The following is a 57,671-nucleotide window of genomic DNA, read 5'->3' on the forward strand; positions in this document are numbered from 1 at the left end:
TGGCGAGAGGGTCTAACGCGCCTGTGTGGCCACCTTTTGAAGCCTTGAACAACCAGCGTACTTTCTGGAGTAGTTGGTTTGAAGAACCGCCTAATGGCTTATCTAGCAATACTATGCCGTTAATATCACGGCCTTTACGACGCCTTGCCATTTATTCCTTCTCATCTGACTCGTCGGTATCTCGTTTTGCGTCATCTGCCGCAACGGTTTGCGATACCAAGTTAGAAATGCGCATACCTTCGATAATTGATTTATCTTCAAAGAAGTGAAGGTGCGGCACAGAGCGCATGCGTAAACGCTTAGCCAAAATACTACGAATAAACGGCTGAAACTCGGCCAGCTGTTTTATTTGTCTTTTGCCTTCTTCTTCTGTGCTGTTATAGATAGTTACGAAAATTTTAGCGTGGGCTAAATCTCGTGTTACATCAACATCAGACACAGTAATCAGCGGCATATCGCCTACGCGGTGTTTGTATTCATTTTGCAGAATGCTAGCCACTTCTTTATGAACTTGCTGTGACACTCTGTCGGTACGTGAAAATTCACGAGCCATAACTTTCTCCTGTCTTTAAATCAGCGATTGTTGCCAGTCACTCTGGTTATTAAACTTCGCCTTGTAAAGCGTAGCTTATAAACAACCTCTTCTCTTTTAGAAAAGTGACAGACAAAAACGGGGGCTTGTGCCCCCGCTTTATTTATACTGATTTAGTTAGGCAATTAGATTTCGCGTTTAACTTCAACGATTTCGAAGACTTCGATTTGGTCTCCAACTTTTACGTCGTTGTAGTTCTTAACGCCGATACCACATTCCATACCGTTACGTACATCTTGTACGTCATCTTTGAAGCGACGTAGAGATTCTAGTTCACCTTCATAGATTACTACGTTTTCACGAAGTACACGGATTGGATTGCTACGCTTAACCACACCTTCTGTAACCATACAACCAGCGATAGCACCAAGCTTAGGCGATTTAAATACATCACGCACTTCAGCCAGACCAATAATTTCTTGTCTGAATTCTGGCGCAAGCATACCGCTCATTGCTGCTTTCACTTCGTCGATTAGGCTATAGATAACGCTGTAGTAACGTAAATCAATTTCTTCAGCTTCTAGTACGCGGCGTGCAGTTGCATCGGCACGAACGTTAAAGCCAAGTACGATAGCGCCAGAAGCCGCTGCCAATGTTGCGTCAGTTTCAGTGATTCCACCTACGCCGCTACCCACAATGTTAACTTTAACTTCTGCCGTTGATAGTTTAATCAACGACTCAGCAATCGCTTCTACAGAACCTTGTACATCAGCTTTAAGTACAATGTTAAGTTCGCTAACGTCGCCTGCTTCCATGTTTGCAAACATGTTTTCAAGCTTCGCTTTTTGCTGACGAGCAAGTTTAAGCTCACGCTTCTTCTGATGACGCTTAGCCGCTACTTCACGTGCTTTACGCTCATCTTTAACCACTGCTGCATCTTCACCGGCTACTGGAACACCAGATAGACCTAGTACTTCAACAGGTGTAGATGGGCCCGCTAACTTAAGCTCTTGACCATGCTCATCGCGCATTGCACGAACACGTCCGTACTCTTCGCCACATAGTAGGATATCACCGGCTTTCAGCTCACCTTCTTGTATAAGTACTGAAGCTACTGGACCACGACCTTTATCAAGACGTGATTCAATAACGATACCGCGACCTGGACCTTTAGCTACCGCTTGTAGATCTAATAACTCAGCTTGAAGGTTAATGGCTTCTAGAAGACCATCCACACCCATACCGGTTTTAGCAGAAACGTTACAGAACTGGTGCTCACCGCCCCACTCTTCTGAAATAACTTCCAGTTGAGAAAGCTCAGTTTTAACACGATCTGGATCGGCTGACTCTTTATCCATCTTGTTCACGGCAATGATTAACGGTACGCCTGCTGCACGAGCATGCTGAACCGCTTCTTTTGTTTGTGGCATTACGCCATCGTCTGCCGCAACAACCAAGATAACGATATCTGTAGCCGTTGCTCCACGAGCACGCATTGCAGTAAACGCGGCGTGTCCAGGAGTATCTAAAAAGGTAATTTCGCCATTATCAGTTTGTACTTTATAAGCACCGATATGCTGAGTAATACCACCCGCTTCACCGTCTGCCACTTTCGCGCGACGAATGTAATCAAGTAGTGATGTCTTACCGTGGTCAACGTGACCCATGATAGTAACAACAGGTGCACGTGATGTTTTATCACCGCCTGTACCATCATCAGCTAACAATTCTTCTTCAAGCGCGTTGTCGTTAACCAGTTCAAATTTATGACCCATTTCTTCAACAACAAGCACTGCTGTGTCTTGGTCAAGAACCTGGTTAATTGTCGCCATCTCACCCATTTTCATCATGGTTTTGATAACTTCGTTCGACTTAATCGCTAACTTGCTAGCAAGTTCGCCAACAGTGATAGTTTCACCTAACTTAACGATACGCTCTACTGGTTGAGCTGGCTTGTTGAAGCCTTGCTTCAAGTGCTCACCCGCATTACGCTTAGATTTTCTGCGACGACGTGAAGAACGCTCAACTTGGGCGTCTTGTTCGTCTTCAGCTTCTTGAGCATAACGGTTTGAATGTAAGTGAACTTCTTCAGCTTCTGCTTTCTTACGTGCTTCAGCTTCTTCTTTCCAACGTCGCTCGTTTTCTTCTGCTAATTTACGTGCTTCATCAGCCGCTTTCTTAGCATCTTCTTCAAGCTTCTTCTGCGCTTCTTCTTCTTGCGCTTTACGAAGACGTTCTTCTTCCTGACGAGCAGCTTCTTGAGCAGCTTTTTCTTCAGCCGACATTTCAGGCTCGTCTTTTTTGCGTGCTTCAGCGTCTTTCTTAGCTTGCTCAACGCGACGTGCACGTTCTTCTTCAGCAGCTTTTCTTGACTCTTCCGCTTTACGCGCTTTTTCTTCAGCAGCTTGTTTTGCTTCAGCAGCAGCTTTTTCTTCTGCTTCACGCTTCAAACGTGCTTCTTCAGCTAACTTCGCTTCTTCTTCCGCTAGGCGTTGTTGCTCTTCAGCATCAGTACGCTTAACGTATGTACGCTTCTTACGTACTTCAACTTTTACTTCTTTAGACTTGCCTACGCTAATAGTACTGGTTGTCTTGCGTTTAAGTGTCATGCGCTGTGGTTCGGACGCGCTGCCGTGTTGCTTACTTAAATGATCCAACAGTTTCTTTTTCTCTTCTTCAGTAACCTGAGCGCCGGCATTCTTTGTAATACCCGCGTCTTTAAACTGGCCAACCAATCGGTCAACGGTCGTACCAATGTCGCTGGCGAGCTTTTCAATAGATACATCTGCCATTACGTATTATTCCCCCTGTTGACCTTTACTCTTCATTGAACCAAACGATATTACGTGCTGCCATAATCAGCGCACCCGCAGTTGCTTCGTCTAGTTCATCAATATCACTAATTTCATCTGTGCCCTGCTCGGCCAGTTCTTCAAGGTCGGTAATGCCGCGGCTGGCCAACACATAGGCCACGTGCTTACTCATTCCTTCAAGGCCTAGTAAGGCTTCGGTAGGCTCTGCGCCTTCAAGCGATTCTTCGTTTGCTAATGCACGGGTCGTAAGGAATGCACGTGCACGATTACGCAATTCTTCAACGGTATCTTCATCAAGTCCGTCAATGGCAAGAAGCTCGCTTGCTGGCACGTATGCCACTTCTTCCAATGTGGTGAAACCTTCATCAACCAACATAGCAGCAAACTCTTCGTCTACATCTAAGCCAGCGGTAAAGATGTTCAACACTTTCGCGTTTTCTTCTTCATGTTTCTTGTTCAGATCTTCTACTGTCATCACGTTCAATTCCCAACCAGTTAACTGGCTAGCAAGGCGAACGTTTTGACCGCTACGACCGATTGCCTGAGCAAGGTTGTCAGCTTCTACGGCTACATCCATCATGTGACTGTCTTCGTCCACAACAATAGAGGCAACTTCTGCAGGGGCCATGGCGTTAATAACAAACTGTGCAGAGTTTTCATCCCACAATACGATATCAACACGCTCACCACCCAATTCGCCCGATACTGCTTGTACGCGTGAACCACGCATACCAACACACGCACCAACTGGATCTAAGCGTTTGTCGTTAGTTTTAACGGCAATTTTTGCACGGGAACCCGGATCACGGGCCGCCGCTTTAATTTCTAGTGTTTCTTCAGCAATTTCTGGTACTTCAAGTCTGAATAGCTCTACAAGCATGTCAGGGTGAGTACGGCTGATAAACAATTGAGCGCCACGTGCTTCAGGGCGAATTACATAAAGTAAGCCGCGAACACGGTCGCCTGGTCTGAACGTTTCACGAGGAAGCATATCGTCACGGTAGATAACACCCTCGGCGTTATTACCTAAATCGATGATAATGTTGTCGCGGTTTACTTTCTTAACCGTACCGGTTACCAACTCGCCGACTTTATCTTCGTATTCTGCAATCATTTGCGCGCGTTCAGCTTCACGTACTTTTTGTACGATAACTTGTTTCGCGGTCTGCGTAGTTATGCGGTCAAATTTGATAGATTCAATCTGATCTTCCACATAATCGCCTAATTGAAGCTCAGGCTCTTCTACTTGTGCAGCAGAAAGGGTGATTTCTGCAAACGGGTTCTCTTGTTCCTGATCATCAGGAATAATTAACCAACGACGGAATGTGTCGAAGTCGCCAGAGGTTCTGTCGATACTTACTCGTACTTCAATATCGCCTTCATTTTTCTTTTTGGTGGCACTGGCTATTGCAAATTCCAGCGCTTCAAAAATCTTCTCTCTAGGCACTTGTTTTTCATTTGAAACGGCTTCCGCCACTAACAAAATTTCTTTATTCATTTTAGCCTCACTCAAGCTTTCGTCGATGAAAGCATTGCTGTTCCGTTATTCGAATGTGGGAACAACGTTACCTTTTTCGATATTCGCCACAGCTAACTGGAACTGCTGGCCATCCACTTCAATACTGACTACGCCATTGTCGCAAGCCAATACTTTGCCTTTAAAGTTACGTCTGTCGTCCATCGGCATAGATAAACGAACCTGAACTACTTCACCTACTGAATCAACATAATGCTTCTCTTTGAAAAGCGGTCTATCCATACCTGGTGAAGATACTTCTAGGTTGTACTCTGTGCTAATTGGATCTTCAACATCCAATATCGCACTCACTTGATGACTTACATCTGCACAATTATCTACGGAGATACCGTTTTCATGATCAATAAAAACGCGAAGAATTGAATGTTTCCCCGCTCGTACAAATTCGATCCCAACCAATTCAAACCCCAAAGCTTCTACGCCTGGGTTAAGCATTTCGGTTAGTTTCTCTTCAAGTTTTGCCAATGCAAACCTCCAAAAACGAAAAAAGGGCCTTAAGCCCACCTGTCATCACCTAGCTCAGCTAGGCTGACTCCAGGGTCTAATACAACAAAAAGCCCCGGACTAGCGGGGCTTTTATTAAAATTCTGAACCCATATCTGTCGAAAAGACAAATGCAAACACATGGGTAAAAAACACCGGTAGGTGATAGTTTGCTGAGAATGGAAGCGTTACTTTCCTGAACACTGAGGGAGCCCGCTACCATCACTTAATGAGCGCATTATACTGATTGGCGCCACATTAAGCAACAGCACTCGACTATTAGTTGTTAGCCCATGCTTTATAGCACAGGCTCTATTAGTCTTTGACTAGTCTTCGTCTTTCCACTTTTCTTTTATTTCTAATATCTGAGGTAATTTTGCCATCAACAAATCAATTAGCGCCGGATCGAAATGCTTGCCCTTCTGACTTTCCATAAAGGCTAATGTTTTGTCTACGCTCCACGGCTCTTTGTAAGGCCGTTTGCTGGTAAGCGCATCGAATACATCTGCTACAGCACAAATTCTCCCCTCAATAGGAATATCTTCTCCCGCTAGCCCGTTGGGGTATCCAGTGCCATCCCATTTTTCATGGTGGGTAAGTGACACCGACTTTGCAATCACTAACAGCGCAGAATCGCATTCACCTAAAATTTCTGCACCAATTTCAGGGTGAGTTTTCATAATTGCAAACTCTTCGTCTGTCAGTTTACCTGGCTTCAACATGATGCTATCAGAAATGCCGATTTTACCAATATCGTGCATAGGCGCTGCGTGGAGCAATATTTCAGCTTGTTCATCGCTAAACCCGTATGCTAGCGCCAACTCTTTTGAGTAATGACTCATACGCAATACGTGCATGCCAGTTTCGTTATCTTTGTACTCGGCTGCGCGCCCTAAGCGCTGAACCACTTGCAATCGAGTACGCATTAGTTCATCAGACTGCACTAACGACAAGTGGGTTTTTACTCTGGCTTTTACCACCGGTGGTGAGATGGGTTTAGTAATATAATCTACTGCACCAGCCTCGAAACCTTCTGCTTCATCATGCTCATCATTTAATGCGGTAACGAATATAACAGGAATGTGGCGTGTATCTTCTCGGCCTTTTAATATTCTGCAGACTTCGAAGCCGGTCAGCCCAGGCATCATGATATCTAGCAAAATAAGCTGGGGTTGACGTTCCGTCGTTATTCTTATGGCCTCTTCACCATTTTTAGCAAAAATGAGTTGGTAGTCCACAGCTAACAACTGCTTCAAGACTCTTAAATTTACTGGCTCGTCGTCAACGAGTAATAAAGTAGGCTTCTCAATTTGTCTTAACATTATTGCGTTTCAATCTCTCTGGCCAAAGTATCAATAAGCTCAACGAGCTGCGCTTCGGCACGATCGAACTCAAAATCATCAACATCCATGATAATGGAGGCTATGACTTCTTTGTATTCGCCGCTAGCAAGCGTCTTTACTTCTTGTAATTCATTTTCATCAAGCATGTTCTGCTCAACACTGCGTTTCAATTTAGTGAGGTGTGCTAACAACACAGCATAGTCGACGTTTTGCTTAACCTGCACCGCTTCTGCCTCAGTGGTGCCTTGCAACCACGTAATCACTTCATTAAATGACTTTTTAAGTAGCTGTACTGAGGAAATATCTAATTCGCCAGCATGTGCATTTTTCTCAATATCTCGGCAAACTGACATCAGAGGGTTTAAACATAGGTTTCCAGCAACGCCTTTAATCCCGTGAGCCAGTGATGCTGTTTTTGCTGCGTCGTTATCTAGAATTGCTGTGGTTATCTGCGCTATTTTACTTTCGTTTTCACGGGTAAATCGCGCCACTTCATTGTGGTGAGTTTGCGCATCGCCCCAAAGCATAATTGCCCGATTAACGTCTACCACTTTACTTGATTTTAGTTGCTCTGCTTTGTCATCATTAACGATGAGTGTTGCTGACTCATCAATTTCCTTGCCCAGCACTCGCGCCATTTCTCGGGTAAGCACCGGGTAATCAATAGGCTTATTGGCAAATCCGTCCATACCCGCATCAGTTGCGGCATGTCTATCCTGAACTAGTACACTGGCGGTTAATGCAATAATTGGCAGTGGCGGTAAATTATTAAGCGCTTCGTATTTTCGTCTTTGCACAGATGCTTCAAGGCCATCTAACACCGGCATTTGTAAATCCATCAATACCAACTCAATACCAGGCAACTTCATTTTTTCTAGCGCTTCTTTTCCATCTCGCGCCACTTCAACGGTATGCCCTGAACGCACCAGTAATAAAGATAGCAAATCTATATTTTGAGCTATATCGTCAACAATAAGAATATGCATTGAAGGCAACTGAACCGGCTTACCTTCTTCCACTGCCCTAGGCGCTATAGCTGGCACCAATGGCAGCCGGAAGGTAAACGTACTGCCTTTACCAAGTTCACTTTGCGCACATATGTTTCCGCCCATTAACTCAACAAGCTGTTTCGATATGGTTGTACCTAACCCTGTTCCGCCATACTTTCTGCTCATTGATGCATCAGCTTGAGCGAAAGCATCGAATACTCGATTAACCTGTTCGCTATTCATGCCAATACCCGAATCCTTTACTTTAAAATAAACAAATGAGCCATCGCTGGAGACTTGTAACACGACACTTCCATCGCCGGTGAACTTGACCGCATTACCAATTAAGTTATTAAGTACTTGCCTGATACGTTCTGGAACCCCATTGTAAGCCTCGCGGACTTCGCTGCCCACTTGTACTTCTAAGGTAATTTTTTTGCGTTTAGCCTCTAACCAAAATGTTGAGACAACCGTATCAACTTCATCACGAATGATGAAGTCGCGATAATCTAAATCGAGTTTGCCTTTATCTAACTTAGCGCTATCAAGAATATCGTTTAATAGATGCAGCAGTGAACGTGCTGAACGATTCACCGTGGTAAGGTGCCCATGCTGTTCTGGCGGCATTTTTTCCGCAAGCATTAAATCACTGAACCCAATAATGGCATTCATTGGTGTTCTTATTTCATGGCTCATATTGGCAAGGAAGTTGGTGCGAGCTGCTGCAGCTTGCTCGGCTATATTTTTTGCCGTCTTAAGCTCCTCTTCCATTTCCCGGCGCGCCGTTATATCTGAAATAAAGCCGTCTAAATAGGCAATATCACCATTTTCATCGAAAATATGAACACCATGTTCTGTAACCCATCGGACATCACCAGACTTGGTAATAATCCGATACTCAATACTGAACATTTTATTATCAGCTACTTCATCTGTTATTCGCTGTACATCATCGGGGTGGCATAGCGAACCAAAAGTAACTTTAGGGTTTGGCAGAATAAAGTCATCTGCGGGATACCCGGTAATTTCGCAGACTGCGTCACTAATAAATACCATGGGCCAATCTGGTTCATTCAAACATCGGTAGGCCATACCTGGGATATTAGAAATAAAGCTTCTAAACTTGGCCTCGCTTTCGCGAAGCGCATCTTCTATAGCCTTGCGTTTTCTTAAATCTGAGAAAAAACCAACAAAGAGTGCTTTTCCATCTAACTTGGTATACCCAATGCCTAGTTGAACTGGAATAAACTCACCGCCCTTGGCAACGATGGTTACCTCACGGCTGGTACCAATTATTTGTTCCGTTGGCACTACCCGTTGTTGTAAAAAATCTTGGCCGTACATGGATTTTTTATCGGCCGGTGCCAGTATTGTACCTGGTTGACCAATAAGCTCTTCTGGTAAATACCCTGTTACGGCAGTGACAGCGGGATTAGCGGTTCGGATAATGCCTGTACTATCAACTGTTATAATGGCATCTACTGCTGTATCGGTAATGGCGCGCTGAACCTTCTCACTTTCTATAGCCCGGGAACTCACGTCTTTGTATTTGAACAACAGACTAATACCCAACACGATAGCTATAAGCGTGACCGTTACCATTGCAATAGATAACGCAAGGTAAACAGATATTTCAGATGGTTGGGAGGTAAACTCCATGCCAGGCGGCATAACAAATCTAGCCGCAAACATTCCTGTGTAATGCATACCGGCAATGGCAAGCCCCATAACTAAACTTGCTACAAAGGCGTCCCTACCCATTTTCGACTGTTTGCCACTCACAGCGCTAAGACCAAACTTTATCCAAAGGGCCAGCATCGCTAAGCACACAGCGACAATAATGGAGAGTATAAATAATGCGGGGTTATAACGAAGTAATGGCGACATTTCCATAGCCGCCATGCCACTGTAATGCATGGTTCCAATGCCTGATCCCACTAACACGCCGCCAACTAATATTTCGGTAAATGAAATTGTAGGCTTTGTCATAAGGTAGAGCGCAACCCATGCCGCCGCTATCCCAGGTACCGATGACGCCAACGTTATGCCGACATCGTATGAAACAGCAGTACAAAGCTCAAACGCAAGCATTCCTAAAAAATGCATGGCCCAAATTCCACCGCCCATGGCAACACTACCGGCAGTGAGCAACGAATACTTTCTAAGTTTATTGGTGGAAACAGACGCCTGACTGGCTACGTTAAATGCCATAAATGACGCAAAAATGGCAATCGTTAATGACAGTGCTACCAAGCCAAAATCATAACTTCCGTCAAGCAAGGTGACCTCTTGCCCTATCGTAAAATATTCTTGAATCATACTACCCAACAGCGCGCATTTCGAAGCGAAGGAAATTTAAGAGTTATTAAATATGCCAACGGTATATTTATTCTTTTTCTAATATTAAGATTACTTTTACCATTTTACGATCGTTTATTAAACACGTTCTGTGAATTAATTTGCCCGCGCGTATGGCCTCAATCTTTTTCTGATGTCGCGTTTTAGCTTATCAGCGTGAATTGTCACTATCGACATCGCAGAGGTTTAATTGAAACATGGAGGATGTACTTAATGATTAAAAATAGAAGAGCAACAGAAAATGCGTTTAAAAGGGTGTAGCGTTTAATAAATAACGACATGCACTTATATTTCAGACACAAAAAACCCCGGCAAAAGCCAGGGTTATAATGTGGTTGCGGGAGCAGGATTTGAACCTACGACCTTCGGGTTATGAGCCCGACGAGCTACCAGACTGCTCCATCCCGCGTCTGTACATTTTACTGCTTGCCTCTAAACTTAGACAACTCAGTATTTAAATCGTTTAATTTTCTGTGGTTGCGGGAGCAGGATTTGAACCTACGACCTTCGGGTTATGAGCCCGACGAGCTACCAGACTGCTCCATCCCGCGCCAGAAAATAACGTTGTTGGCTTGAGGTGTTTGATGTCTCCCTTCAACGTGGGGCGTATTATACATACGCACTTTTGTAACACAAGGACTTATTACTTAATTATTTCACTTTTCTGACTGCATGCTTCTTTTTTAATCGCAACGTACAATCATCAAACAATTTACGTTTAAAACTTATACTTTTACGGTTTAAAGCTTTCCATTTTTGTTGCCAATTTAAAATCTAATTCACTCAAACCACCCACATCATGGGTTGTTAATTTTACTTCTACACGGTTATAAACATTAAACCATTCCGGATGATGCTTTAATTTTTCTGCCCAAATCGCAATTTGCGACATCCAACCAAATGCACGAATAAAACTTTTAAAGGTAAATGTCTTTTCAATAGCATTATCGCCTAACGCCCAGCGGTCGTTGTCTTCTAAACCTGCATTTAGGGTATCGAGATTTTCTAGAATTTCTTCATTAGTTAGTCGCGTACTCATATAAGCCTCCTTCGCATGAAGTAAGCAATGTAAACAATACGCATCATGATTTCAGCTTTTTAGGTAAGAAAGCCTAGGAGAAGGCATATAAATGTTGGCGAGAAATCTTTACATAAAAAAGCGGCCTATGGGAATGCACATTATTATGAGCATGCAACATAGGCCGCTAGTGTTTTTTAGGTTAAGAAGATTGAGTTTTAAAACTCTACCGCTAACCGTGCATAAATTTGACGCCCACGGGGGTCATGCACTTTTGAATCGAAACCACTGTTAGTAAACAACTGAGGAGGATCTTCATCAAACAAGTTCAATCCACCTACAGTGACAACATAACTTTGTTCCGTCTCAAATAGCGAGCCTAAGTCGATATTGTACTGAGCGTCTACAGTGACATGGCTGTCTACTTCGTATAAGCCATTTGTACATGCACCTAAGTTCGTGGTGCCATCTGCGCAGTTTTGGTCATCATCATACGACGAGATGTAACGAACAAATAAGTTAGCGGCATGAACGTCGTTTTTCCATGCCAGCCCAAAGTTCATTCTTAGCTCTGGTGAAGAAACCCCGATATTATTGAAGTTTCTGCGCCCTGCCCCATCAATATTACCCGCTTGTGGATCCATCAGGTCATATTTCATGGTGTAGGTACCGTTCAACGACGGCGTGAAACTACCAAACTCAGTGTCAATCTTGTAACTAGTCACAAAATCGATACCCGAGGTTTCCATCTCACTTGCATTCACGTAAGTATTGTTAACTTGTAACACAGGACCATTTAACGGGTCGCCAGCACGAATAATGCGGTCTGTATCGGTAGGGTCAAGATTTAATACTGCTTGCGCATTTTCCTGAATGATTAAATCTTTAAACTCAAAGTTCCAGTAATCAAGCTCTATAGAGAAATCTCTGAAGGGCTCGTATGAAAAACCAATATTATATGCGGTAGATTCTTCTGGTTTTAGATCTTCGTTACCTGATGTTCTCACCGCAACAAACGCTGTAGCACCTTGTACAGGGTCGATGAGTTGCTGTAATGACGTTGCCCCACCTTGTGCTAAGAACACAGTAGGTGCTCTAAACGATGTAGACACCGAACCCCGTAGTGAAAACTCATCGGTAGCGCGATAGGACACAGCGAGTTTAGGGTCAACAGTGCTACCTATGCTACCGCCGTAATCTTCATAACGTACCGCTAGTTGCACATCTAAATCGTCACTCAATGGTAGAGCTAGCTCACCAAACGCGGCCCAAACATCTTGGCTACCATCAATATCGGGGTTACCAATAACAAATGTAAAGCTATCTTGGTTAGCCAAATCATCATAGTCTTGGCTCAACTGCTCTTCACGATATTGCACACCTACTGCTAATGCAGCAAAACCACTGCTCATTTCAAAGATATCGAATGAAGTAAAGGCTTCGAACACTTCAAGATCAGCTTTTGAATCTATAATTTCAGTGCCGGTGAATGAATCAACCACGTAATCTGAGTTAGGTGCTGACGTATAGGAAGTAGCAAAAGGATTAAAGAATTCACAATTTCCTTCGCCCGGTGTTCCCGCAATAGGATCACATGCCGAGCCTCCTAAACCATACAAGGCAAGCTGGAACTCTGTGTTTAGTACATCAGGTACTTTGAACAAGAAATCATTCACTGCACGGGTATAACTTACTTCCCAGAAACCGCTATCAGTCACACCTTGTAAATTAGTGCTAAATCTAAAAGTGTCTGATTCTGTGTTTGCCGGATCGCCGTCGAAGCCATTCCCTTCAGCACGGCCAAAGAAGGCAACAGACTGACCGAATGGATTTTGGGGGTGGTAATCAGGAACAATTGGTGATGTTAGAATAGGGAAACTTGGCGCCCCGCCACGTTCAGCGCGGTTACGCGCCATACTAAGCTCAGCTGTCCATGTAATATCATTAGCAAACTCATAGTCTGCTCTTACATAGGAATTAATTCGACTTTCATCGGCAACATAAGAATAGAACTTACCAAAATCGAAGCCGCAGAAACCAACTTCTAATCCTGGAATTGTGCCACTAGGGGCAAGTAAGTTAGGTGCACCACCAAACTCCTCACACCCGTAAGGGTCGATAATAGGTAATGGTCCAGCGCCAGGAATAGTCACAAAGTATGATGCAGGGTTACCTAACGCACTGGTGTCATCTTGAGGGCGACTTAGACGTCGGTCACTGAGAAATAACGGTGAACGGTTTGTGTAGCTTATAGCTGCTAGTACGCTACCATTGTCGCCTGTTGCTCCCCATAAACCTTGGAATATATATTCTTTGTTATCACCATGGGCGCCGTCTTGATAATCAACACTGACCATCGCACCATCGTAATTACGTTTGGTAATGAAGTTAACCACCCCTGCAACCGCATCAGAACCGTATAAGGCTGATGCACCATCTTTTACGACTTCCATTCTATCAATGGCAATCATAGGCACGAGTGAACTTGTATCTACGAAGTTTAAGCCTTCGTTAGTAGGTTGCGCAGTCACAACTTGGCGTTTGTTGTTTAACAATACTAAGGTAGATGCAACACCTAACCCACGTAAGTTAATGTTTGAGGTGCCGGCTGTGGCGTTTTGTGTAAAGGCATCAGGGTTGTTCTCTGCGCCAGTATTAATCGTTAATGTTTGAGTAATATCCGCTATATTTTTTGCACCAATTGAATCGATAGCAACGCTGTCTACTACCGCTAACGGTGAAGGTGACTCAAAGTTCTCACTGCGACGAACAAAGCTTCCTGTAACAAGAATTAACTCTACATCTTTTTTACTTTTAGATTCAGCTTCAACTTCTTCGTTAGCATCTTGCGCATAGGCTAAAAAAGGAGAACAAAATAAGGCAGAACTGACTAAGGCAGCTACTGCAGTCTTACGCGTTTTAAATTTCATAGTGTGATTCCAAATCTGGGCGCATCACTACCGGCAAAACCCACACTCTCCGCTAGCAACAGGCTGGACGATTTCTCATTGTTATTGTGAAAGGTCAATGAACAATCTTTGACCTGCAATATTGATGTTAAGCGCCATCACATACTTTGTAAATTTATTGTGAATAATATATTTACATTAATTTTACACATGGTCAGACCACATAAACTTTTGTCTAACATCTATAAAATTCATTTAGTTATTGCGTAGTTATTTCCCACTCTTGTATTTTTTTCTTATCAATCATTCACTCCCAAAAACGTTTAATTTAGTTTTCACCCATTAAAACAGTGCCTTACAGAAAAAATGTTACGGAATAGATCTTGAATAGTCACTGCATATTGTTTGATAAATGAAAGAGTTCTATGGATTTTCCGAATATTGATGACGTTTACCAACTGATAAACCAGAAGCTTGAGGGTTGGATCGAGAGCGGAATTAAGCACTTACCCAACTTTGTAGTAGCGATATTAATTGCTATTGTTTTCGGCATATTGGCAAAAGTAGTCGGAAATATTGTCGGAAAGGTCATGCGAAGGGCATTTGAATCTCGTCAAATTGCTAAATTACTGACTTCTATTATCAAGTCTCTCATTATTGTTTTCGGTATTTTCATCGCTTTGGATTTTGTTGGCCTTAAGGGTACGGTGACATCTTTACTGGCCGGTGCGGGTATTGTGGGTTTGGCCATCGGCTTTGCATTTCAAGATATGACGGAAAACCTTATTGCGGGAATTGCGATGGGTATTCGTAAGCCCTTCGAAATTGGCGATGTGGTAGAAGCTGAGGGTGTTTTTGGAACAGTAGAAGAAATCAATTTACGAAACACCTTGGTAGCAACCTTTTATGGTCAACGTGAAATCATTCCCAACAAAATCCTATTTAGAAATATTTTAACTAACTATTCAGTTGAAGGGATTAGGCGTATAGAAGTTCCCGTGGGTATTTCTTACGCCGATGACGTGGAAAAAGCGGCCGAAGTCATCACTGATGCAATGAATGAAAAAGATTACGTTATTAAGAAAGAAGAAACTGCGGTTTACGCAGCGTCATTTGGTGACTCAAGTATCAATCTATTGCTTTGGTTTTGGATACGTTACCCAGGCGATCCCGGCTTTATGGTAGTGCGCCACGAAGCGATATGTACTGTTAAACGTGTATTGGAAGAAAACGATATCTTAATTCCCTTCCCTATTCGTACTTTGGATTTTAATTCCAAGGGAAGCGATAACCTTAACAATATGCTTGAAAAGCAAGAGACCACATCAAAAACCGAATCTAACCCTACTCGCAGCTCTGGCGATCAACCAGGTGCGGATAGCGAAGCAAGTGATGAGTGAAGCAACCAAAAAACATTGATTATTAAACCAGGAGATATGCCATGAAAAAGTCAGTTTTGTCGTCATTTTTAACATCGAAATTACTTAGAGGTAGTTTCACAGCTCTGTTGTTTTCATCTGTTGTGGTAGGTATGAATGGCTGTGCAACGGTAGAAGGTGCTGGAGAAGATATTCAAAGCGCTGGTGAAGCGATTGAAGAAGGTGCTGAAGACGCATCTAATTAATTTCACAGGAATATTGTATTTAGGCCACGCTGTAGACGCCTATAGTCGTGGCTTACAATACAGATGCTTAATGCCAGTTAACGTCTTTCTATCGCTGGAATTTCAATATAGGCATCTGGATCTGACGCCTTTAACGCTTCCAGTTTACTCTTTCTTTTTGCTCTTTCGTCAATAGTTTCTCCAAAAACCTATAAGTGTAACTCAGCGATAAGCGCCTGCCCTTCGCCTTTGCTTATTACCCCAAGAAGCTCGCCTGCATGCATAAACCCTTGAACTCGGTGTTTATCTGCATCTACGTTTTTTCCCTCTTTACTTGCGTTGTATAAACTAACAAGCTGAGTAGTACAAGCCTCTATAAACTTAGTCGTTTCTTCTTCGTTGTTCATCGCAGCGCTCCTTACTATTAATTCGTTATTGCCTCTAGATTAGCTTTCAGTTGCCTGTCTAGTTAGCGTCCCTTGCCTAGAGTTTACCTATTTAAGTCATCAAAGTGGAATGACTAATTTATCTGTTGTATGCGCATTGCAACTAAAGTTCATTTGTAAGGTTTCAATATCTTACCTACGATTTAAGGCGTGTTAGAAGCGTTTTTCTATTCATACACCATCAATTTATAAAGAGTAGTGAGCACACCATGCGAGTACAAATAGCTATAGGATTGATTACAGCCTTGGCATTTGCCCCCACTGTTGCTGCAAAAGGAAATGCTCATCATTGGCAAACGTCACCTCATCATCTTTCCGCCCTTGTAGGCACAACATATACAGAAGAGTGCGGTAACGCGTTTACCCTAGGTATTGATTATGAATATCGTATCAGCGACTTCTTGGGGCTTGGCTTCGTGGCCGAATATGCATTTGAAGATTTAGACGCCTACACCTATTTACTGGTTGCGGACCTTCACATTACTAACCACTTTATCGCCCAGATTGGCCCTGGGGTAGAATTTCACGGTAGCCATAAAATGGAAGTTGCACGGTTAGGTTTATTATATGAGTTTGAGATATCTGGCATTACGGTCTCGCCGCAACTGCACTACGACTATCATAGAAATCACGAAAGCGCGGTGGTTGCCGGTCTTGCAATTGGTATGTCTTTTTAACGATTTGAAGATGAAAACACAAAAAGAAAGATAAAAGATTTGCACTAATTTAATGCATTTGTTTAGCATTGAATCAAACGATCTCCCTGCTTACTTCTTCGCAGCCTTGCACTGACACGCCTTTTAAGAAAACCACAAACATGCCGCGACAGCCCGTGCTGAAAGGTCTATGGCAATAACAACCCACGACTGTGCAGATAATAGTTAACCCCGATACTCTTAATTACTTTCTAGGTTCAATTAAGTAAATTTGGCTGGAACGTTATTTGCTGCATATATAAGTGTATATATTCACGCATTGCTTTTAGACAGTTGAAGTGTGAATGACTTCGTTGCGTATTTGTATGTTATTGGTCAAGGGAAAGCCATGCCAGAAGTTAACTTTGCAGGCTTACTGTTAGTGCCTGAATTAGTTATCACCGTTACTGTGATACTTGCGAACCTTTTCATGTTCTTAACTAAGCGAATCTTTCTACGAAAGTTTTTGTCGCTTACCGATCGCACTTCACATTTCTACGATTCGTTACTGGCGCACTCTTTAAACCTGCCCCTCACTATCCTTATTTTCGTCATCGATATTTGGATTTTAAACTGGCTGTTCGATAAGTACGATATTGTAAACGCGTCCTATGCGACCTCTATTTCCCTTGCGTCGAAAATATTACTGATCACTGCCGCGATTTTTTTCTTAAATCGTTTTGCTGTTGGATTACTTGCCAATCAAACACAGCGCTCAGATTCACTTCGAAGTAGCACGGGCATTATTAAAGGTATAGTGAAAGGCCTTATCGTAGGCATTGGTATATTAATTATGTTGGGTACGTTAGGCATTTCAATTACCCCCATTATCGCGTCGTTAGGTATCACATCGCTGGCCGTTGCGCTTGCCCTTCAACCCACTTTGGAAAACTTCTTTTCAGGGGTACAACTGGTTATGGACAAGCCTATTAGAGTAGGCGACTTCATTGAACTAGAGAGCAAAGAACAAGGTTTTGTAGAGCGTATTGGTTGGCGCTCCACATGGATAAAAATGTTACCCAATAACACTATTATTGTGCCAAATAGTGTATTAGCGGAATCAAAAATAATTAATTATTTCTACCCGAGTAAAGAGTTATCAGTACCGGTCGATGTAGGTGTACATTATAACTCTGATCTTGAGCACGTAGAAAAGGTCACCCTTGAGGTCGCCAAAGAAATATTGGTTTCTCACGAATGGGGAATAGACGATTACGATACCTTCGTGGTGTACCACACCTTTGATAATTCCAGCATCAATTTCACGGTGATGTTAAGAGCAAAAGAGTACTTCCACCGCTTCTTCATAAAATCAGCGTTTATAAAGGCATTACATAAGCGATATGCCGCAGAAGGGATTATTATTCCCTATCCGATACGCGCCATTAATACCGACCAAGAGAGCCCGCGTATTGATGTTCAAACTACCAACATCCCCAACAACGCTAACGAGCCTCCTAGCCGGTAGAGTACAAATATAGAGTACTCACAGCTACTTTCTTACTCGCTAGGTTGCATTACTGCCAACATGAGAAAAGTCCCCACCAGTGCTGGTTTGCCTGACGAGGCCAGCACGCAACTTGATTCCATTTTAAATAGCTTTCCAGCGGGTTTATTGACAACTTCTACCAATTTGAAGTGATATTTTATTGCATCACCTGATTTCACCGGCTCTAAAAAACGTAATGAATCGATACCATAGTTTATGGTTGATGCAATTTTGTCAGATGCTGCAAGTACACCTTCAAAGGCCTTAGGCATAACCGACGCGGTTAGAAAGCCATGCGCAATAGTAGTTCTAAATGGGCTTTCTTTTTTACACCGTTCAGTATCAAGGTGTATCCACTGATAGTCACCCGTAGCTTCAGCGAATTGATTAATCATGTCTTGCGAAATGGTGAGCCATTCAGCTTGTTCAAGGGTTTCCCCAACTTCTAAGTCGATGAGAGTTTTCATAATTTTTGACCAATGGTAGTTAATTTAAGACGAACAGTACTATTGATGTATTGAATGTTTCAATTAACTTTTAATAATAGGTATTTATAAATAACCTTGTTACAATAAGGTAAAAATAATATTAACCCAAAGAATTCGCCGGTAACTTTTTGGTATTTTCATACTGGCACTCGCCAGACAAGGATTGCGCAATGAATCTTAATAGAATTGATTTAAACCTTTTCGCCGTATTCGACGCCATATATACAGCGGGAAGCCTAACAAAAGCAGCTGATGTATTGTGTATTACACAGCCTGCGGTGAGTAATTCACTGGCTCGCTTGCGGGAAATGTTGAATGACCCTTTGTTCGTAAGAACTGGTCATAGCATGACACCCACCCCTGTTGCACAGAATATTATTGTACCTGCGAGACAAGCCTTAGCCTTGCTAAGAAAAAGCGTGCAAGAGAGTCATACGTTTGACCCTTTAACGGCAGAAAAGGCATTTAATTTTGCTAGCAGAGACTTACTAGAAGTTAGCATTATGCCAAGACTGGTGTCGCGGTTACAAAACCTAGCGCCCAATATTAGCCTAACTAATTACGAGATCCCTCGTAGTCAGATAGTATCTGCGATGGCCAGCGGCACCTTGGATTTCTTCGCCGACGCGTCTACATTCAGCGATCCGCATTTATGCAAAGAGAAAATAGCGCAAGATAGATTTGTGGTGTTAGCACGAAAGAATCACCCGGCTTTAAAGAACGGTTTAGATTTAGACACCTTTTTACGCTTAGGTCACATTAATGTGTCGCAACGTAAATCAGGTGCAGGCCCTATTGATGTAGCGCTAGATAGAATGGGTAAACGCCGTAAAGAAGTTATGCGAAGCCAACACTTTCTAACTGTGCCCAGCACAATTGTGAAAACCGACCTTATAGCTTGTTTGCCATTTCATTTGGCAAAGCATTACGACTTAGCCATTTATGAATTACCTTTCGACCTACCTACCGTCGAGTATTTCTTATATTGGCACGTGAGTGCAGATCACGATTACGCCCATATGTGGATGCGTGAGCAGATTATGGAAGTGTCGAGCCACTTTAAAAGCCACTAACGTTTACTCATTATTCTCCAAGGCACACCTCTTTTAGTGGTGTGCCTTTTTTTTGCGCCTCTCTTTTCAACGCCACTTAGATATTAAACTATATACCTTAGTATTAGACCCAGGCTTTCTAACCTCAATTATTTTGCGTTTAATAGAACCCAACGAACGAACATACTTTTAAATTAAACCGAGGAATTGACCATGTTGAAAATCGTTAAAACTTCGCTAGTTATCGCAGCAACTTTGGGTGTATCTGGCATGGCGCAAGCCAACGTAAACGAAGCATTAGCAAACATTTGTACTATCGTACAAGCAGATGATAAAGGTGAGCTACGCAAGAAAATGCGTTCTGTAGAATCAGATTACCGCCTTAAACTAAAAGATTATTATTCAGGTGTTAGCTGTAGCGGCAACAGCCTGATACGTACAGCAATGCTAAGCAACGCTGTAGAAGCAGGTTCACTGCTAGTTAAGAAGATGCCAAAGAGTGATTTATCAGCACCAGAAACTGACGGTAAAACGTTGCAAGCATGGGTTTCTGAAAATGGCTTGGAAGGTAACGAAATTGCCACAGTCCTGAACGGACGCTTATAACAGCCTTGAGCGGAAGATTATAAATAGCCTTGAGCGGACGTTTATAAACAGCCTTGAGCTGTAGTTAAAGAATTCACATACCATGTGAAAAGATTCAACATGGTTGCAGAGTAATCTGCACTTAAAGAGGCGACCACAAGGTCGCCTCTTTTCTTTGTATCTACTAGACGAGCGCTGGCTCGCTTGGAGCACTTGTTAGCGATTTAGCTATTTCTAAAATAGACTCACCGCTATAAATTCGGCTCAAGTAACCTTGATATACAGGCGTGAAGCCTGCTTCATCACTTAAATCACCGAAAACACTGGTCACTTTCAAGAAAGACAAAGCATCATCTTGGTAACGTGAAGCAGCGTTGTGCAATTCATCAGCAAGTTGATCTTGAATAACAAGCGGCGTACCTTTTTGCGACGTGCGTTTATCTGAATAGAAACTCCACGCTGCAAGTATTAGGGCACTAATATCAACTTTTCCACCATTTGCTAAGTTCTCACGAATGGTAGGTAACAAAAACACAGGAATTTTTGCTGAGCTTTCCAAACAAATTCTGGACAGTGAATCTTTAATGTACGGATTTGCAAATCGTGCTAGTAAAATATTTTTGTAATCGTGAACATCAATACCTGCAACCGGATCTAGGGTTGGCATTACTTCATCTACCATGAAGGTGGCTAGCAGAGAACGAAGTTCTGTTTGGGCTACACTTTCATGAATTGTATCAAGATCGGCAAGTGAACCCGTTAACCCCAACACAGAGTGACCCGCGTTAAGCATTCTCAACTTCAATTTTTCGTAAGGTGCCACATTATCAACAAACTGTGCGCCAACATCTTCAAACGCGGGGCGCTCATTACAGAACTTATCAGCAATAATCCATTGATCGAACGGTTCGCATACTACAGGCCAGGCGTCCTCTATACCTGATTCAACTAATGCTGCTTTGTCTTCATCGGTTGTCGCTGGCGTAATTCGATCGACCATTGAATTAGGAAAGCTTACGTTTTCCTCAACCCAATTAGCAAAATCGGTATCCGCAAGACGAATATAAGACAGCAACATGGCTTTGAGTACATCACCATTATGTTGAATGTTATCGCACGACATCACAGTAAAAGGTGCAAGACCCATTTTTTTACGCTTTTTAAGCGCAGCCGTTAAATAACCGAAAACTAATTTTGGTGATTCTGGGTTCGCTAAGTCATGCTGTACATCAGGGTTTTGTGAAATAAATTCACCGGTAGTGGGGTCGAAGTTATACCCACCTTCCGTGATAGTCAGCGAAACAATTTTAATTGCCTCGGACGCCATTTTATCAATGATGGCCATGGGGCTATCGCCCGCAATCAAAAAGTCGGTAAGGGCACCAATAACACGGGCTTTACGTTCACCATTTGCGTGCTTTTCTACCAATGTATAAAGGTAGTCTTGCTCTTTTAATAGTGATTGCATATGGCGGTCGGCTTCACGCAGCCCTACCCCACAAATACCCCATGACGTGTCACCTGTTACGTTCATATACGCATCTACGTACATGGCTTCGTGGGCACGGTGGAAGCCGCCCACGCCAACATGAACAATACCGGCTTCTACACGAGATACATCGTACTGAGGTACAGCGATGCTCTCATCAAGAGAAGATAACGCAGTACGGTTCAAACGCATATTAGTTGCTGGTTGCATAAAAAACCTCTATTTCGCAAGTGCTTTGTGGCGACGCATTGACCAGTAAGCAGTAGTAAAGTAAATAATTGTGCATACGAAAGCCAAGTTAAAGAACAGTTCTCTGTTACTCTCGTAATTGGCTACATCTGGGCTTAACGAGAAGGCATTAATGGCTAATAACGTCGTCACCAATAAGCTACCCCAAGACACAACTTGCAGTAATTTCGATAACATTGAAGTGTCTATTGCGGGGGTTGGAAGCTCGGCGGCTTGACGCTCCTGCTGCACTTCAACTTCTTTATCGAACGCATCCATTTCTGCTTTTTCTTCAACGTATTGGCGTTTTGCACCATATTTTGCTGCCAACAGGGTGTAGACAACAATGGTGAATATCCACGTTGGAATAAACAGATAGTAGAAAGAAATAATATCTAATGCGTTAAGACCAAAACCAAATACAAGCCCTAATCCCCAGGTCGCTACCGCAGGTGTACTGTGCGTTAAGTTTTGGAAATGTGCCCAATAGCGTGTGTAACCAATACGTGGGAAGATGACGTGTTCAGCGAATACAATGCCGCCAACAGGAACGACTAATAGTCCAGCATAAGTTAATAAAGGAAGTAGTTTAGTAAATACGAATGGGAAACACGCGATAACAACGGTAACCATGCCTACTGTGGCGGTGGTTTTAATTCGAGATTTATCTTTAAAAATAGCCTGCGCTGCTAAGCCTGCACGGTACAAGTTAGCATTCGCAGTAGTCCAACCAGCAACGATAACAATGACCAAGCCAGATAAACCTAGCGCGTGGAATGCAACGTCACCTGGATCTAATTCTGTAATAGATTTTTGAACGATGATAGCAGTACCTGCGCCCATAATACCGGCAGAAATCCATGCTACATAATGACCAAAAAGCATACCCGCTGACGTAGTAAGACCGTATACTTTACGCTTTGCAAAACGAAGCATAGCCATATCAATCAAGCCAAAATGGGTGATGGTGTTGGCAGCCCAAGAGAAACCAATAACTTCAAGTAAGCCAATGCCCTGTTCACCAGAGGGGGTTAAACCCGTCCATACCGACACAGAGCCTATGTGCATAAAGTCAGCCCAACTTGTTAAGAATGTTTGACCAATCACTGCGTCAGCCAATGCTGGCATAAGCACTAATGGACCACACACAAACATAGTGAATAACCATGGTGCACAAATACGCGAAAAGTCAGACACCGCGTTGAAGCCGTACATGGCAACAAACACCACGATAACGCCAACCGCTGCAACAACACCTACAAACGCAAGGTTCGTTGGATACCAATCAAGTTGGGCGGGAATATTCAATGCGAATCTGACCGCTGTCGCTGATACGGTTATCATCGCGGCAGATATGACGGTAAATATGATGACGTTGGCCCAGTTATAGAGCTTCGTCATCGAATCACCTGCAATTTTGTGCAAGTAAGTATATAAACTTAGGCGTGTATCTACGGCGATGGGCGTAGTGATTAGCGTCCAACTAAGTACCGCTAATATGTTACCGATAAGTAAACCAAACAGAATGTCGGTCATGGTTGCGCCTAGGGCAACAAAGGTAGCACCAAACACAAACTCGGTGGCTGCAACGTGCTCACCAGCATAAAGTCCCATGAAGTGCTTCCAGCCCTTCAATTGGTGTTTAGCAACTGGGAGTTGCTCGTCACCTATCTGTGCAATGTCGACATTGCTTGAATCTGTTTTCATTTTCTATCTCGCTACTTTATTCACCGCTTTGGTAAGACCGCTGCGCATTCTACTGCTAGGTACCAAAACTACACTTGTTATGAATATTATTATCAGTACGTTAACACTCATAAAAACGACGCCTACACCCAAAACATAATTAGAAATTTTTAGGTTTGGCTCAGTAACCGTCAACTTAGATGGGCATTTGCCACCACTGTGAGTTATTTCTCAGGAGCAATACTTACATATCGATGTTTAAATGTAAACGGAATTAACAAGCCTAACGTTATAATTCGGTTAACAAGTTAATTTGTATCCAATAAATGTTATTACTTGTAGGTTCATTCTTGTTTAAGTAGAACTGCTATTGCTATGTCCACAGGGGTTTGTTGACTTAAAAACACGGTAAGGGCACGATATGTTATGCGTAAGTAAAATAAGTATTTTAGAGTAATAAGGCCTGGCAGCCTGATTAATACTCTCCGCTCATTTACCTTAGTGGCAGTATTCTACTGACAAGAATGGTGAGAAATGGTCATAAAAAGTGATAAATAGCTTAATTAGGTAAACTTGAAGTGGTTTATTGCTGGGCTTATACGTAAAATTTCATCTTTGTAGAGTACATGCGTATCTAGAATGAACACTGGAAATAACACCTAGGAAACAATAGGGATAGCATACACTGCGATACTTTTATTTAGGCTTTCATTCGGGCTTTAATTTGTTCTAGCAATATATAAGTGGGCATAAGGAATTACATGACAATAGAAAGCAGCCTTGTCATTTTCGACTGTGATGGCGTGTTAATTGATAGTGAAGTGTTATCAATGCAAAGCTGGCAGCGCTTGCTTGAGACTTATGGCGTGTCGATTAACGCGGAATATTTTATCAGTAAATTTCTTGGTAAAAGTATGCAACATGTTGAACAGCAAATTCATCATGATTTTGGCCTGACTGTCACCACTCAAATTAAAGATGAATTTCACACTTTGCTTAAGCAAAGCTTTTCTAATGATTTAATGCCGACTCTGGGCATTGAAAGCCTACTATCTAGGCTAAAAGTTCCCTATTGTCTTGCTACTAGCAGTTCGCCGGAGCGCACAGAGTACGCTTTATCTTGTACTGGCTTAAGCCAGTATTTCACTGGCAATATATTTACACGTTCTCTTGTGAAACACGGGAAGCCAGCCCCCGATCTCTTTTTATACGCGGCTGAAAAAATGGGTGTTACGCCTAAACACTGTATTGTTATTGAAGACTCCCCTGCGGGTATTGAGGCTGGTATTGCCGCAAACATGCAGGTTATTCACTACACGGGGGGAAGTCATTTGAAGGATATGCCAACAAACCACACGACAACCATTTCACATTGGGATAACTTTATACAAGCCTACCCTATGTTGGTATCTGATTGATGGAACAAGAATAAATGAGTAAAAAACAACAACTAGAAAATCAACGTCTTGACGAAGCTGCTCGTGCTGGGTGGCTTTATTATGTAGGCGGTAAGACACAAGACGAAATTGCGAAACGTTTAAATACCTCTCGACAAAGTGCCCAGCGCTTAGTGGCGCTGGCCATGTCTGAAGGGCTAGTGAAGGTGCGACTCGAGCACCCTATTGCCCGTTGCATGGAGTTAGCTGAAACTATTCAACAGCGCTTTGGTCTGCAATTTTGTGAGGTCGTGCCCTCTGTGGTTGGCGACGAAAACTCTACCTTAGGCTTGGGGCAAGCAGGTGCCAGTGCCATAGAGCGCTCGCTCAAATCTGACTCACCACAGACTATTGCGTTTGGTACTGGCCGCGTTTTACGCGCGTGTGCTGACGAACTGGCGTTGATGAGCTGCCCGCAGCACAAAATTGTGTCTTTAGTGGGAAACATTGCCAACAACGGTGAGGCTACTCGCTATGATGTAGCCGTGCACATTGCCGATAGAGTAAAAGCCCAACATTATCCTATGCCATTACCTGTTATTGCTGGCTCTGAAACCGAGCGCGAACAATTGCATCAACAAGCTCACATTGCGCGTATTCACAAACTGTCTCGACAAGCAGATATTACTTTTGTAGGCATTGGTAATTTGGGGAACACATCTCCACTGCATGTAGATGGGTTCATTAATGATAACGAAACGCAAAGCTTGTCTTCTTTGGGTGCCACTGGAGAGATTATCGGTTGGGTTTACAATCGTGAAGGCGCTATTGTTGATTGTGAAGTGAATCGAAGGGTAACCAGTAGCAAATTAACCCTAGCGTCAGAAAAACCAGTAGTGGGAATTGCGGCAGGTATGAATAAAAAAGATGCCATATTAGGTGCCTTGCGTTCCAAGCTTATCAATTCACTCATTACCAATGAAACCACTGCCCAAGCCTTGCTTAATAGCTAACGGGCTTTTTTCTTAGGGCGTATTTTTTAGTGCGTTTTTTCTTAGCGCGTAGATGAGTCATCGTATTGGTTACTTATCTACGCCTATTTTCAATGTGATACAATGCTGCAGTTCAACACCGCCATTCGATTGTGCTAATTAATAACGCCACCACCACGCCCACTCTTCTTGATAAAACCAAATTTTCCTTAAACGCTGCTTGTTATCCAACAAATTTCAAATAAAACGTAAAAAATTAGCGATTCTGAGCTAGCTAGGTGAGCAAAACCCACGTCCATTTACCTTTTCAAATTTATTTTTCGCTTTTTTCACCGATAAATTGACGTAAGTTTGCCGTTTCAATTTTTTCTTATACTTTAGTTGGCACCTTATAAATAAAGGGCTAGAACCTAGCAACACCTCTACAACTTTCGTATAAGGTATACTTTGGGATACCTTGTTATTTGCTTGCATGTTTTCTGACTTGCCCATTTGGTTTTTAATTATTCCCGAACCGAACAGACAAACTTTAAATTAAACATTAAATACGAAAGGAAATTAACCATGTTGAAAATTGTTAAAACTTCTTTAGTTATCGCAGCATCTACTCTAGCTTTCTCTAACGCAGCACAAGCCGATGTAAACGAAGCGCTAGCCAACATTTGTACTATCGTTCAAGCAGACGATAAAGGCGAACTACGTAAAAAGATGCGTCGTGTACAATCAGATTTCAAATTAAAATTGCATGATTACTATTCAGGTATTTCGTGTAACGGCAACAGCCTAATCCGTACTGCTATCGTAAACAACGCGGTAGATGTAGGTACACTTTTGGTTAAGAAAATGCCAAGCCGTGAACTACAAAACCCAGAAGCAGACGGTAAAACACTTCAAGCGTGGATTGCTGAGCAAGGTCTTCAATCAAGCCCTATCTCTAGCGAACTTAACGAACGTATCTAGTTTTTAAGATACTTCGCACCATGTAAAGATACAGCAGTTCAACATGGTAACGGCAGGATGCCGTGCTTGTGGCCCCGAAAGGGGCCACGCCCCTTTTCCAATATCGCTTTTCTCATACTTCTTTTTAAAAAATCCTACGTTACAAAATCAGTTATTTCTTTTGCAGCCCAACTCGCTTGCTCTCTATGAACCCAATGTGTTGCCGTATCGTGATACACAATTCGTAGGTCGGGAACGTACGCTGTCAAACCATTTAAGATACCTTCATCAAACGCATCATCTAAACGCCCCCATAATACCAATGTAGGTAAAGTGACGCGTAGAACCGGTACACGTAAGCGTGACAATTCTGTTTCAGGTGCGTGCTCATCGGGTGCAGTTTGTGGCATTTCTCGGTAATAGTTCAGCATGGCTGACAATGTTGGAGTATTGCGCCAACTACGAAGTAGTCTTTGCCCGTAGCTATCTGGGCTAGCCTTATGATCTTTATTTTTGGGCATGGCGCCGTCAAACATAGCAGAGCCTAACATCCCCTTAAGCAACGCAAAATCGGTTTGCTGCAAGACAACCTCAGCATCGTCTGCTACTAACGCTTTTATGTATTCACTTTTCTTACGTTGTGCGCTACTTGTTTTAAGCGCTTGGGTAAAGGTGCTTGGGTGCGCTGCATTTAAAATAACCAGTTTATGGAATAAATTAGGCTGAAAAGCGGCTAACGGCCACGCTATCGCCCCACCCCAATCATGACCTACTAATATCGCTTTTTGACCTTGGCTAACTGTTTCAACAAATTCCCCCATTCGAGAAACCAAGGAAGGAACTTGGTAATCGCTGCTATCTGTTAACGGCTCTGATTGATGGTAGCCCGGTAAATCAGGCGCAATAATATGATAATCAGTTGGCAAGGCATTGATGAGCGCTTCCCATGCATGGGCATTTTCAGGGAATCCATGAAATAAAATAAGTAACGGGCTATCTGAGGTTTGCCCTTTTCTTTCTAGATAATAAATACGGTGGTGTTGAATAGAAATGGTGTGAGGTGTTACTGCGTTTAGTGGCATATCTAGCCTTTCGCAAAACAGTAAAGAAAAAAATGCCGAGCAGGTGCTCGGCATTTCATTACGTATCGTATTTACTCGATAGCAAACATGCTTTCTGGCATAGACATAAGGTTGTCTGAGCCTGAGTGCATGGCTGATACAAGTGAACGGGTGCGCGTTAGTAAGCGATCAAAATAGAAACCAGTGGTTAAGATTTTACTCTTATAGAACTCGGTCTCAGTACTACCTGCATCAAGTTGTTCTTGTGCTTTAACAGCCATTTTCAACCAGAAGTAAGCGACTGTCACATAACCTGAGTACATTAGGTAATCCACCGACGCAGCACCAATCTCATCAGGATTAGAGGCTGCCGCTTTACCAATATCCATGGTAAGTTGCTGCCACTCATCTAAATGAGACGTTAATGCATTGGTCCATGCACTGAACTGCGCTTTGCCGCGAAGCGATTCGCAATATTCACGCACTTCTTGCACAAATACATTCAGTAATTCGCCATTAGAGCCCATCACTTTACGGCCTAATAAATCGATAGCTTGAATACCTGTCGTGCCTTCGTACATAGTACAAATACGCGTATCACGTGCTAACTGCTCCATGCCCCATTCTTTGATGAAACCATGGCCACCGTAAACTTGCATACCGTAGCTTGTGCTTTCTTGCGCTGTTTCTGTCAAGAAGGCTTTAACGATAGGCGTCAAGAAAGCAAGCTTGGTATCAGCCAGTTTCTTCTCTTGTGCATCATCACCGTAAAGGGTCACATCAACCAACTGCATGCAGTAAGCTGCTAATGCACGGTTACCTTCTGCAAAGGCTTTTTGCGTAAGTAGCATGCGGCGAACATCAGGATGCACAATAATTGGATCTGCTGGGCCATCTTGATTCTTACGACCAGTTAAAGAACGAAATTGAATACGATCTTTAGCGTAACGCAATGCACCTTGGAAAGACGCTTCAGAAGCGGCTAAGCCTTCAAGGCCAGTACCAATACGGGCAGTGTTCATAAAGGTGAACATGCAATTAAGACCACGGTTTGGCTGGCCAATCAAAAAGCCTTTCGCACCGTCAAAGTTAATCACACAGGTGGCGCTAGCCTTAATACCCATCTTGTGTTCAATACTGCCACAAGCAACGCCGTTGCGATCTAGCTTTTCGCCTTCATCAGAAACGTTGAACTTAGGTACTACAAATAACGAAATACCTTTAGTGCCTTCTGGGGCGCCAGGCAAACGGGCAAGTACAATATGAACGATATTTTCAGACATATCGTGCTCACCGGCTGAGATGAAAATCTTCGTACCCGTTAAGCTGTAGCTTCCATCGTCTTGTGGTTCTGCACGGCATTTAAGCATACCCAAATCAGAGCCACAATGCGCTTCTGTTAAACACATGGTACCTGTCCATTCACCGCTGATAAGCTTTGGTAAATATTGGTTTTGTAGTGTTTCAGTACCGTGTGCTTTGATGGTTTCCATACACCCTTGGCTTAAGCCAGGGTACATAGCCCATGAGTGGTTAGCACCCGAGAACCATTCAGCAATAATAGATGACAGTGAGTATGGCAATGCTTGACCACCAAACTCTTCAGGGTGAGACATACTTGGCCAGCCGCCTTCAACGTATTGTTGATAAGCTTCTTTAAAACCAGCAGGCGTAGTCACTTCACCGTCTACCCACTTACACCCTTCTTCGTCACCAGACATGTTGATGGGTGCTAGGCTGTTTTCAGAAAACTTAGCCGCTTCAGAGAAAATAGCAGACACCAAATCTTCTGATGCTTCGTCAAAACCAAGCTTTTGATAATGTTCTTGATAGTTTAATAGCTCATGTGTAACAAACATGGCGTCGCGTTGTGGAGCTTTATAACCTTCCATACCAAATACCTATATAACTTCAAATAAACCAGCAGCACCCATACCGCCGCCAATACACATAGTACAAACAACGTATTTAGCACCACGTCGTTTGCCCTCGATTAATGCATGACCCACCATACGTGCGCCACTCATTCCGTAAGGGTGACCAATTGAAATTGCACCACCGTTTACGTTTAGTAATTCATCAGGAATACCCAGCTTGTCGCGACAATAAAGCACTTGAACAGCAAAGGCTTCATTAAGTTCCCACAAACCAATATCGTCCATGGTTAAGCCGTGTTGCTTTAACAATTTAGGAATAGCAAACACAGGGCCAATACCCATTTCATCTGGTTCACAACCTGCTACCGCAATACCACGGTAAATGCCTAATGGTTGCGCTTGGCCTTTAGCGGCAGAATGTTCATCCATAATCACGGTAGCACTAGCGCCGTCCGACAATTGACTCGCATTACCCGCAGTAATACAACCGCCTTCAATCACAGGATTCAGCGAACGCAAACCTTCAAGTTGGGTTTCGGGACGGTTACCTTCGTCTTTCGATAACGTCACTTCTTGCTCACTTGTCTCGCCAGTTTCTTTATTAAAAATGGCTTTAGTGGCCGTAATTGGCACAATTTCGTCGTCAAACTTACCCGCTTCTTGACCTGCCGCAGTGCGCATTTGACTTTGATAAGCATATTCGTCTTGCACGTCACGACTGATACCGTAGCGCTGCGCTACAACTTCAGCAGTTTGCAACATAGGCATATAAATATTTTTATGCTTTGCCACTAATTGAGGGTCTACCGCGCGAGACATGTTCATGGCTTTGGTTTGAACCAAAGAAATAGAATCTAACCCGCCCGCTACCATAATATTGGTGTCGCCAGTGCGAATGCTGTTTGCGGCATTAGCAATGGCATACATGCCAGAGCTACATTGTCTGTCTAAAGTCATACCTGCAACAGTCACCGGCAAATCGCCTGCTAATGCCGCTAAGCGACCTATGTTCATGCCGCCACTGCCTTGCGTTAGGGCTGCGCCCATGATCACATCGTCGATACTGGCAGGATCGACACCTGCACGTTGTACCGCGTTGCGAATAGCATGACCACCTAATGTAGGGGCTGGTAAATTATTAAGTGCGCCTTTATAGGCACGGCCAATAGGCGTTCTTGCGGTACTAACTATTACTGCATCGCGCATAGCGTACTCCTTAGTTTTTAAATTTTGCGAAGCTACTGCGCTCTTGCGCTAGCTTGATTAATAGGTCGCTTGGTTGTAACCACATTTTTCCGTAGTCACCCAGTCTTTCAGCGTAGGTAGATAGCTTATCGACGATTCCCCCAAGGCCAACTTCATCGGCATACTGCATAGGGCCGCCACGATAAACTGGGAAGCCATAGCCATACACATAGATAACATCGATATCGCTAGATTTAGCCGCAATGCCTTCTTCAAGAATGCATGCGCCTTCGTTAATTAAGGTGTATAGACAACGTACCAGAATTTCTTCATCGCTAATGTCATCGCGATGGGTAACTCCAAGGCGCGCAGCTTCTTGTTTAGCAATTTCTAGTACTTCAGGGTCTGGAATTGGAACACGGCTGCCAGCTTCATAAAGATAAGCACCACGACCCGTTTTAAGACCGTTACGATCTTTCTCTACCAATCGGTCAGCCACTGCACCGTAAGAAGGGTCATGTGAAATAAAGGCTTGGCGAGATTGGCGTACATAGTAACCAATGTCTAACCCTGCCATGTCACCCATGGTAAATGGCCCCATAGGCATACCAAACTGTGTAAGCACACGGTCAACTTGCTCAGGGCTCGCCCCCTCTAGCAATAAACGGTTAGCTTCACGGCCATAAGGTTCAATCATACGGTTACCAACGAACCCAAAACATACGCCAACCAATACCGCGACTTTCTTAATGCGTTTGGCTAACTTCATGCAGGTTTTGATAACGTCTGCTGATGTATCTTGTGCTTTAACCACTTCTAGCAGCTTCATAACATTGGCTGGCGAAAAGAAATGAAGACCGATAACATCTTGAGGTCGTGACGTGCACGCAGCAATTTCGTTCACATCAAGGGTAGACGTGTTAGATGCTAAAATAGCCCCTGGCTTACAGACTTTATCTAAGGTAGTGAAAACAGTTTTCTTCACTTCCATTTTTTCAAATACAGCTTCAATAACAAGATCAACATCGGCTAAGTCGTCATACGTTGTGGTGCCGCTTAACAGCGCCATACGCGTTTCTACTTGTTCCTGCGTTAACTTGCCTTTTTTCGCTGAGTTTTCGTAATTTTTGCGAATAAGGGCCAGACCTTTATCTAGCGCCTCTTGCTTGAGCTCTAGCATAGTGACTGGAATACCGGCATTCGCGAAATTCATGGCGATGCCGCCGCCCATGGTACCAGCACCAATAACCGCGACTTTCTCAATACTGCGCTCTGGCGTGCTCTTGTCGAAATCACTCACGTGACCCGCTGCTCGTTCGGCAAAGAAGAAATGCTGTTGTGCGCGGGCTTGAGGGGTGTTCATGCATTCCATGAACAATTTCCCTTCGTGTTTAAGGCCATCGGTAAAGGCTAATGTATAAGCGCCTTTAACTGCTTCAATACATTTTAATGGTGCAAAAAAGCCTCGTGCTGCTTTTTTCGTTTGTGCGGTTACGGCATCAAATACGCCTTGCACTTCTTCAGACATTGTCAGCGTAATATCACTGGTACGTTTAATGCCGTTTTCAGCAGTTAATGAACCGAGATACTGCTTAGTGTCTTCAAGCAGATGTTCAGGTTTATCAGAAATCTTATCGAATACACCTGGAAGCTTCACTACCGGAGTAGGCTTACCGGTAACTATCATTGTTAAAGCGGTAGCAGGATCGGCTAAACGTGGTAAACGCTGCGTTCCACCTGCACCTGGCAATATGCCTAGGTTAACTTCTGGAAGACCAACCTGGTTGCCAGCAAAAGTAATTCTGTGATGACACGCTAGCGCCACTTCTAAACCACCACCAAACGCTGGTCCGGGCAATACAGCCACTACAGGTTTAGTTGCATTTTCGATTTTGTCGAGTACTTCAGGAAGGTTCGGCGATAAATCGCCACCGGAGAATTCACTAATATCAGCGCCACCCGAAAATAGGGCGAGAGAAGAAGTGATTACAATAGCACTAACACTGTCGTCGTTTAATGCGCTTTCTATGCCATCTATTAGACCCACTCGTACTGCACGAGAAAGTGCGTTTACTGGCGCACTTTGCATAGTAATAGTTGCTACGCCCTGTTGGACTGTGTAGCCCACTGCCTTGTTTTCCATCTCTGTCATAACGGTATCCTGTTATTCACGTTAATTGGATGTTATTGCAGTGTTGTCAATCATCCAAGTTTATTGGTGTTATAGACATTCATCACAATATTTAATATGGACAGCAACCCCTTTATTTGTGCCCAACTCCCTTTGAGCGCTTATTCGATAGGGTATAAGGAAGATTTGACAGATTACCTTACTAGTGTTTTTGTTAACTAACACAATAATTAGTTACATATAATTTACATTTGAGGTGGGCAAGTATGCAAGTCTTAAAAACCCCTGAAAGTGCATTCTCTTCTATTACCGACTTTCCTTATAAGCCGAGGTACGTAAACGTTACCGATACGGTAAGCGGCGAAATAGCCATGGCTTATTATCAGTGCGGTCCCGAAGATGGCCACACTATTCTTCTTTTGCACGGCGAGCCTTCTTGGGGCTACCTATACCGCACCATGATTCCGATATTGGCCGATGCAGGTTTTAATGTGTTAGTCCCTGATCTTATCGGCTTTGGCCGTTCAGATAAGCCCACTAGGCGGGAAGATTACACTTATGCCCGCCACCTAATTTGGCTTAAAGATTGGTTTAATCAAACCGTTGAAGGAAAAGTCACGCTCTTTTGTCAAGACTGGGGAGGGTTGTTGGGCTTAAGACTAGTTGCCGACATGCCAGATCGTTTTGCTGGCGTTATGGCATCTAACACTTTTTTACCTACTGGTGAACATACACCACCAGAGGCGTTTTTAAACTGGCGTCGATTCTCACAGGATGTGCCGATATTTCCCGTATCAGGTGTAATTAAAGGTGGAACCTTATCTACGCTTTCTCAAGAAACATTAGATGCTTACGACGCCCCTTTCCCCTCTGAAGAATATAAAGAAGGAGCCAGACAGTTTCCTTTATTAGTACCCGCCACACCCGACGATCCCCAAACTCAAGCAAACCGAGATGCGTGGGAAAGATTAAAACAATTTAATACGCCATTTATGACCGCATTCAGTGACAGCGATCCGGTAACCGCTGGGGGCGACAAGCTCATGCAGTCTTTGATACCTGGCTGTCGAGGTGTACAGCACACCACGGTAGTGAAAGGCGGACACTTCGTACAAGAAGATAAAGGACCTGAATTGGCCGATCTTCTTATCACTTTTATTAACGCAACTGGACAAGCTTAAGGGAACCACCATGGATTCATTGTTAGATTTTAGCGACAAAGTAATATTAATCACCGGCGCGGGCAGCGGTTTTGGCCGCTTATTAGCAGAAGGCTTAGGGAGTCGAGGCGCCAAACTGGTGCTATCGGACATTAATGAAGAAAACTTAGCGTCATGTCGCGCTGACGTTGCAAGCTATACCGATGTGGTAACGAAAGCGGGCGATATTGCCAGTGAGGCATTGAACAAAGCCTTGGTGGAGTTAGCAAAAGAGAAATTTGGTCGCTTAGATATCGCCATCAACAATGCCGGCATTGCCCATGTTCCTGCCCCTATGCATGAAATGACCGAAGAGATAATAGACCTTCAGTTTGCTGTGAACGTAAAAGGCGTGATGTTTGGCATGAAGTATCAATTGCCGCAGATGTTATCGCAGAAGCAAGGACATATATTAAATGTGAGTTCCCTTGCCGGTTTAGGCGGCGCACCGAAAGGTGGCGCGTATGCCGCCGCTAAACATGCGGTTGCAGGCGTGACTCGAACTGCTGCTGTTGAATATGGCCGAAAGAATGTACGTGTAAATGCAGTGTGCCCTTTTTATAGCCCTACCAACATTTTAAATGTGGATGGTTACAACACCAAAGAAGCACAAACTCAACTTGGCATGGGAAGCCCAATGAAACGCTTAGGCGAGCCTCAAGAAATTGTGAATGCCATGATCCTTATGTTGTCACCAGGTAATAGTTACATGAATGGGCAAACTGTTGCGGTAGATGGCGGCGTCACTGCATGGTAAGCGCTTGGCGGATGCCTGTTGCTGGTTTAAACGGGCATCCAAAAGTATAAGTTTTCATACCTTAGTATAAAGGGTGATGTTTTGTTTTAGTGCGACTTTAGTTGTAATGAAGCGGAACAAACAAAACCTTCGGACGAAGCGACTTGTTAGTCGCTTCTGACTTTTTACCTAGCCAATCTGTGCGCTAAGAAGCTATACGCTAAGAGTACTTATGAAAATGACATTAAGACACTTCATTACTATGAGCAGCATTGTTGTTGGTTTAGGCCTATCTTCGAACGGTTTAGCCAACGAGCTATCAACGCAATACGCAACGTCTGCTTCAGCATCAACATCTGGGTTTCAGCTTGTAAACCCTACGCAGAATTCACCCGTTACCGTTAAGAAAGTACGAAGCCAGTCTTCTTCTTTTGCGCTTAAACGTTTGATTTCTGTTTCAACACAAAAGCGTTCTGCATCTAACGCTACGCGCTTACTTCATACAGCTTTGCCACAAGGTATTGTTGTAGCTCAGTAATTACCAGTCAATGCTTGTAAGCCCATAAATATTTGCATACCTGTAAGCAATCGCCGCTCTGCTTCTAGCTCGACCAACCTGCTTCGACCCCAGCTTATTTAAGCCTATTGGCATGTGCTTATTATAGCCAACAGCTAAATACATTGCTGATATAAGCGCCGTTTCTCATCTACACTTATCTGTATTCATCTACATTTGGCTGCCTATAATCAACGTCATTAGTATGCCACAATACGGCTAAAAGTCAGTTAGACAATGGTTGGAGAAGCGCATGGTTGTTGACCACATCAAAGTATTCATTCCCAGTAAAGATTACGAAATATCGAAAAGTTTTTACGGCCAAATCGGTTTTAAAGGTGAATTTGTTTCCGATGAATTAACCTTATTTGAAAATGGCGATTGCCAATTCTTTTTACAGAATTTCTATCAGGAAGATTTGGCTAACAACTTCATGCTGCAGGTTTGTGTAAAGGATATTGAAGCGGCACATTCATTATGTAAAAAAGCCACTGATAAACTCAAGATATCAGACGTTTCGATAGAAGTGTGGGGAAAGGTATTTTATCTGTGGGGCCCTAGCGGCGAACTATTGCATATCACTGAGCTTCAAAAGTCTTAAACAATAAAAAAGGCATGGAAGGCAACAGAGTGACCTGCTGTCGTTAGCCATGCCTTGTCGCTTTTATCTTTCGTTTATACCTAATAGCGCTTTCAGGTTATTTTTCCAAAACGCTATGGCGTAATAACCATTTTGCCTTTTACTTCGCGGTTCATCACTTTAGCCATGGCTTCGGTAGCACGGTCCATGGGTAAGGCTTCATCTACCACAACTTTCACTTTACCTTGCACATACCAGGTTAAAAGCTCTTGCATGTTAGCGGCAAAGCCTTTTGGATCGTGCTGAGTGAATGAACCCCAAAATACGCCAACTACTGAATAGCCTTTCACTAACGATAAGTTCACAGGGAATTGAGGAATTTCACCACCCGCAAAACCAACTACAAGCAAACGCCCTTCCCACGCCATACTGCGGCTACAGGCGTGAAAAGTATCGCCACCAACACATTCGTAAACCACATCAGCGCCTTTGCCGTCTGTGGCTTCTTTAATGGCATCTTTTAGGTTCTTTTCTTTGTAGTTAATAAGTATATCTGCGCCATGCTCTTTGGCCAGCGCAAGCTTTTCTTCAGTAGAGCAAACGGCGATAACCGTAGCCCCCATTTCCTTACCTATTTGCACTGCCGCTAAGCCAGTACCGCCAGCCGCGCCTGTTACCACAAGGGTTTCACCCGGTTGAATTTTGGCTCGCTGTTTTAGCGCATGGTGGGCAGTAGCGTGCGCAGTCACTAGTGCTGCACCTTCTTTTACATCGATAGGATCGGGTAATGGCATAACATGCGTAGCAGGCACCAATACTTTCTCTGCAAAGCCGCCTAGGTTAGACAATGCAATAACACGCTGCCCAACACTAATATGCTTTACGCCTTCTCCCACTTCGGCTACCACACCAGCCACTTCATTTCCTGGCACGAATGGGCATGGCGGTTTCATTTGATATAAACCTTGCACCAGTAGCCCATCAGGGAAATTTACACCAGCCGCCTCTACATTCACGACTACGTGTCCTGGCTTGATTACTGGATCGTCAATTTCTTTGCATTTTAAATCGTCTATTGGTCCAAATGCTTCACATACAATCGCTTTCATAGCCACTCCTTATCATTCGTTTCTTTGCTTACCGCTCGTTTATCAACGGGCGACAAGTTGTTCATTAGTGCTTAAGTAATCCCACTCGCGCCTATTTATTAGTACCGCGAGTGAGCACAATCACCATCCGCATGGCGTTCAAGTCCGCTTCAAAGTAAATAAGGTTCACAACCGTATTCGGTGGTTTACCCGTTATGATGAATTGTTTTATTCGCAATTTGTGCCAAAGGGCGCACCATAGCGCCTAATTGCATCGCCTTGTCGCTTGATGCATTCCCGTCATGGGCCCGTTTTACCACCCCTTGCAGGATGGCCGCTAAACGGAAAAAACTAAACGCGAGGTAAAACGTCCAGTTGTCTATTTTGTCGATGCCCCGTCGTTTGCAATAGGCATTTACGTATTCTTCTTCACTAGGAATACCTAGCGCGTCTCTGTCTAACCCGCCTAAGCCGGAAGCGTGGGCAATGTCACTCGGTAAACGCAATTGCATGCATTGATAGGCTAAATCAGCATATGGATGCCCTAAGGTAGACAGTTCCCAATCAAGTACCGCAATCACTTTAGGTGCATCAAGGTTAGACATATCAAACATCATATTATCTAACCTAAAATCACCGTGAACTAAGGCTATCTGCCCGTCGTCTTCAGGCAAATTTTCTTCTAAATAGGTAATAAGCTGTTCGATGTCTTCAACGTGTTCTAGCTCAGACGCACGGTATTGTTGAGTCCAGCGGCTTAACTGACGTGAAAAGTAACTCCCGGGTTTGCCGTAACTCGTTAACCCAGCGGCTTCAATATCAACACTGTGCATTACTGCCAACACGCGGTTCATTTCATCGTACATGGCACCACGGGTTTTGGGGCTATCGACTTCCGGTAAGGCGCTGTTCCAATAGATGTCGCCCTCAACGTAAGCCATGATGTAAAACATACTGCCTATAATGTCGGCATCTTCACACAAGTGATAAACCTTAGGCACAGGTACTTCTGTATTACTGAGTGCATTAATCACGCGGTACTCGCGATCAACCGCATGGGCAGACTTAAGCAGTTTCCCCGGCGGTTGGCGACGCAGCACATAAACGCCAGAATCAGCATTTAATTTAAACGTAGGGTTAGATTGCCCACCAGAGAATTTCTCTGCCGACAATACCGTGCCTATTTCTGGGCACGCCTTATTTAAGTAGCGATTTAACGTGTCTATATCTAGTGTGTGCGTAGCCACAGATACTCCTTAAGCGTTCTTTTCGGCAATAAGATTGCGACCCAGTTGCATCATGTGCACTTGATCAGGGCCATCTGCTAAACGAATGGTTCTGGCGTACGCGTACATGGCTGACAAGGCGTAGTCTTGGCTTGTACCGGCAGCACCGTGTATTTGAATAGCTTCGTCAATAACCTTACACGCCATTTTAGGTGCAACAATTTTTATCGCTGCAATAATATCGCGAGAGACTTTATTGCCGTATCTGTCCATTTTATCGGCGGCTTTAAGTGTTAATAAGCGAGCTTGCTCAATGTCACAATGCATTTGCGCAATACTCTCTCGCACTGACTGCTGCTTGCTAAGTGGCTTACCAAACGCTTCACGCTGTTCTACACGCTCGCAGGCTAAATCTAAGGCGCGCTGCGCACAGCCAATTAAACGCATGCAGTGATGAATACGACCTGGCCCTAAGCGACCTTGTGCAATTTCAAAACCCCTGCCTTCACCAAGTAATAAGTTACTTACTGGAACACGCACGTTATCGAACAATACTTCCGCATGCCCTACTGGTTCATCAAAATAACCCATCGCAGCCATTGGGCGCACAATGGTGACCCCTTTAGTGTCCATTGGCACTAAAATTTGCGACTGTTGTTGATGGCGAGCAGCTTCAAAATCAGTTTTACCCATTACCACCATGATTTTGCAATTTTCGTTCATGGCACCACTGGTGTACCATTTGCGCCCGTTGATTACGTATTCATCGCCATCGCGGGTAATAGAGGTTTCAATATTAGTCGCATCACTTGAAGCTACTGCTGGCTCGGTCATGGCAAATGCCGAACGAATTTCGCCATTAAGCAACGGCTCTAGCCATTGTTTTTTTTGCTCTTCATTTCCGTACTTCGCCAATACTTCCATGTTGCCGGTATCTGGCGCGCTACAATTGAAAATTTCTGAGCTAAACAACACGCGCCCCATCTCTTCACATAAAGGGGCGTACTCAGCATTTGATAACCCAGCCCCATAAGGTTTGTATTCCTCTGGCAAGAATAGATTCCAAAGGCCCGCGTCTTTAGCGCGTTGTTTGAGGGTTTGCATCATATCGGGGGTTTGCCAACGGTTCTCACCATTTTCTACCGCGTGAACATATTCCTTTTCAATTGGGTACACTTCTTCTTGCATGAAGGCTCTTAATTTCGTTAAAAGCGTTTGTGTTCTTTCATTATATTCAAAGTTCATAACTGTCCTTATCCGCTGATAGCGCTGTTTAGCTGTATGTCACAGCGTGTAATCTATCCACAACATCTAAATGTGGTACGCTGTTGAAATTGTTCAGATGCACGCCGCGAGTATTCGCGAAGCACTGAGAAAAACTCGCATTTCTAATCTGCAAATTCATGTTAATAACCGTTGGGGCGTCGTATCCGAGTATGTGTTTTAACATCATGGCGATAGCACCACCTGAACTCACCACTAGCACTCGCTTAGCTTCTGAGCTTTGAAGTGCGCTTAGCATGGTGGCAACCCTGTCTTCGAAGCCCGCCCAACTTTCATCTAATAGGTTATGGTCCAGTTCATTGGCTGCCCATGCCAGCATGGCCTTTTTAAGCAAGCGATAATATTCAGCGCGAGACGCACCTTCGGGGACTTTTTGATCTGGGTATCGGGTTAAAAATGCCGTTGCCACAGCTTGGAAGTTAAATTCGTTCAGTTCACTGTTGATGTTTGCTTGGGGTAAAAAACCTGCCCCCTTTGCAATACCTTCGGCGGTCTCTCTGTGGCGCACCATGTCACCCATAAAAACACTATCGAAAGTAATATCGCGCTGCTTGAAATAGTGCCCAAGCCACTCGGACTGTTGTGCACCTAAGTCGCTGAGTTTGTCGTAGTTTGCTGCGCCAAAAGATGCTTGCCCGTGGCGTACTAGGTAGATGTCAGTCATACTACTCTCTGATGTTATCAATATGTTAACCATGGTAAGAAAAGTAGCGCCATAAGTTTAATTGATATTTTGAATGGGAATACATCATGTTAGGCTATGGGGAAATAAGGCGAATACACACGCCACAATGTCGTTAAAACGGGTCGTTAAAACGGTTGGTTTTCGAAATATGTGTACCATTGTTATAACGACTTAAAATTACTACAACACTAGGTTGTTACGTTCTTTTTTGCATAATGATGCAAAGCGTAAATTTACTGCTAAGGTTCTAGCTGTAGTCAAACGACGCTATTCGTTTGAAATGGGTTAGATGTTAGGTAAAAATAAAAATGAAAAAATTGCTGCCCAAGCACACACTTGTCGCACTAGGTGTTTCACTAGGTATTGCGGCGAGTTGCACATCTTCACTTGCTTACAGCCAAGATAGCGCCTTAGAGCACATTACTGTTCAGGCACAAAAAACGACACAAAATTTACAGGAAGTCCCTGTTGCGGTGACCGCCCTTTCCGGCGACGATCTAATCGAAACCGTAGTGAAAGACGTTTTTGATTTACAAAACTATGTACCAGCTTTTGGTGCTTTTCAAAATCAAAGCGTGACTAATTCAGGGTTTTCTATTCGCGGTATTGGCACATCTTCACAAAACTTCGGTTTCGAATCTTCTGTGGGTTTATATGTGGATGGGGTTTATCGTTCAAGGCAAAATGCCCTTATAAACGATTTAGTCGATATTGCCGCTATTGAAGTACTGCGCGGCCCCCAAGGCACCTTGTTTGGTAAAAATACTGCGGCAGGTGCAATGACACTTACCTCTGTGGCGCCAAGTCATACTGATACCGATGGGTTTGTAGAAGTACTGGCGGGCAATGATTCATTATTGAGAGTAAGCGTTGGCGCTTCGTTCTCACTGATTGATGATGTATTAGCCATGCGAATTTCAGGCTTTAAAACCGATGGTGATGGCTACATTACCGATGCCAATTCTGGGCAAAGTTTAAATAATAAAAATCGCTCAGCGGTAAAGGCTCAGTGGCTTTATACGCCAACAGAGAACGTGAGCGTTCGTATTATTGCCGATTACGGTGAGTTAAATGAGCGCTGTTGCGGTGCGCTTACTTGGCAAAATAATTTTCAAGCAAATGAAATCTCTGGCAAGTTTGGCACCGATGCGTTGCTTTCTCAGCCCCCCTTTAACGCCACTATTTACAGTACGAAGGATTTCTACGACTTCACCACATCGTTGTCTCAGCCCCCTCTTTCAAAAATGGAAGATAAAGGTGTTTCGGCTCAAATTGATGTAGCCCTTAATGCACAATGGTCTTTAGTGGGTATTACGGCTTATCGCGCTTTTGACAGTATAGATAGTATAGATACTGATTTTTCAGATGCGGACCTGTTAACCGCTACTAACGATGCAAAACAGCAATCTTTCTCTCAAGAGTTTAGATTGCATTATAGAAGCGATAAAATTCGTGGACTTGTGGGTGCATATTACTTCAGCCAAAATTTAGATTTAACCTTTAACACCACAACACAGTCGGAATTCGACAGCTTCTTTAGTATTGCAGGTGCCCAATTACTTCCCTTAGCAAATGCAATTGATGGACTCAGCGCAGCCACAGGCGGGTTGATCGCCCCTTCTGGGGCGGCTGCACCAAGCAATACCGTATTTATGCATACCGCAAATCAAGAACAAGACAGTGTTGCTCTTTTTGCTCAAGCTGACTGGTTGCTTTCTGATTCACTTACCTTTACGACTGGCCTGCGTTTTACCGATGAAAAGAAGTCGATAGATGGTAGGTACACCGAACAAGGCCCTGGCATTGATGGCTTAAACGGCGCCCCGGAAAGTAGACCGAATATAGGTGCTGCGGTGACAGCGTTGAATGATATTGGCGTAGCGCTTGTTACGGGTACTGCAATTAGTCCAACGTCGCTAAATGACCTAGCACCTTTTCAGCAACCAGGATGGGGATACTTTTTCTTAGGATCATCCGCGGTGCTCCCTCGGCCTGACTTAAACGAAGAAATAGATGATAGCCAGTTAACGGGCACAGTAAAGCTTGCTTACCAGCCTAATAAAAACCAGCTGATTTATGCCAGCTTGGCCACAGGTTATAAGGCAGGCGGCACCAATACCGATCGCATTTTACCGTCTTTGGATGCCACTTTTGAGGCTGAAAAGGCCCGCAGTGCAGAAATAGGGTTAAAACAGGACTGGCCTGAATATGGTGTGCGGGTAAATGTTGCGGCACATTATTCTACTATTAGAGATTTTCAAGCGACCACTTTTACTGGCACGGGGTTTAACCTACAAAACGCAGGCGACATTCATGTTAAAGGACTGGAGGTTGAAACTACTTGGTTGATAAGCGCAAATACAGAACTTCAGCTTAATGCATCACGTACGTTAGCCAATTTCGATACCTTCAAACAGGGTACATGTTGGGTGGCTTATTCATGGCATACAGGTATTGACGATCCGGGCAGAGCGTCACCTACCGACCCATATTGCGCACGAGACGGTGACAGGGTGGGCTTCGAGCCTCAAAACAGCTTTTCAGCTATGCTAGACCACCATTTTTCAGTGGCGAGTTACGACGCTACAATAAGCGCAGATTATCAATATACGGGCGATGTATATTTGGATGATTCGAACGACCCGTATAAACAGTCTGGTTCATACGAGATTATTAACGCTCGACTTGCACTTCATCTTGATGAATGGGACAGCGAAGTCATTGTATGGGCTCGAAATCTTTTAGATGAAGAATATATCGCCAGAAGCGGTTTTGATGTGCCAGTGCAAGAAGGAAAAATTATGGCTTACGCCGGCGCACCTCGCACCTTTGGTGTATCGGTAAGAAAGCGTTTTTAACGTTTGCCTTTGCTAAGTTAATGCGTTTTAAATATTTAAAAAAGCCCCATATTCTCGTTTCCTATGGGGCTGTCGATTTGCAGAGCTGTGTATATTAACCGCGAGTTCTACACTACTGCTTTAATGATGGTAGCTTTTGAGCTAGCACTGCATGGCACTGAGCGATAATCGACAACGCGATACTTTCAGGTAAATCGCCGCCAATATCAAACCCAGCCGGGCTAGCAAAGAAGCCCTGAAAGTCACTCTCTGTCACCCCAGCTAGCGCAAACATTTCTTCTTTACGATGAACAGGCCCCAACATTGCCACGTACTTCAGCGGGTGCCGACTTAATGTTGCTAAGGCTTTGCTGTCAATTTGACGGTGATGGGACATCAGCACCGCTGCATCGATATTATGCTCTGCGATATGCAACTTGAGTGCTTCCGCTTCAGTAGACTCGACAATAAAGTTAGCATCGGTAAAGTGCTCTACCCTTGCCTGTGCTGGCCTAGGATCCCACACACTCACCGACCATCCTTGCTGTACCGCCATCTTCACCACAAAGGTTGCATCGTATCCACCGCCAATAATAAGTAAGTGTGGAGGCGGTTGACAAGGTACTGTTAAAAAGCGCTTTCCGTTTTGGGTATCCAGTAAAGCAGCCACTTTTTTAGCTTCAGCCTTCACCAGAGGGGTAGTGCCAGCCGGCTCTCTTGAACTGGATTGTTGGCTGTCGCAAACACTAACAGAAGAGGAAAGCTGGCCATTGATTTCTTGCTTCCATAAGCAAGCCTTCCCACTTACCAAATGAGAATACACAGTATGTAACTGTAAATAATGATTATCGCTATTTACGGGCAGCAGCGCTAAATGCACAACCCCGCCACAGCCGACACCTAACTTAAAGGCAATATCTTCTTCGTCGTTATCATCATAAACCGCTGTGCGATACTTACCATCTTGCATTACCCGCTGGGCTTGCTTGTTGATATCTGACTCAAGGCAGCCCCCACTTAACACACCAAGCTGGTGCCCTGTGTCGCTGAACAACATCACAGCCCCGGCTTTTCTGTAACAAGAGCCTTCCGTTTTATAAATAAGCCCCAGCACCCACTGGTGAGAATCCTTTAGCGGATGCCACTGGGCTAAAAGGTGTATTAGCTGGTTACTCATTGCTCGGTTGATGCTTGCACAATAAATTGCGCTAAAGTATCTGGGTCTTGTGCGCCTGCAACACCATTATTGCCAATCACAAAAGTAGGCACACTTTGAATACCACGTTGCAACCATAAGTTCTCGTGCTCTCGAACCACATCGGCGTAAGTTTGATTGGCCAAAAGTTCACGTACCTCTTGCTCGTTTAACCCTACAGACACGGCTTCGCTCACTAACACGTCAGTATCGTTCACGTTTTTTCTTTCGCTGAAATATGCGGCAAACAAGCGTAATTTTAGCGCTTCTTGCTTACCTTTTTCCCCTGCATAGTGCAGCACTTGGTGTGCATTGAAGGTATTCGCCATGCGCATGCCGTCGAAGTAATCAAACTCAAAACCAACTGATGCACCTGCATCAATAAGTTGTTGTCGGTTTTGATCGCTTTGTACTGGTGTAAGCCCGTATTTTTCCATTATATGTTCACGAACGTCTTGGCCTTCTTGCGGCATGTTCGGATTAAGTTCAAACGGGTGGAATTGAATGGTTACTTCTATATCGTCTAATTGCGCGATGGCTTTTTGTAGACGTTCGTAACCAATAATGCACCAAGGGCAAACTACATCTGACACCATATCTATTGTTACTTTTTTCATTGCACCTCCAGCGCGAAGCCGTTAAATATTGTTGTTTTTTCAACACCTGATAAATGAATAATGCATTGTAGGGGTGAACCTTCCAGCTTCAACCAACATGGCTATTTTTACCGACCAATTCATCAAGTTCTTCGTTCACTAACTTCACAACAGCGTTAGACCACAGATGATAGCCCGCAACTTGCGGATGAAAACCGTCATCGGCCATGTAATTGTGTGTGTTGTTTGATTGGCTATTATCTATTGGATTTAGCGTTAGGGTGAGTACGTTAACCCCATGATATTTGTTCACCAGCTTTAGCAAGGCTGCATTAAGGTACTTCGCTTTTTGCCCTAATACCCACCGTAATGGTTGAGGTAGCGCGGGAAATTCGTGCATGGGAGGCAGCGCAGTAAATACAATAAACTTACACTGGTATCGCGCTTTTAGTATTTCAATTATTTGCGTTAGGTTGCTACGCCACTTCCGCAAAGAAGTAAAACCAGTAACATCATTAACCCCTATTGAAATTACCGCCACGTCAAACGCTCTGCATTCAATAGGCGTGTGGAAGTCATAGGTAGAATTGAGTATTTGAGTAGAAGTAAGTAGTGAAGGCGGCGTTGATTTAGAATCAACAGTAGGTTCAGAGTTTGGTTTAGCCCGCTGCAACATGGATAACAAATCAGTACTGTTAGCTCCTGTCTTGGCCTTTAACTCCCAATTAATGCAGTAATTTGCTGATAAGCTTTCCACTAGCCAGCCAGATAGTGCTTGTTTTTGGGTAGATACTCCCACACCAGCGGCGGCGGAATCTCCCGCAATTAATAACGCCAATGAAGATTTTGAATGCGCATGGTCTTTAAAATCTGCTTTGCTGGCGACCTTGTTAATGCAATGGCAACAGCCCACTCTACTGCCCGTAGGTTCCGGTAATTTGAGCGTTTTTTTCCTTACCCGCAAGCCTTGCACTAGCAAAATTGGAAAACTGACTATAATGAGTATGTTTAAGAGCAAAACCTTGAACGAGATCAATAAACACCTTACTAGTTTGCATTACTATCAATGATGAAATGGGTTTAACACGAAAGAAAGACACCGTGTATGTGGGTCTTTCGCTACTTTACTAGCAAACTAAGCAGAAGATAACTATGAATTCGCCAATTGAACAAGCCACAAGTACAATTACAAAGTATGCACAACAGGCGCCACGTTACACTTCTTACCCTACTGCACTTAAATTTGAGGCGGTGAATGACGGCTTATTAGAGAGCGCGTCTGAAAACTGTGGTGCCGATACCATAAGTTTGTATATTCACATCCCTTTCTGCGAAGCGCTTTGCTATTACTGTGGCTGCAATAAAATAGTGACCCGCCACAACGAAAAAGCCGACCATTACCTTAGCTATATTGAAAAAGAGATGATAGCGAAAAAGTCGCTATATAAAGATAAAAAAGTGGTAGCGCTTCATTTAGGTGGAGGTTCTCCTAGCTTCCTTTCAGCAATACAACATACCTATTTAATGTATTTAATTAAGAAACACTTTCTTATTTCCAGCGATGCAGAGTTTTCGATTGAGTTAGATCCTAGAAATGTGACTTGTGATTACTTAGAGGATTTAAATGAGTTAGGTTACACCCGCGTTAGCTTCGGTGTGCAAGATATTAATGTGGATGTTCAGCAGTCTATCAATCGGGTTCAAAGTACGGCTCACATTGCAAAATTAGTGTTTAGTGCAAAAAACATAGGCTATACCTCGGTTAATCTAGACTTGATTTATGGTTTACCCAAACAAACTATGGAGAAGTTCCGCACCACGGTAGTGGCGGTAAAAGCCATGTCTCCCGACCGAATCTCTCTTTTTAGTTATGCCCATTTACCCGATAGGTTCGCAGCCCAGCGAAAAATACCGTTAGATACTCTACCCACCCCTGATGAAAAAGCGGCACTGCACCAAATGGCAGTAGAGAGCTTTACTAAAACAGGTTTTGAGATGATTGGTTTAGATCACTTCGCTAAACCCAGTGATACTTTAGCCATGGCTAAGCACAACCATGTATTACACCGAAACTTTCAAGGCTACACTACCCATAAAAACAGTGACTTACTTGGTTTAGGTGTATCGGCTATTAGCACAATAGGCAATGCGTATGGTCAGAACCCTAAGCAACTTAAAGACTATTATAACCGGTTAGATAACGACTCACCGCTAACGGCCAATGGCATTGCGTTAAGCTTAGACGATCGTATCCGCCGAGATGTGATCATGTCTTTAATGTGCAATTTGTATTTAGACAAAAAAGACATTGAAGATAAGTACGATATTAACTTCAATGGCTATTTCTGTATTGAATTAACAAGCCTTAAATCCTTAGTGGCCGACGGTATTATTGAGCTTAGCGACCGTTATATTAGTGTTCCAGATAAGTCTCGCATTTACATAAGAGCAATATGTGCAAGGTTCGATGCTTACCTTAATAAAGACCATCATATCTCGCGCTATTCTACTGCGATTTAGGAAGCAGGAGTTCAGATCGCGAGGATTTATATCGCGAGAATGGAGGTCGTGGGAATTTAGATCGCGGAAATATCAAACGCCTCGCTTTAAAGCGCGCTGCACATCTACTGAAGTTTGAACCTGGCCACCACGGACAAACCAGGTTCAAGTTTCAACCTTTCAATCGATAAAGTACTTACTCTGGCATATAGCGTTTGATCACCGTGGGTAAGCATTACGATTGCGGTTTGAAGTTGCTGGCTGTTAGATTGCGGGTTGTTTGATTGCAGTATTTTAGGGTGATAAATTTTCACCACCTCGCACGGTAGCGCATTCAAAATACTACTAGAGGGTACGTTCACTTGTGTATTGGTATCGATACTCACTTCACTGGCAAAAACGGCTATTTTTCCTCGCACTTGACGCGGGTTCGAGTTTAGCCCATGTTCAGTGTAGTTATTTTGTTCGTTATCACTTTGAACGGTCGCTTTAGCGTACAATATATTGCCGCTTACGTTTAAACGAGTAAACGGGTGAGGAAAATCATCCGAGTTCCGAATTATCTCACCTTCTAATATGGCACAGGGGTTTTCTACGCTACCTTGGCTGGCGATTTTTGCCATAACGTAAGCTACTGAGCCGGTTACGTCTACCACCCCATCTACAATAGCTATTAGCCCATCACAAAATAAGGCTAAGTCTTGAACATCGTGAGACACCATGATCAATTTTATATTTAAGCGCCCACAGGTTTTTACTAAAAATCGTAGGATTTTACTGCGTAACGTAGCATCTAATGCGCTTAACGACTCATCAAGCATTAACACATCTGGCCCATTAACTAGTGCTCGCGCTAACGCCACTCGCTGCGCTTCGCCACCTGAAAGGCTATCTATTGATTTATGCAACAAGTGTTCGCACTCACACCCAGCAAGGGCATGCTCTACCGCTAACGCTTTGCTGCCTGCATGACGTTGCGCCAGTGCTAAATTACCTTTTACATTTACATGAGGAAATAGCATAGGTTGTTGGAATACTAAGCCCACTCGCACGGGGGCAAGCGCGCTATTTTTGTTTATCGCGTTTACCGTCTTTGTAGCTGAACCCGCTTTAGCGTTAGCTATTGATTTAGCGCCTTCGCCAAACCAATTAACACTTACCGTCGCTTCAGGCTCGAACCCCGCTAACGCGCGAAGCAAGCTGCTTTTTCCGGCACCTGACGGCCCGGTAATACCCACAACTTGCATGGAATCTGGCAACTCAGCTTTCGCACTAATGCGGTTTACTAACGAGACATTGAACTCCAACCTTGCCCTCCTTTTCCATTAAAGCGATACAGCAGCGTAAGCAGCAAAAATGAAAACAGCAGTAGCCCTAACGAAAGTGCATGTGCTTGGCCATATTCTAAGGCTTCAACATGCTCATACAACGCAATTGAGAGCACTTGGGTTTCACCTGGAATATTGCCTCCAATCATTAGCACCACACCAAATTCACCTATGGTATGGGCAAAGCTAAGGCCAAATGCCACTATAAACGGCGCTTTGCACAAGGGGAGTATGATGCGAAAAAACGTCTCAATTTTTCCAAAACCTAATGAATGCGCCACTTCAACATACCGTTTATCGAGTTGAGTAAAGCCGCTATACAGCGGCTGTAACGCAAAAGGGAGCGAGTAAATAAAAGAGCCTATTACTAAGCCATCAAAACTAAACGCAAGTTGATGGCCGGTGAGCCATTGCCACCCTTCTCCTACTGGGCTTTGCGGCGAAAACGCCACCAGCAGGTAAAACCCGAGCACTGTGGGCGGAAGTACCAAGGGTAATGCAAGCACCGACATAAACACGGGTTTTAATTTATGCTGCCAATTTGCTAACTTCCACGCCAAAGGCGTAACCAGTACCATTAATAGCACACTGGTTAAAAACGCCAATTTTAGGGTTAAGCCTACTGCGGCAAAGGCGTTATTCTCTAGCATTTACGGTAAGCCTCTAGTGGCACTGCTGTCTACTTTTTTGCTCTCACTAATACGCGAATTTCCGCTAACCGGTGGTGAATCATTAGCGGGTTGGTAACCCCAATTGGGTAAGTTTTCCTGTACTTCTAACGACAATAAATAACGAGAAAATGCTGACGCTGCGGCTTTTCTATCGGCGGCAGCAGTAACCGCAAGGCTTTGTAATATAGGCTGATGCAGGGTATCGGGAATGAGTAATGCCGTAGCAGCACGCCCATTAGCATTACGCCCACCAGCCTCTTTAATTTGCTTATCCGCCAGTGTAAGTGAGTATGCCACCAAGGCATAGTCGGCGTTACCTGTAGTAAAAAACTGATAGGTTTGAAGTACGTTTTTCCCCATCACAATATGCGGGGAAACCGTGTTCCATTGCTTGGTATTAACAAGATACTGTTTTGCTGCGTTGCCATAAGGAGCAAGTTTAGGGTTTGCGATAGCCAGCTTTTTCCCAGCCAAGGAAGCAGCGGTAAAATTAGGTATTGAAGCTGTGGTATTCGATAACAGAAAGGCCAACCTACCTTTAGCATAAACATGCACATCTTCACCGTTAACACGCCCGGCCTCTACCAACGCATTTGGCCTAGCAGTATCGGCAGAGAGGAATACATCGAACTGTGCACCATGGGTAAGCTGTGCAAATAGGGTTCCACTGGAAGAAACGGTAACACTGACTTCCTGCCCGCTTTTCTTAAAATAATCATTGGCGATGTTTCGTAAGGGCTTGGCAAAATTTGCGGCTACTGCTACCCGTAATGGCGAAGACAAGATGGGCACTGCTTTGCCATAATTAGCGGAATCATTATCCGAATCAAGATACGTGTTTGATACTGACGCATTGCACGCAAAGCTCAGAGTAAAAAAGACAACAGGCAGAAACGTACCCGCGCTGCCTTTAAGTTTACCTACTCCCGTGCTCAAACTCGCGGGTATTATTCGTGAACAAGCAAGTATCTTTGCGCTAACCGCCATTTCTATTTTTCTCGTAACCAAGCCAAAGCGGCCTTGTCGTCTGAGGCTTTTACCTCAACCCAACGTGAATCATCTCGGGTAAACTCTTTTTTCCACAAGGGGACAGATTGCTTAAGCATATCCATTAGAAAGTTAGCGCCTTCAAAGGCCGCGGCGCGATGGGGTGCGGCTGCACCCACCCATACTATCTGCTCGTCGTTATACAATCGGCCAACACGGTGCACCGCGCCTGCCGAGGTTAGCGAAAATCGAGTGATGGCTTGTTGCACTAAGTCGGTTAAGGCTTGCTCTGTCATGCCAGGGTAATGCTCAAGCTCAATGCCTAAAATATTGCCATCGACATTGTTGTCGCGCACTAAACCAGTAAAGGTAACAATAGCGCCTACGTTGCCTTTCGCTTTTTGGCTAGCTTCTTGGCGTAAGCGATTATATAACCATTGTTGATCGAAGTCGGCATCGCCAATTAATGCAAACATGATTATCCCCCCGTTACTGGTGGGAAAAAGGCAAGTTCATCACCTGGTTGAACATGAGTTTGTATATCGCACAGTTGCTGGTTTCGCGCCATTAGTACACTGCTATTATCGCTATCAGCAGTGGCACCAAGGGCTTGCACCCATTTGTCACTTCGGCTTTTTAGCAAAGTAATAACATCCCCCATAGTGACGATGTTATCAGGCAGCGTTAAGGTAAAGCTGCCCTCTTGGGTAATTTCACGTAATTGCGCAAAGGTTTTCACGGTTACATTCATGTTGATTCCTATGAAGGTAAATTACTCACCTAATGGGTTCTTGTCTTTGATATGGCTGCTAACTGGTTCACCGATAGATTGCCAATGCCCCGTTTTACCGCCTTTTTTATCGAGCACTTGAATGCCTTCTAAGCGCATACCAGGATCGATAGCTTTACACATATCAAACAAGGTAAGCAAAGCCACGTTAACGCCGGTAAGGGCTTCCATTTCCACCCCTGTCTTTCCACTTAGCTTACAAAAACAAGTGGTTTTTATACGGTTATTTTCCGGCTCAATGGCAAAGTTAATATCGACTTTCGAGAGCGCTAGTGGATGGCACAAAGGAATAAGATCGGCACATCGCTTTGCGCCCTGAATACCTGCAATACGTGCAACGGCAAATACATCGCCCTTAGCAATAGTAGCATTGCTTATTTGGCTGATAACCTCTGCGCTAGCATATAAATAGCCTTGAGCAGTGGCTTCTCTGACCGTTACCGCCTTATCACTAACATCCACCATGTTAGCTTCGCCGCCCGCGTTTAAATGACTAAATGTGGCCATTACGACACCAAGTGTTTAACGAAATTACAAGGTTTGAAATCGACATCTAATTGGCTAGCAATGATTTTTTCCCAACCGGTTTTACAGGCACCTGTAGAACCTGGTAAACAAAAGATGACGGTATTATTGGCAAAGCCCGCAATAGCGCGAGATTGAATGGTAGAAGTACCAATTTCTTCGTAGCTTACTTGGCGAAACAATTCACCGAATCCATCAACCTGTTTATCGAATAAAACACTGATAGCTTCTGGCGTAGAGTCTCTATGCGTGAAGCCGGTGCCACCGGTAATTAATATTCCGTGAATGTCGGGGTTTGCTATCCACGCTGACACTATAGCGCGTTGCTGATAGATATCGTCTTTTACTAAGGCTCTGTCGCCTAAGTTATGCCCAGCTGTTTCTAATGCGCCAGTTAAATAATCCCCTGACTTATCGTTTTCAAGTGTGCGGGTGTCAGAAATGGTAAGTACCGCCAAATTAAGCGGCTGACTAACTACAGACATAAGAAATCCTAAATTGATATGCGACATTTATTCAGGCTTTGATAAAGTACGCCTAATTAATACATCATGTTACGTTCAGCTTACCACATTGATGTATGCGGCAACATATACTGCACTAGCGGCGCTTCGGTTTTTTAGTCCGGCGCTGCGTTTTTACAAGGCGTCGATTTTAAAAGCTTATTTTGTAAAATGCAGCGCCTAATCTGAAAATTGTTGTGTGTTGGTCGTATGACGCATTGCCATGTACCAATATGATTTAAAATAGTGGTAGGGCTTAAAAGCACAACGTGAACAACACCAATTCATCTATAAGGGTACTGCGTAAATGAAAACCCCGCTATCAACTAAGCAGGTAATGCGATACAACCGACAAATTGTGCTGCCTCAAATTGATATAGATGGGCAGGAATTGTTGGCATCGTCTCGCGTTCTACTGATTGGTGTAGGTGGTTTAGGTAATGCGGCGGCTACAAGCTTATGTGGCAGTGGTGTGGGCAAAATTACACTCATAGACAACGATATTGTTGAACACACCAACCTTCCCCGCCAAACCTTGTTCGATGAAAGCCAAATTGGACAGTCAAAAGTGATGGCGGCAAAAGCTAGGCTGGCGCAAATAAATAGCGATTGCGACATTGTAGGTATTGAAGCGAGTTTGCAACCAGATAACACGCCACTAACTCGCGAAGACGACTTTGGGGTAAATAGCTCTGGTGCAGAACGCACTGAGATAGATAGCTGTGGGATTGGCGGCTCTGGAGTATATGCTACTAAGACAGATTCTACAGAAATAGAGAAAACTGAAATAACTACCCACAAACTGTTTAGCGAGCACGACATTGTGCTGGATTGTACCGATAACACGCAAAGCCGCGACCTCATAAACCGCTTATGTTATAAACACGGCGTACCTTTAATTTCCGGTGCGGCCATTCGCTTTGAAGGTCAATTATTTGTAGCCAAACCTGGCGAGAGCCAATGCTATGCGTGCTTACGCAGGTTGTTTAGCGCTCCCGAATTAAGCTGTACAGAAGCAGGCATTTTTTCGCCCATCGTGAATATTGTAGGCACCTACCAAGCGCTGCTTGCCATGCAAGTACTGATGGGAGTAGGTTCAGTGCCGCTGAATACCTTGTTAACCTTCGACGGCTTACAACATGAATGGCAACAATGGACCTTACCAAATACTATGCAGTGTGATGTTTGCGGTGAGCAAAATAAAGATACCGACAATAACGACGGTAGCGCATGACAGTAATGATAAGTATCAGCGATACGCTAAAGTAAGCGCTAAAGTAAGCGCTTATACAACAGCTTAGATGAGCGATTGCGAAACCATCAGCAACAAATAACGACATGAATAACAACGAACTAAAAAGAGAGAGTTATGACAACTAAGGTTGTTAAACAACATATTGTCGTGGCGCAAAACGCCTCTGGCAGAAACATGAATGTACCTATTTACCGAATGCGAGGCGCAAGACCCGGCCCCACCGTATACATTCAAAGCTCGATACATGGCGCCGAAGTGCAAGGTAACGTAGTGATTTACCACCTTATCCAACGCTTAAAAGACATGGATATTTGTGGTGAAGTTATCTTGGTACCCAATTGCAACCCTGTGGGCACGAATATAAAAGCCGGTGAGTACACCATGGGCCGCTTCGATCCAGTAAACGGCACCAATTGGAACCGAGGCTATCATTTCGACAAAGACAGTGTTGAGCAATTTGCTAACACCGTCACTCCAGAAGAGTCGGTACAAGGCATAAAACAACGTTTCAGAACGTTTTTATCAAGCGCCATTGATACTAAACTTGCCACACCTTGGGGTTTAGGCTTAGCGCAGCAACTTAACTTAAAATTACAGCAATTAGCAGTGAATGCTGATTTTGTACTAGATTTACATAACGGCCCTGTTTCCACACGCCATATTTATGTGCCTGAGTATGCTAAGCCCAGCGCTAGCCTATTCAATATTCCCCACTGCATTTTTATTCCCAACGTTTTCGCTGGCGCATTAGACGAAGCGACTTTTTGCCCATGGTGGTCGCTACAAGAAAGTATTGTAGCAAACCTGCAGCGAAGTATTGAATTTAACGTTGAAGCTTTTACGCTTGAAATGGGTAGCCAAGAGGTGATTAATTTCACCGAAGGCGATGTGGATGCGCTAAGTATACTCAGTTACTTAAACGCAAAAGGCGCACTGCATAATTGTGATGTTAAGCCTGACGATATGACTCGGTTGGGAGTAATGCTGAAAGACTATAAAACCCTGTTTACTGACTGGGGCGGTATGGTGGAATACATGGCAAAACCGGGGAAAACTATTAAGGCTGGTGAGCCCCTAGCTAAAATTCTAAATATTGACGAGCTTGATAACGATAATGGCAGCCGTTTATTGAACGCCCCATGCGATTTAATACCTATTTTGCACTTTCCGTCGGCATCGGTATTAAGTGGCACACAGCTATATAAAGTATTTACTAATTACGAAACGCTCACCTAGCTAAGGTAATTCGCGTGGTTGCTTGCGAGATTGCGCAAGATTATATAGGAGCACTAATGTCTTCGTATTAGTGCTCAAATGCGCCTTTCTGTAAAAAATGTATAGTTTGATTTGCCACTTCTTCGCTATATCGCATTTGAGAATGGCCAACCTCGATGGTGATAAAATCACTCATGCCTTCCAATTTGGTTGATTCTACTGATACCAAACCATCGTTTGGCCCCTTGAACCTGTCGTTCGTTAAACCCAATGGCTTGGTGCCGGCAATAACGCCTATATTGAAATCTATTGCATCAAGGTTATTGCCCAAGCTTCTTGTGCCTGTTACCAACGCACGACTAACTCCGCCACCTAGGCTCATCAACCAAGAATCACTATAGTAGTCGGCCAGTTCACTGCCTTTGTTTGGCGTACCGATTAGTACTACCTCACCCACATCCACAGCTTCTAACGCTTCTTCGTGGTTTTGCAGATACGCCCTAATGACTAAACCACCAAGGGAGTGCCCTACAAAATGTACTTTGGGGGCATTTTGTAAGCACGCATCAATTTGGCTGGATGTTTCATCTAATACCGACGCCACACTAACCCCTATGGTAGCGTAGTCTAATCGACATACTTTATAGTTCGCGTGTTCTAAGCGCTGGGCAAAACGCCACATCGCCCAATCACTTCGCCCTAATCCATGGGCTAGCACCACCAGATCATCATCCACTTGGTAGTTAAGGGACTTTGCTTCAGAATTAGCACAACCCGCAGTATGAAAAAGCAATAGCAATAAAACCGTTACAGCAACGGTTTTTGTAGTCGTTAAAAGGAACATTATTAAACCTAAATTTTTACGCACCTAACCGAGAACATATAACTCTTTTTGAGTTTGGCGCGGCGAATTTCTCCTTTATGAGAGTTCCACCACGAATATGCAAGTGTTCTAGCAAACGCCTCTTTTTCAGTTGCATTGCTGCTTGTCCAAAACTCAGTATACATGCCTTGGGTAATATACCAATTACCCAACTTCACACCCGCTGGCGTGGCAGAAAATTTATACTTATTTACTTGGGACTGGTCAAAACGCTTAAACACTGTATTTGGTTGTGAAGCTTTAAGTGTAATCGCAATGTCGTTTTCGCCTCTCCACCCTTCTTTATCCAGATCAGATTCGGCAATACCAATAGCAGACTCCAGCGCTTTCCAGTCTTCATCTGATGCAACTCGCCACCCCACAGGGCAAATATTTCGGGCGTCAGAAACATCATTCCAATCATAAAGCCTGCCATAGCTTGATAGGTTTTTGTCGTTATCATCAGGAATGAAGCCCGTATTTACCGCAGTGCCATCCTGAAATTTAGTCGACCTTAAATTTTCAGCCAGCCATACTCTATCGCCAATATTAACTGTACGATAAACGTTGCCCTCAACATCTTGTATTGCACCTTGATCAGAGCTTTGTTCCGAGCTTTGAACAGCCTGCTGAGTATCGGCAAACTTACTACTATCGTTAGCCGATGAATTCATTGTAATTAACATACTGATACCCACACCCAAAATTAATCTTTTCATCTTTTAGCCCAAACACAAAGCGTCTTACTTGTTAAATTAAAGCGGCCAATCAATAGCGGTTTCTTTTTCAGAAAGCGACCACAATCGAGTTAACGCGTCTTTTTGCAAAACAAATGATTCAAGCTTACCCTCACCTACTGGACCACCAAAATTCATGATGCCAGTTGGCCCATAATAAGCACGCTCTTTTAAGTTTTCTTCGGTTGCACACATTACCTCTGGGTAAGCGCCTTTTTCAGCGGTTTGCGCTAAGCCGATTTTAACCATAAATGCCCAAGAGATCCGCGTCATAAAGCTCGCGCTTTCCCTGATAAGGGATGTATTAGAAGCCCCAGGGTGGCAAACGTAGACCTTCACATTCTTCCCAGCCGCTTTGATTTTATCTTGCAGTTCATAGGCAAACATCATTTGAGCTAGCTTACTTTGGCTATACACTTTATTTGGGTGGTAGTTTTTGTCCCAATTCATGTCATCGAATTGAATGGCTTTTAAACCCATTTTATGGCCTTCACTAGACACCACTACAATTCTGCCATGTGATGCGTCAATTCTTTCAAAAAGCAAACCACATAATAGAAAGTGACCGTAATGATTTACCCCTAACTGACTTTCAAACCCGTCAACGGTAAGCTGTTGCGTGGCGATTTGAGCGATTGCGCCATTACACATCAGTGCATCGATTTTAGGCACCTTTTCTAATATTTCTTTCGACGCGCGCCTTACTGACGCCAATTCCGCTAAATCTAATTGTATAAAGCTAACTTTAGCTTCATCACCAAATTCACTTTTTAGCCGGGCTATGGCAGCTTCCGATTTGCTAGGGTTACGGTTTAGCATTACCACACTAGCCCCTTTCGATAGCAAGATTCGCGTAGCCTGAAATCCTGCGCCGGTATTTGCGCCAGTGATGAGAAACGTTTTTTCCGTAAGAGATCCTAAACGCTCGGGAGTCCAGCCTTTAGGGCCAAATTGGTTGTTAGTCGCCATAAAATTACCTGCCAAAGTTGATTACGCGGTCACCGACTAGCCTG

Annotated in this window: 51 protein-coding genes and 2 tRNA genes (1 of these 53 running past the window's edge); 17 read left to right on the top strand and 36 right to left on the bottom strand. The window is 43.8% G+C overall.

The annotated features are described in order from the left end of the window. The 11 genes from truB to J8L84_RS12975 all read right to left on the bottom strand — a co-directional run. Positions 1-151: the 5' end (the start) of a tRNA pseudouridine(55) synthase TruB gene (gene truB / locus J8L84_RS12925; RefSeq protein ID WP_211071052.1), read on the bottom strand. It extends 824 nt beyond the left edge of the window; 151 of the gene's 975 nt are visible here — the first part of the coding sequence; it begins with the start codon at positions 149-151; its stop codon lies off the left edge, out of view. Then, complete coding sequence (rbfA, locus tag J8L84_RS12930) at positions 152-553, bottom strand: 30S ribosome-binding factor RbfA (protein ID WP_211071053.1); 402 nt, start codon at positions 551-553, stop codon at positions 152-154. It abuts the gene before it with no gap. Between the two features lie 164 nt (positions 554-717). Further along, complete coding sequence (gene infB, locus J8L84_RS12935) at positions 718-3,324, bottom strand: translation initiation factor IF-2 (RefSeq protein ID WP_211071054.1); 2,607 nt, start codon at positions 3,322-3,324, stop codon at positions 718-720. A 25-nt stretch (positions 3,325-3,349) separates the two neighbouring features. Next, complete coding sequence (nusA, locus tag J8L84_RS12940; protein ID WP_013783812.1) at positions 3,350-4,843, bottom strand: transcription termination factor NusA; 1,494 nt, start codon at positions 4,841-4,843, stop codon at positions 3,350-3,352. 45 nt (positions 4,844-4,888) lie between these two features. After that, complete coding sequence (rimP, locus tag J8L84_RS12945) at positions 4,889-5,347, bottom strand: ribosome maturation factor RimP (protein WP_013783811.1); 459 nt, start codon at positions 5,345-5,347, stop codon at positions 4,889-4,891. Positions 5,348-5,691: 344 nt separating this feature from the next. Next, positions 5,692-6,687: a two-component system response regulator gene (locus J8L84_RS12950; protein ID WP_211071055.1), complete on the bottom strand. Its 996-nt coding sequence runs from the start codon at positions 6,685-6,687 to the stop codon at positions 5,692-5,694. Next, a complete protein-coding gene (locus J8L84_RS12955) occupies positions 6,687-10,016 on the bottom strand; it encodes an MHYT domain-containing protein (protein ID WP_211071056.1) in 3,330 nt (1,109 codons plus the stop codon). Before J8L84_RS12955 ends, J8L84_RS12950 begins: the two co-directional genes overlap by 1 nt. A gap of 371 nt (positions 10,017-10,387) precedes the next feature. Next, positions 10,388-10,464, bottom strand: a tRNA-Met gene (locus J8L84_RS12960). Between the two features lie 65 nt (positions 10,465-10,529). Beyond that, a tRNA-Met gene (locus tag J8L84_RS12965) sits at positions 10,530-10,606 on the bottom strand. A 182-nt stretch (positions 10,607-10,788) separates the two neighbouring features. Then, a complete protein-coding gene (locus tag J8L84_RS12970) occupies positions 10,789-11,094 on the bottom strand; it encodes a 4a-hydroxytetrahydrobiopterin dehydratase (protein ID WP_211071057.1) in 306 nt (101 codons plus the stop codon). A 197-nt stretch (positions 11,095-11,291) separates the two neighbouring features. After that, positions 11,292-14,003 carry a TonB-dependent receptor gene (locus J8L84_RS12975; RefSeq protein WP_211071058.1) on the bottom strand — a complete coding sequence of 904 codons (2,712 nt, stop codon included), beginning with the start codon at positions 14,001-14,003 and terminating at the stop codon, positions 11,292-11,294. 404 nt (positions 14,004-14,407) lie between these two features. Between J8L84_RS12975 and J8L84_RS12980 the strand changes: the two genes are divergently transcribed. Both J8L84_RS12980 and J8L84_RS12985 read left to right on the top strand, forming a co-directional pair. After that, positions 14,408-15,382, top strand: coding sequence for a mechanosensitive ion channel (locus J8L84_RS12980; protein ID WP_211071059.1), 975 nt, complete (start codon positions 14,408-14,410; stop codon positions 15,380-15,382). 41 nt (positions 15,383-15,423) lie between these two features. Further along, the gene (locus J8L84_RS12985) at positions 15,424-15,606 is read left to right on the top strand and encodes an entericidin A/B family lipoprotein (protein ID WP_211071060.1); all 183 of its coding nucleotides are present in this window, start codon (positions 15,424-15,426) and stop codon (positions 15,604-15,606) included. Positions 15,607-15,794: 188 nt separating this feature from the next. Here J8L84_RS12985 and J8L84_RS20470 read toward each other — a convergent pair whose 3' ends face one another. Then, positions 15,795-15,992 (bottom strand): hypothetical protein, encoded by a 198-nt coding sequence (locus J8L84_RS20470; RefSeq protein ID WP_247670764.1) that lies wholly within the window; start codon positions 15,990-15,992, stop codon positions 15,795-15,797. A gap of 248 nt (positions 15,993-16,240) precedes the next feature. Between J8L84_RS20470 and J8L84_RS12995 the strand changes: the two genes are divergently transcribed. Both J8L84_RS12995 and J8L84_RS13000 read left to right on the top strand, forming a co-directional pair. Then, on the top strand, positions 16,241-16,708 hold the full coding sequence (locus J8L84_RS12995; protein WP_211071061.1) for a hypothetical protein: 468 nt from the start codon (positions 16,241-16,243) through the stop codon (positions 16,706-16,708). Between the two features lie 367 nt (positions 16,709-17,075). Continuing rightward, positions 17,076-18,194 (top strand): mechanosensitive ion channel family protein, encoded by a 1,119-nt coding sequence (locus tag J8L84_RS13000; protein ID WP_211071108.1) that lies wholly within the window; start codon positions 17,076-17,078, stop codon positions 18,192-18,194. Between the two features lie 32 nt (positions 18,195-18,226). Here the strand turns inward: J8L84_RS13000 and J8L84_RS13005 are convergent, their stop codons facing one another. After that, positions 18,227-18,682 (bottom strand): MaoC family dehydratase, encoded by a 456-nt coding sequence (locus J8L84_RS13005; protein ID WP_211071062.1) that lies wholly within the window; start codon positions 18,680-18,682, stop codon positions 18,227-18,229. Between the two features lie 191 nt (positions 18,683-18,873). On the opposite strand from J8L84_RS13005, the gene J8L84_RS13010 reads away from it, so the two are divergent. After that, positions 18,874-19,776 (top strand): LysR family transcriptional regulator, encoded by a 903-nt coding sequence (locus J8L84_RS13010; RefSeq protein WP_013783800.1) that lies wholly within the window; start codon positions 18,874-18,876, stop codon positions 19,774-19,776. Between the two features lie 192 nt (positions 19,777-19,968). Next, the gene (locus J8L84_RS13015) at positions 19,969-20,361 is read left to right on the top strand and encodes a DUF3718 domain-containing protein (protein ID WP_211071063.1); all 393 of its coding nucleotides are present in this window, start codon (positions 19,969-19,971) and stop codon (positions 20,359-20,361) included. A gap of 163 nt (positions 20,362-20,524) precedes the next feature. Here the strand turns inward: J8L84_RS13015 and J8L84_RS13020 are convergent, their stop codons facing one another. After that, positions 20,525-22,039 carry a mannitol dehydrogenase family protein gene (locus tag J8L84_RS13020; protein WP_211071064.1) on the bottom strand — a complete coding sequence of 505 codons (1,515 nt, stop codon included), beginning with the start codon at positions 22,037-22,039 and terminating at the stop codon, positions 20,525-20,527. A 9-nt stretch (positions 22,040-22,048) separates the two neighbouring features. Beyond that, entirely contained in the window at positions 22,049-23,764 is a 1,716-nt protein-coding gene (locus tag J8L84_RS13025; RefSeq protein WP_211071065.1) for a hypothetical protein, read from the bottom strand. A gap of 740 nt (positions 23,765-24,504) precedes the next feature. Here J8L84_RS13025 and J8L84_RS13030 point away from each other — a divergent pair. From J8L84_RS13030 to J8L84_RS13040, 3 genes are all read left to right on the top strand, one after another. Continuing rightward, positions 24,505-25,161, top strand: a complete 657-nt coding sequence (locus tag J8L84_RS13030; RefSeq protein WP_211071066.1) for an HAD family hydrolase — start codon at positions 24,505-24,507, stop codon at positions 25,159-25,161. 14 nt (positions 25,162-25,175) lie between these two features. Beyond that, a complete protein-coding gene (locus J8L84_RS13035) occupies positions 25,176-26,132 on the top strand; it encodes a sugar-binding transcriptional regulator (protein WP_211071067.1) in 957 nt (318 codons plus the stop codon). 543 nt (positions 26,133-26,675) lie between these two features. Further along, positions 26,676-27,071 carry a DUF3718 domain-containing protein gene (locus J8L84_RS13040; protein ID WP_013783794.1) on the top strand — a complete coding sequence of 132 codons (396 nt, stop codon included), beginning with the start codon at positions 26,676-26,678 and terminating at the stop codon, positions 27,069-27,071. 134 nt (positions 27,072-27,205) lie between these two features. Here J8L84_RS13040 and J8L84_RS13045 read toward each other — a convergent pair whose 3' ends face one another. From J8L84_RS13045 to J8L84_RS13060, 4 genes are all read right to left on the bottom strand, one after another. Continuing rightward, positions 27,206-28,132 carry an alpha/beta hydrolase gene (locus tag J8L84_RS13045; protein WP_211071068.1) on the bottom strand — a complete coding sequence of 309 codons (927 nt, stop codon included), beginning with the start codon at positions 28,130-28,132 and terminating at the stop codon, positions 27,206-27,208. Between the two features lie 71 nt (positions 28,133-28,203). Beyond that, entirely contained in the window at positions 28,204-30,003 is a 1,800-nt protein-coding gene (locus J8L84_RS13050) for an acyl-CoA dehydrogenase C-terminal domain-containing protein (RefSeq protein ID WP_057791416.1), read from the bottom strand. A 9-nt stretch (positions 30,004-30,012) separates the two neighbouring features. Then, positions 30,013-31,194, bottom strand: a complete 1,182-nt coding sequence (locus J8L84_RS13055; protein ID WP_013783791.1) for an acetyl-CoA C-acyltransferase — start codon at positions 31,192-31,194, stop codon at positions 30,013-30,015. Between the two features lie 10 nt (positions 31,195-31,204). After that, positions 31,205-33,325 carry a 3-hydroxyacyl-CoA dehydrogenase NAD-binding domain-containing protein gene (locus tag J8L84_RS13060; RefSeq protein WP_211071069.1) on the bottom strand — a complete coding sequence of 707 codons (2,121 nt, stop codon included), beginning with the start codon at positions 33,323-33,325 and terminating at the stop codon, positions 31,205-31,207. Positions 33,326-33,570: 245 nt separating this feature from the next. On the opposite strand from J8L84_RS13060, the gene J8L84_RS13065 reads away from it, so the two are divergent. From J8L84_RS13065 to J8L84_RS13080, 4 genes are all read left to right on the top strand, one after another. Beyond that, on the top strand, positions 33,571-34,485 hold the full coding sequence (locus tag J8L84_RS13065; protein WP_211071070.1) for a haloalkane dehalogenase: 915 nt from the start codon (positions 33,571-33,573) through the stop codon (positions 34,483-34,485). 10 nt (positions 34,486-34,495) lie between these two features. Next, on the top strand, positions 34,496-35,260 hold the full coding sequence (locus tag J8L84_RS13070) for a glucose 1-dehydrogenase (protein ID WP_211071071.1): 765 nt from the start codon (positions 34,496-34,498) through the stop codon (positions 35,258-35,260). Positions 35,261-35,471: 211 nt separating this feature from the next. Continuing rightward, positions 35,472-35,777 (top strand): hypothetical protein, encoded by a 306-nt coding sequence (locus J8L84_RS13075; protein WP_211071072.1) that lies wholly within the window; start codon positions 35,472-35,474, stop codon positions 35,775-35,777. 271 nt (positions 35,778-36,048) lie between these two features. After that, positions 36,049-36,396, top strand: a complete 348-nt coding sequence (locus tag J8L84_RS13080) for a lactoylglutathione lyase (RefSeq protein WP_211071073.1) — start codon at positions 36,049-36,051, stop codon at positions 36,394-36,396. 113 nt (positions 36,397-36,509) lie between these two features. Here J8L84_RS13080 and J8L84_RS13085 read toward each other — a convergent pair whose 3' ends face one another. The 4 genes from J8L84_RS13085 to J8L84_RS13100 form a co-directional block, all read right to left on the bottom strand. Next, positions 36,510-37,484 (bottom strand): NADPH:quinone oxidoreductase family protein, encoded by a 975-nt coding sequence (locus tag J8L84_RS13085; RefSeq protein ID WP_211071074.1) that lies wholly within the window; start codon positions 37,482-37,484, stop codon positions 36,510-36,512. A 185-nt stretch (positions 37,485-37,669) separates the two neighbouring features. Next, complete coding sequence (locus tag J8L84_RS13090) at positions 37,670-38,710, bottom strand: phosphotransferase family protein (RefSeq protein ID WP_211071075.1); 1,041 nt, start codon at positions 38,708-38,710, stop codon at positions 37,670-37,672. A 9-nt stretch (positions 38,711-38,719) separates the two neighbouring features. Next, the gene (locus J8L84_RS13095; RefSeq protein WP_211071076.1) at positions 38,720-39,934 is read right to left on the bottom strand and encodes an acyl-CoA dehydrogenase family protein; all 1,215 of its coding nucleotides are present in this window, start codon (positions 39,932-39,934) and stop codon (positions 38,720-38,722) included. A gap of 28 nt (positions 39,935-39,962) precedes the next feature. Beyond that, complete coding sequence (locus J8L84_RS13100; protein ID WP_211071077.1) at positions 39,963-40,637, bottom strand: histidine phosphatase family protein; 675 nt, start codon at positions 40,635-40,637, stop codon at positions 39,963-39,965. Between the two features lie 329 nt (positions 40,638-40,966). On the opposite strand from J8L84_RS13100, the gene J8L84_RS13105 reads away from it, so the two are divergent. Then, positions 40,967-43,516 carry a TonB-dependent receptor gene (locus J8L84_RS13105; protein ID WP_211071078.1) on the top strand — a complete coding sequence of 850 codons (2,550 nt, stop codon included), beginning with the start codon at positions 40,967-40,969 and terminating at the stop codon, positions 43,514-43,516. 112 nt (positions 43,517-43,628) lie between these two features. Here J8L84_RS13105 and J8L84_RS13110 read toward each other — a convergent pair whose 3' ends face one another. From J8L84_RS13110 to J8L84_RS13120, 3 genes are all read right to left on the bottom strand, one after another. After that, entirely contained in the window at positions 43,629-44,672 is a 1,044-nt protein-coding gene (locus J8L84_RS13110; protein ID WP_211071079.1) for an XdhC/CoxI family protein, read from the bottom strand. After that, positions 44,669-45,307, bottom strand: coding sequence for a DsbA family oxidoreductase (locus tag J8L84_RS13115; protein WP_211071080.1), 639 nt, complete (start codon positions 45,305-45,307; stop codon positions 44,669-44,671). Before J8L84_RS13115 ends, J8L84_RS13110 begins: the two co-directional genes overlap by 4 nt. A gap of 88 nt (positions 45,308-45,395) precedes the next feature. Further along, positions 45,396-46,199 carry an SGNH/GDSL hydrolase family protein gene (locus J8L84_RS13120; RefSeq protein WP_211071081.1) on the bottom strand — a complete coding sequence of 268 codons (804 nt, stop codon included), beginning with the start codon at positions 46,197-46,199 and terminating at the stop codon, positions 45,396-45,398. A gap of 239 nt (positions 46,200-46,438) precedes the next feature. On the opposite strand from J8L84_RS13120, the gene hemN reads away from it, so the two are divergent. Then, positions 46,439-47,806, top strand: a complete 1,368-nt coding sequence (gene hemN / locus J8L84_RS13125; protein ID WP_211071082.1) for an oxygen-independent coproporphyrinogen III oxidase — start codon at positions 46,439-46,441, stop codon at positions 47,804-47,806. Between the two features lie 104 nt (positions 47,807-47,910). Here the strand turns inward: hemN and J8L84_RS13130 are convergent, their stop codons facing one another. The 7 genes from J8L84_RS13130 to moaB are packed head-to-tail and all read right to left on the bottom strand — an operon-like array spanning position 47,911 to position 52,571. After that, positions 47,911-49,092 (bottom strand): ATP-binding cassette domain-containing protein, encoded by a 1,182-nt coding sequence (locus J8L84_RS13130; RefSeq protein WP_211071083.1) that lies wholly within the window; start codon positions 49,090-49,092, stop codon positions 47,911-47,913. Beyond that, positions 49,071-49,763, bottom strand: coding sequence for a molybdate ABC transporter permease subunit (modB, locus tag J8L84_RS13135; protein WP_211071084.1), 693 nt, complete (start codon positions 49,761-49,763; stop codon positions 49,071-49,073). Before modB ends, J8L84_RS13130 begins: the two co-directional genes overlap by 22 nt. Beyond that, positions 49,764-50,792, bottom strand: a complete 1,029-nt coding sequence (gene modA / locus J8L84_RS13140) for a molybdate ABC transporter substrate-binding protein (RefSeq protein ID WP_211071085.1) — start codon at positions 50,790-50,792, stop codon at positions 49,764-49,766. Next, complete coding sequence (locus J8L84_RS13145) at positions 50,774-51,247, bottom strand: molybdenum cofactor biosynthesis protein MoaE (protein ID WP_211071086.1); 474 nt, start codon at positions 51,245-51,247, stop codon at positions 50,774-50,776. Before J8L84_RS13145 ends, modA begins: the two co-directional genes overlap by 19 nt. Before the next feature lie 2 nt (positions 51,248-51,249). After that, positions 51,250-51,522, bottom strand: a complete 273-nt coding sequence (locus J8L84_RS13150) for a MoaD/ThiS family protein (protein ID WP_211071087.1) — start codon at positions 51,520-51,522, stop codon at positions 51,250-51,252. Between the two features lie 21 nt (positions 51,523-51,543). Further along, positions 51,544-52,068, bottom strand: coding sequence for a cyclic pyranopterin monophosphate synthase MoaC (gene moaC, locus J8L84_RS13155; RefSeq protein ID WP_211071088.1), 525 nt, complete (start codon positions 52,066-52,068; stop codon positions 51,544-51,546). Then, positions 52,068-52,571, bottom strand: coding sequence for a molybdenum cofactor biosynthesis protein B (gene moaB, locus J8L84_RS13160; protein ID WP_061997063.1), 504 nt, complete (start codon positions 52,569-52,571; stop codon positions 52,068-52,070). The genes moaC and moaB overlap by 1 nt, the downstream gene beginning before the upstream one ends. 325 nt (positions 52,572-52,896) lie before the next feature. Here moaB and J8L84_RS13165 point away from each other — a divergent pair, with 325 nt between their 5' ends. Continuing rightward, entirely contained in the window at positions 52,897-53,823 is a 927-nt protein-coding gene (locus J8L84_RS13165; protein ID WP_211071089.1) for a ThiF family adenylyltransferase, read from the top strand. Positions 53,824-53,958: 135 nt separating this feature from the next. Continuing rightward, complete coding sequence (locus tag J8L84_RS13170) at positions 53,959-55,080, top strand: succinylglutamate desuccinylase/aspartoacylase family protein (RefSeq protein ID WP_211071090.1); 1,122 nt, start codon at positions 53,959-53,961, stop codon at positions 55,078-55,080. Between the two features lie 67 nt (positions 55,081-55,147). On the opposite strand, the gene J8L84_RS13175 is transcribed toward J8L84_RS13170, so the two are convergent. Genes J8L84_RS13175 through J8L84_RS13185 form a run of 3 tightly spaced genes read right to left on the bottom strand, consistent with a single transcriptional unit; the run spans position 55,148 to position 57,627 of the window. Beyond that, the gene (locus J8L84_RS13175; protein ID WP_211071091.1) at positions 55,148-55,903 is read right to left on the bottom strand and encodes an alpha/beta fold hydrolase; all 756 of its coding nucleotides are present in this window, start codon (positions 55,901-55,903) and stop codon (positions 55,148-55,150) included. Positions 55,904-55,911: 8 nt separating this feature from the next. Then, a complete protein-coding gene (locus tag J8L84_RS13180) occupies positions 55,912-56,640 on the bottom strand; it encodes a fibrobacter succinogenes major paralogous domain-containing protein (RefSeq protein WP_247670765.1) in 729 nt (242 codons plus the stop codon). A gap of 36 nt (positions 56,641-56,676) precedes the next feature. After that, the gene (locus tag J8L84_RS13185; protein WP_211071092.1) at positions 56,677-57,627 is read right to left on the bottom strand and encodes an SDR family oxidoreductase; all 951 of its coding nucleotides are present in this window, start codon (positions 57,625-57,627) and stop codon (positions 56,677-56,679) included. Positions 57,628-57,671 lie beyond the last annotated feature (44 nt).

Origin of the sequence: Alteromonas sp. MMG017, from assembly GCF_018100795.1 — a bacterium.
In the GTDB taxonomy this organism is placed as follows: Bacteria; Pseudomonadota; Gammaproteobacteria; order Enterobacterales; family Alteromonadaceae; genus Alteromonas.

Coding starts and splice junctions, on each gene's coding strand:
- J8L84_RS13110 (WP_211071079.1), bottom strand. CDS start 44,672: ATGAGTAACCAGCTAATACACCTTTTAGCCCAGTGGCATCCGCTAAAG.
- J8L84_RS13030 (WP_211071066.1), top strand. CDS start 24,505: ATGACAATAGAAAGCAGCCTTGTCATTTTCGACTGTGATGGCGTGTTA.
- J8L84_RS13095 (WP_211071076.1), bottom strand. CDS start 39,934: ATGAACTTTGAATATAATGAAAGAACACAAACGCTTTTAACGAAATTA.
- J8L84_RS13020 (WP_211071064.1), bottom strand. CDS start 22,039: ATGCAACCAGCAACTAATATGCGTTTGAACCGTACTGCGTTATCTTCT.
- J8L84_RS13185 (WP_211071092.1), bottom strand. CDS start 57,627: ATGGCGACTAACAACCAATTTGGCCCTAAAGGCTGGACTCCCGAGCGT.
- J8L84_RS13150 (WP_211071087.1), bottom strand. CDS start 51,522: ATGAATGTAACCGTGAAAACCTTTGCGCAATTACGTGAAATTACCCAA.
- J8L84_RS12975 (WP_211071058.1), bottom strand. CDS start 14,003: ATGAAATTTAAAACGCGTAAGACTGCAGTAGCTGCCTTAGTCAGTTCT.
- J8L84_RS13115 (WP_211071080.1), bottom strand. CDS start 45,307: ATGAAAAAAGTAACAATAGATATGGTGTCAGATGTAGTTTGCCCTTGG.
- J8L84_RS12950 (WP_211071055.1), bottom strand. CDS start 6,687: ATGTTAAGACAAATTGAGAAGCCTACTTTATTACTCGTTGACGACGAG.
- J8L84_RS13005 (WP_211071062.1), bottom strand. CDS start 18,682: ATGAAAACTCTCATCGACTTAGAAGTTGGGGAAACCCTTGAACAAGCT.
- J8L84_RS13000 (WP_211071108.1), top strand. CDS start 17,076: ATGCCAGAAGTTAACTTTGCAGGCTTACTGTTAGTGCCTGAATTAGTT.
- J8L84_RS13170 (WP_211071090.1), top strand. CDS start 53,959: ATGACAACTAAGGTTGTTAAACAACATATTGTCGTGGCGCAAAACGCC.
- moaC (WP_211071088.1), bottom strand. CDS start 52,068: ATGGCCACATTTAGTCATTTAAACGCGGGCGGCGAAGCTAACATGGTG.
- J8L84_RS13025 (WP_211071065.1), bottom strand. CDS start 23,764: ATGAAAACAGATTCAAGCAATGTCGACATTGCACAGATAGGTGACGAG.
- J8L84_RS13010 (WP_013783800.1), top strand. CDS start 18,874: ATGAATCTTAATAGAATTGATTTAAACCTTTTCGCCGTATTCGACGCC.
- J8L84_RS13085 (WP_211071074.1), bottom strand. CDS start 37,484: ATGAAAGCGATTGTATGTGAAGCATTTGGACCAATAGACGATTTAAAA.
- J8L84_RS13165 (WP_211071089.1), top strand. CDS start 52,897: ATGAAAACCCCGCTATCAACTAAGCAGGTAATGCGATACAACCGACAA.
- hemN (WP_211071082.1), top strand. CDS start 46,439: ATGAATTCGCCAATTGAACAAGCCACAAGTACAATTACAAAGTATGCA.
- infB (WP_211071054.1), bottom strand. CDS start 3,324: ATGGCAGATGTATCTATTGAAAAGCTCGCCAGCGACATTGGTACGACC.
- J8L84_RS13145 (WP_211071086.1), bottom strand. CDS start 51,247: ATGTTTGCATTAATTGGCGATGCCGACTTCGATCAACAATGGTTATAT.
- rbfA (WP_211071053.1), bottom strand. CDS start 553: ATGGCTCGTGAATTTTCACGTACCGACAGAGTGTCACAGCAAGTTCAT.
- J8L84_RS13045 (WP_211071068.1), bottom strand. CDS start 28,132: ATGCCACTAAACGCAGTAACACCTCACACCATTTCTATTCAACACCAC.
- J8L84_RS13105 (WP_211071078.1), top strand. CDS start 40,967: ATGAAAAAATTGCTGCCCAAGCACACACTTGTCGCACTAGGTGTTTCA.
- J8L84_RS20470 (WP_247670764.1), bottom strand. CDS start 15,992: ATGAACAACGAAGAAGAAACGACTAAGTTTATAGAGGCTTGTACTACT.
- J8L84_RS13070 (WP_211071071.1), top strand. CDS start 34,496: ATGGATTCATTGTTAGATTTTAGCGACAAAGTAATATTAATCACCGGC.
- modB (WP_211071084.1), bottom strand. CDS start 49,763: ATGCTAGAGAATAACGCCTTTGCCGCAGTAGGCTTAACCCTAAAATTG.
- J8L84_RS12985 (WP_211071060.1), top strand. CDS start 15,424: ATGAAAAAGTCAGTTTTGTCGTCATTTTTAACATCGAAATTACTTAGA.
- J8L84_RS13080 (WP_211071073.1), top strand. CDS start 36,049: ATGGTTGTTGACCACATCAAAGTATTCATTCCCAGTAAAGATTACGAA.
- J8L84_RS13040 (WP_013783794.1), top strand. CDS start 26,676: ATGTTGAAAATTGTTAAAACTTCTTTAGTTATCGCAGCATCTACTCTA.
- J8L84_RS13015 (WP_211071063.1), top strand. CDS start 19,969: ATGTTGAAAATCGTTAAAACTTCGCTAGTTATCGCAGCAACTTTGGGT.
- moaB (WP_061997063.1), bottom strand. CDS start 52,571: ATGTCTGTAGTTAGTCAGCCGCTTAATTTGGCGGTACTTACCATTTCT.
- J8L84_RS12980 (WP_211071059.1), top strand. CDS start 14,408: ATGGATTTTCCGAATATTGATGACGTTTACCAACTGATAAACCAGAAG.
- nusA (WP_013783812.1), bottom strand. CDS start 4,843: ATGAATAAAGAAATTTTGTTAGTGGCGGAAGCCGTTTCAAATGAAAAA.
- J8L84_RS13100 (WP_211071077.1), bottom strand. CDS start 40,637: ATGACTGACATCTACCTAGTACGCCACGGGCAAGCATCTTTTGGCGCA.
- J8L84_RS12970 (WP_211071057.1), bottom strand. CDS start 11,094: ATGAGTACGCGACTAACTAATGAAGAAATTCTAGAAAATCTCGATACC.
- J8L84_RS13075 (WP_211071072.1), top strand. CDS start 35,472: ATGAAAATGACATTAAGACACTTCATTACTATGAGCAGCATTGTTGTT.
- J8L84_RS13050 (WP_057791416.1), bottom strand. CDS start 30,003: ATGGAAGGTTATAAAGCTCCACAACGCGACGCCATGTTTGTTACACAT.
- J8L84_RS13175 (WP_211071091.1), bottom strand. CDS start 55,903: ATGTTCCTTTTAACGACTACAAAAACCGTTGCTGTAACGGTTTTATTG.
- J8L84_RS12995 (WP_211071061.1), top strand. CDS start 16,241: ATGCGAGTACAAATAGCTATAGGATTGATTACAGCCTTGGCATTTGCC.
- J8L84_RS13055 (WP_013783791.1), bottom strand. CDS start 31,194: ATGCGCGATGCAGTAATAGTTAGTACCGCAAGAACGCCTATTGGCCGT.
- J8L84_RS13065 (WP_211071070.1), top strand. CDS start 33,571: ATGCAAGTCTTAAAAACCCCTGAAAGTGCATTCTCTTCTATTACCGAC.
- J8L84_RS13035 (WP_211071067.1), top strand. CDS start 25,176: ATGAGTAAAAAACAACAACTAGAAAATCAACGTCTTGACGAAGCTGCT.
- J8L84_RS13180 (WP_247670765.1), bottom strand. CDS start 56,640: ATGAAAAGATTAATTTTGGGTGTGGGTATCAGTATGTTAATTACAATG.
- J8L84_RS13060 (WP_211071069.1), bottom strand. CDS start 33,325: ATGACAGAGATGGAAAACAAGGCAGTGGGCTACACAGTCCAACAGGGC.
- J8L84_RS12955 (WP_211071056.1), bottom strand. CDS start 10,016: ATGATTCAAGAATATTTTACGATAGGGCAAGAGGTCACCTTGCTTGAC.